The organism is Nonomuraea sp. NPDC049486 (assembly GCF_040676925.1).
Lineage (GTDB): Bacteria > Actinomycetota > Actinomycetes > Streptosporangiales > Streptosporangiaceae > Nonomuraea > Nonomuraea ferruginea.
Window position 1 is genome coordinate 110,676 of record NZ_JBFAPV010000010.1, and the last position, 54,150, is coordinate 164,825.

The 54,150-nt window shown below is 71.7% G+C and carries 57 protein-coding genes and 2 tRNA genes (1 of these 59 cut by a window edge); 33 read left to right on the forward strand and 26 right to left on the reverse strand.

Annotation, left to right across the window (positions count from 1 at the left end):
• The first annotated feature begins 38 nt into the window (after positions 1–38).
• Positions 39–2,189, forward strand: a complete 2,151-nt coding sequence (locus tag AB0K05_RS27550) for a hypothetical protein (protein WP_364232838.1) — start codon at positions 39–41, stop codon at positions 2,187–2,189.
• Here AB0K05_RS27550 and AB0K05_RS27555 read toward each other — a convergent pair.
• Complete coding sequence (locus tag AB0K05_RS27555; protein WP_364232840.1) at positions 2,173–2,595, reverse strand: DUF6463 family protein; 423 nt, start codon at positions 2,593–2,595, stop codon at positions 2,173–2,175. The genes AB0K05_RS27550 and AB0K05_RS27555 overlap by 17 nt on opposite strands.
• A gap of 85 nt (positions 2,596–2,680) precedes the next feature.
• Here AB0K05_RS27555 and AB0K05_RS27560 point away from each other — a divergent pair, with 85 nt between their 5' ends.
• Together AB0K05_RS27560 and AB0K05_RS27565 are read left to right on the forward strand one after the other, a co-directional pair.
• A complete protein-coding gene (locus AB0K05_RS27560; protein ID WP_364232842.1) occupies positions 2,681–3,226 on the forward strand; it encodes a TetR family transcriptional regulator in 546 nt (181 codons plus the stop codon).
• 100 nt (positions 3,227–3,326) lie between these two features.
• Positions 3,327–4,007 (forward strand): GntR family transcriptional regulator, encoded by a 681-nt coding sequence (locus AB0K05_RS27565; RefSeq protein WP_271277680.1) that lies wholly within the window; start codon positions 3,327–3,329, stop codon positions 4,005–4,007.
• Here AB0K05_RS27565 and AB0K05_RS27570 read toward each other — a convergent pair.
• The 5 genes from AB0K05_RS27570 to AB0K05_RS27590 form a co-directional block, all read right to left on the reverse strand.
• Entirely contained in the window at positions 3,985–4,419 is a 435-nt protein-coding gene (locus tag AB0K05_RS27570) for a hypothetical protein (protein ID WP_364232845.1), read from the reverse strand. The genes AB0K05_RS27565 and AB0K05_RS27570 overlap by 23 nt on opposite strands.
• A 49-nt stretch (positions 4,420–4,468) precedes the next feature.
• On the reverse strand, positions 4,469–5,083 hold the full coding sequence (locus tag AB0K05_RS27575) for a tetratricopeptide repeat protein (protein ID WP_364233191.1): 615 nt from the start codon (positions 5,081–5,083) through the stop codon (positions 4,469–4,471).
• Positions 5,084–5,086: 3 nt separating this feature from the next.
• Positions 5,087–7,162 carry a BTAD domain-containing putative transcriptional regulator gene (locus AB0K05_RS27580; protein WP_364232847.1) on the reverse strand — a complete coding sequence of 692 codons (2,076 nt, stop codon included), beginning with the start codon at positions 7,160–7,162 and terminating at the stop codon, positions 5,087–5,089.
• A 61-nt stretch (positions 7,163–7,223) separates the two neighbouring features.
• Complete coding sequence (locus AB0K05_RS27585) at positions 7,224–9,446, reverse strand: BTAD domain-containing putative transcriptional regulator (RefSeq protein WP_364232849.1); 2,223 nt, start codon at positions 9,444–9,446, stop codon at positions 7,224–7,226.
• Between the two features lie 111 nt (positions 9,447–9,557).
• Positions 9,558–10,367 (reverse strand): M23 family metallopeptidase, encoded by an 810-nt coding sequence (locus tag AB0K05_RS27590; protein ID WP_364232852.1) that lies wholly within the window; start codon positions 10,365–10,367, stop codon positions 9,558–9,560.
• A gap of 150 nt (positions 10,368–10,517) precedes the next feature.
• Here AB0K05_RS27590 and AB0K05_RS27595 point away from each other — a divergent pair, with 150 nt between their 5' ends.
• The gene (locus AB0K05_RS27595) at positions 10,518–11,342 is read left to right on the forward strand and encodes an endonuclease/exonuclease/phosphatase family protein (protein WP_364232854.1); all 825 of its coding nucleotides are present in this window, start codon (positions 10,518–10,520) and stop codon (positions 11,340–11,342) included.
• 4 nt (positions 11,343–11,346) lie between these two features.
• On the opposite strand, the gene AB0K05_RS27600 is transcribed toward AB0K05_RS27595, so the two are convergent.
• The gene (locus AB0K05_RS27600; RefSeq protein ID WP_148036540.1) at positions 11,347–11,718 is read right to left on the reverse strand and encodes an STAS domain-containing protein; all 372 of its coding nucleotides are present in this window, start codon (positions 11,716–11,718) and stop codon (positions 11,347–11,349) included.
• 106 nt (positions 11,719–11,824) lie between these two features.
• On the opposite strand from AB0K05_RS27600, the gene AB0K05_RS27605 reads away from it, so the two are divergent.
• On the forward strand, positions 11,825–12,478 hold the full coding sequence (locus AB0K05_RS27605; RefSeq protein ID WP_261809052.1) for a flavin reductase family protein: 654 nt from the start codon (positions 11,825–11,827) through the stop codon (positions 12,476–12,478).
• Positions 12,479–12,488: 10 nt separating this feature from the next.
• On the opposite strand, the gene AB0K05_RS27610 is transcribed toward AB0K05_RS27605, so the two are convergent.
• Positions 12,489–13,232, reverse strand: a complete 744-nt coding sequence (locus tag AB0K05_RS27610; RefSeq protein ID WP_271280087.1) for an ABC transporter permease — start codon at positions 13,230–13,232, stop codon at positions 12,489–12,491.
• Positions 13,213–14,157 (reverse strand): ATP-binding cassette domain-containing protein, encoded by a 945-nt coding sequence (locus AB0K05_RS27615; RefSeq protein WP_148036543.1) that lies wholly within the window; start codon positions 14,155–14,157, stop codon positions 13,213–13,215. The genes AB0K05_RS27610 and AB0K05_RS27615 overlap by 20 nt, the downstream gene beginning before the upstream one ends.
• A gap of 232 nt (positions 14,158–14,389) precedes the next feature.
• Between AB0K05_RS27615 and AB0K05_RS27620 the strand changes: the two genes are divergently transcribed.
• From AB0K05_RS27620 to AB0K05_RS27670, 11 genes are all read left to right on the forward strand, one after another.
• Positions 14,390–15,400 carry a GH25 family lysozyme gene (locus AB0K05_RS27620; protein ID WP_364232858.1) on the forward strand — a complete coding sequence of 337 codons (1,011 nt, stop codon included), beginning with the start codon at positions 14,390–14,392 and terminating at the stop codon, positions 15,398–15,400.
• A 43-nt stretch (positions 15,401–15,443) separates the two neighbouring features.
• Positions 15,444–15,971: an NlpC/P60 family protein gene (locus AB0K05_RS27625; protein WP_271280084.1), complete on the forward strand. Its 528-nt coding sequence runs from the start codon at positions 15,444–15,446 to the stop codon at positions 15,969–15,971.
• A 60-nt stretch (positions 15,972–16,031) separates the two neighbouring features.
• Entirely contained in the window at positions 16,032–16,262 is a 231-nt protein-coding gene (locus AB0K05_RS27630) for a transposase (protein ID WP_364232860.1), read from the forward strand.
• 39 nt (positions 16,263–16,301) lie between these two features.
• Positions 16,302–16,377 (forward strand) — tRNA-Thr (locus AB0K05_RS27635).
• 152 nt (positions 16,378–16,529) lie between these two features.
• A tRNA-Met gene (locus AB0K05_RS27640) sits at positions 16,530–16,603 on the forward strand.
• 71 nt (positions 16,604–16,674) lie between these two features.
• Positions 16,675–16,839, forward strand: a complete 165-nt coding sequence (rpmG, locus tag AB0K05_RS27645) for a 50S ribosomal protein L33 (RefSeq protein ID WP_019632658.1) — start codon at positions 16,675–16,677, stop codon at positions 16,837–16,839.
• Between the two features lie 179 nt (positions 16,840–17,018).
• Positions 17,019–17,468 carry a MaoC family dehydratase N-terminal domain-containing protein gene (locus AB0K05_RS27650; RefSeq protein WP_271280083.1) on the forward strand — a complete coding sequence of 150 codons (450 nt, stop codon included), beginning with the start codon at positions 17,019–17,021 and terminating at the stop codon, positions 17,466–17,468.
• A 1-nt stretch (position 17,469) separates the two neighbouring features.
• Positions 17,470–17,898 (forward strand): MaoC family dehydratase, encoded by a 429-nt coding sequence (locus tag AB0K05_RS27655; protein ID WP_148036547.1) that lies wholly within the window; start codon positions 17,470–17,472, stop codon positions 17,896–17,898.
• Between the two features lie 54 nt (positions 17,899–17,952).
• Positions 17,953–18,996, forward strand: coding sequence for a hypothetical protein (locus AB0K05_RS27660; protein WP_364232864.1), 1,044 nt, complete (start codon positions 17,953–17,955; stop codon positions 18,994–18,996).
• Between the two features lie 11 nt (positions 18,997–19,007).
• The gene (locus AB0K05_RS27665) at positions 19,008–20,039 is read left to right on the forward strand and encodes a UDP-N-acetylmuramate dehydrogenase (RefSeq protein WP_271275138.1); all 1,032 of its coding nucleotides are present in this window, start codon (positions 19,008–19,010) and stop codon (positions 20,037–20,039) included.
• Between the two features lie 239 nt (positions 20,040–20,278).
• Positions 20,279–20,845: a TMEM165/GDT1 family protein gene (locus tag AB0K05_RS27670; protein WP_271275139.1), complete on the forward strand. Its 567-nt coding sequence runs from the start codon at positions 20,279–20,281 to the stop codon at positions 20,843–20,845.
• On the opposite strand, the gene AB0K05_RS27675 is transcribed toward AB0K05_RS27670, so the two are convergent.
• From AB0K05_RS27675 to AB0K05_RS27690, 4 genes are all read right to left on the reverse strand, one after another.
• Positions 20,842–21,420 carry a hypothetical protein gene (locus tag AB0K05_RS27675; RefSeq protein ID WP_364232868.1) on the reverse strand — a complete coding sequence of 193 codons (579 nt, stop codon included), beginning with the start codon at positions 21,418–21,420 and terminating at the stop codon, positions 20,842–20,844. The genes AB0K05_RS27670 and AB0K05_RS27675 overlap by 4 nt on opposite strands.
• On the reverse strand, positions 21,417–22,280 hold the full coding sequence (locus AB0K05_RS27680; protein ID WP_364232871.1) for a hypothetical protein: 864 nt from the start codon (positions 22,278–22,280) through the stop codon (positions 21,417–21,419). The genes AB0K05_RS27675 and AB0K05_RS27680 overlap by 4 nt, the downstream gene beginning before the upstream one ends.
• An 85-nt stretch (positions 22,281–22,365) precedes the next feature.
• On the reverse strand, positions 22,366–25,221 hold the full coding sequence (locus AB0K05_RS27685) for an AAA family ATPase (protein ID WP_271275142.1): 2,856 nt from the start codon (positions 25,219–25,221) through the stop codon (positions 22,366–22,368).
• A 101-nt stretch (positions 25,222–25,322) separates the two neighbouring features.
• Positions 25,323–25,469 (reverse strand): hypothetical protein, encoded by a 147-nt coding sequence (locus tag AB0K05_RS27690; protein ID WP_219546921.1) that lies wholly within the window; start codon positions 25,467–25,469, stop codon positions 25,323–25,325.
• A gap of 171 nt (positions 25,470–25,640) precedes the next feature.
• Between AB0K05_RS27690 and deoC the strand changes: the two genes are divergently transcribed.
• Genes deoC through AB0K05_RS27715 form a run of 5 tightly spaced genes read left to right on the forward strand, consistent with a single transcriptional unit; the run spans position 25,641 to position 30,412 of the window.
• Positions 25,641–26,573 (forward strand): deoxyribose-phosphate aldolase, encoded by a 933-nt coding sequence (gene deoC / locus AB0K05_RS27695; protein WP_261809121.1) that lies wholly within the window; start codon positions 25,641–25,643, stop codon positions 26,571–26,573.
• The gene (locus AB0K05_RS27700) at positions 26,573–28,009 is read left to right on the forward strand and encodes an aldehyde dehydrogenase family protein (RefSeq protein WP_246640500.1); all 1,437 of its coding nucleotides are present in this window, start codon (positions 26,573–26,575) and stop codon (positions 28,007–28,009) included. The genes deoC and AB0K05_RS27700 overlap by 1 nt, the downstream gene beginning before the upstream one ends.
• Complete coding sequence (locus AB0K05_RS27705; RefSeq protein WP_148036555.1) at positions 27,999–28,196, forward strand: hypothetical protein; 198 nt, start codon at positions 27,999–28,001, stop codon at positions 28,194–28,196. The genes AB0K05_RS27700 and AB0K05_RS27705 overlap by 11 nt, the downstream gene beginning before the upstream one ends.
• On the forward strand, positions 28,189–29,034 hold the full coding sequence (locus AB0K05_RS27710) for an aldehyde dehydrogenase family protein (protein WP_148036556.1): 846 nt from the start codon (positions 28,189–28,191) through the stop codon (positions 29,032–29,034). The genes AB0K05_RS27705 and AB0K05_RS27710 overlap by 8 nt, the downstream gene beginning before the upstream one ends.
• A 19-nt stretch (positions 29,035–29,053) precedes the next feature.
• Positions 29,054–30,412, forward strand: a complete 1,359-nt coding sequence (locus AB0K05_RS27715; RefSeq protein ID WP_271275143.1) for a VCBS repeat-containing protein — start codon at positions 29,054–29,056, stop codon at positions 30,410–30,412.
• On the opposite strand, the gene AB0K05_RS27720 is transcribed toward AB0K05_RS27715, so the two are convergent.
• Genes AB0K05_RS27720 through AB0K05_RS27730 form a run of 3 tightly spaced genes read right to left on the reverse strand, consistent with a single transcriptional unit; the run spans position 30,365 to position 32,844 of the window.
• Entirely contained in the window at positions 30,365–31,807 is a 1,443-nt protein-coding gene (locus AB0K05_RS27720) for an amidase family protein (RefSeq protein WP_364232877.1), read from the reverse strand. The two genes, AB0K05_RS27715 and AB0K05_RS27720, sit on opposite strands and share 48 nt — an antisense overlap.
• A gap of 19 nt (positions 31,808–31,826) precedes the next feature.
• The gene (locus AB0K05_RS27725; protein ID WP_148036559.1) at positions 31,827–32,006 is read right to left on the reverse strand and encodes a hypothetical protein; all 180 of its coding nucleotides are present in this window, start codon (positions 32,004–32,006) and stop codon (positions 31,827–31,829) included.
• Positions 31,999–32,844, reverse strand: coding sequence for an SPFH domain-containing protein (locus tag AB0K05_RS27730; protein WP_219546930.1), 846 nt, complete (start codon positions 32,842–32,844; stop codon positions 31,999–32,001). Before AB0K05_RS27730 ends, AB0K05_RS27725 begins: the two co-directional genes overlap by 8 nt.
• Positions 32,845–32,900: 56 nt before the next feature.
• Between AB0K05_RS27730 and AB0K05_RS27735 the strand changes: the two genes are divergently transcribed.
• Positions 32,901–34,097 carry a pyridoxal-phosphate dependent enzyme gene (locus AB0K05_RS27735; protein WP_364232880.1) on the forward strand — a complete coding sequence of 399 codons (1,197 nt, stop codon included), beginning with the start codon at positions 32,901–32,903 and terminating at the stop codon, positions 34,095–34,097.
• Between the two features lie 157 nt (positions 34,098–34,254).
• On the opposite strand, the gene AB0K05_RS27740 is transcribed toward AB0K05_RS27735, so the two are convergent.
• From AB0K05_RS27740 to AB0K05_RS27750, 3 genes are read right to left on the reverse strand one after another with little or no spacing between them, the layout of a single operon-like run.
• On the reverse strand, positions 34,255–34,905 hold the full coding sequence (locus tag AB0K05_RS27740) for a hypothetical protein (protein WP_271275146.1): 651 nt from the start codon (positions 34,903–34,905) through the stop codon (positions 34,255–34,257).
• A gap of 19 nt (positions 34,906–34,924) precedes the next feature.
• Complete coding sequence (locus AB0K05_RS27745; RefSeq protein WP_364232882.1) at positions 34,925–37,753, reverse strand: ATP-dependent helicase C-terminal domain-containing protein; 2,829 nt, start codon at positions 37,751–37,753, stop codon at positions 34,925–34,927.
• On the reverse strand, positions 37,740–38,057 hold the full coding sequence (locus tag AB0K05_RS27750) for a helix-turn-helix transcriptional regulator (protein ID WP_148036564.1): 318 nt from the start codon (positions 38,055–38,057) through the stop codon (positions 37,740–37,742). The genes AB0K05_RS27745 and AB0K05_RS27750 overlap by 14 nt, the downstream gene beginning before the upstream one ends.
• 88 nt (positions 38,058–38,145) lie before the next feature.
• Between AB0K05_RS27750 and AB0K05_RS27755 the strand changes: the two genes are divergently transcribed.
• Entirely contained in the window at positions 38,146–39,336 is a 1,191-nt protein-coding gene (locus AB0K05_RS27755) for an MFS transporter (protein WP_271275148.1), read from the forward strand.
• Here the strand turns inward: AB0K05_RS27755 and AB0K05_RS27760 are convergent.
• Together AB0K05_RS27760 and AB0K05_RS27765 are read right to left on the reverse strand one after the other, a co-directional pair.
• Complete coding sequence (locus tag AB0K05_RS27760; RefSeq protein ID WP_261809054.1) at positions 39,267–40,097, reverse strand: undecaprenyl-diphosphate phosphatase; 831 nt, start codon at positions 40,095–40,097, stop codon at positions 39,267–39,269. The genes AB0K05_RS27755 and AB0K05_RS27760 overlap by 70 nt on opposite strands.
• Positions 40,098–40,197: 100 nt before the next feature.
• On the reverse strand, positions 40,198–41,013 hold the full coding sequence (locus tag AB0K05_RS27765) for an NmrA family NAD(P)-binding protein (RefSeq protein ID WP_271275149.1): 816 nt from the start codon (positions 41,011–41,013) through the stop codon (positions 40,198–40,200).
• Between the two features lie 74 nt (positions 41,014–41,087).
• Here AB0K05_RS27765 and AB0K05_RS27770 point away from each other — a divergent pair, with 74 nt between their 5' ends.
• From AB0K05_RS27770 to lipB, 4 genes are all read left to right on the forward strand, one after another.
• On the forward strand, positions 41,088–42,002 hold the full coding sequence (locus AB0K05_RS27770) for an AraC family transcriptional regulator (RefSeq protein ID WP_148036567.1): 915 nt from the start codon (positions 41,088–41,090) through the stop codon (positions 42,000–42,002).
• A complete protein-coding gene (locus tag AB0K05_RS27775; RefSeq protein ID WP_271275150.1) occupies positions 41,999–42,508 on the forward strand; it encodes an HAD domain-containing protein in 510 nt (169 codons plus the stop codon). The genes AB0K05_RS27770 and AB0K05_RS27775 overlap by 4 nt, the downstream gene beginning before the upstream one ends.
• Positions 42,509–42,571: 63 nt before the next feature.
• Complete coding sequence (locus AB0K05_RS27780) at positions 42,572–42,754, forward strand: PspC domain-containing protein (RefSeq protein WP_148036569.1); 183 nt, start codon at positions 42,572–42,574, stop codon at positions 42,752–42,754.
• 17 nt (positions 42,755–42,771) lie between these two features.
• Positions 42,772–43,407: a lipoyl(octanoyl) transferase LipB gene (gene lipB, locus AB0K05_RS27785; protein WP_364232889.1), complete on the forward strand. Its 636-nt coding sequence runs from the start codon at positions 42,772–42,774 to the stop codon at positions 43,405–43,407.
• Between the two features lies 1 nt (position 43,408).
• Here the strand turns inward: lipB and AB0K05_RS27790 are convergent, their stop codons facing one another.
• The 5 genes from AB0K05_RS27790 to AB0K05_RS27810 all read right to left on the reverse strand — a co-directional run bounded on the left by AB0K05_RS27790 (position 43,409) and on the right by AB0K05_RS27810 (position 46,869).
• Entirely contained in the window at positions 43,409–43,798 is a 390-nt protein-coding gene (locus AB0K05_RS27790; protein WP_271275151.1) for a type II toxin-antitoxin system VapC family toxin, read from the reverse strand.
• On the reverse strand, positions 43,795–44,022 hold the full coding sequence (locus AB0K05_RS27795) for an antitoxin (RefSeq protein WP_219546945.1): 228 nt from the start codon (positions 44,020–44,022) through the stop codon (positions 43,795–43,797). Before AB0K05_RS27795 ends, AB0K05_RS27790 begins: the two co-directional genes overlap by 4 nt.
• A 243-nt stretch (positions 44,023–44,265) precedes the next feature.
• A complete protein-coding gene (locus tag AB0K05_RS27800) occupies positions 44,266–45,798 on the reverse strand; it encodes an amino acid permease (protein ID WP_364232893.1) in 1,533 nt (510 codons plus the stop codon).
• A 141-nt stretch (positions 45,799–45,939) separates the two neighbouring features.
• A complete protein-coding gene (locus AB0K05_RS27805; RefSeq protein ID WP_148036575.1) occupies positions 45,940–46,485 on the reverse strand; it encodes a type 1 glutamine amidotransferase domain-containing protein in 546 nt (181 codons plus the stop codon).
• A 33-nt stretch (positions 46,486–46,518) separates the two neighbouring features.
• Entirely contained in the window at positions 46,519–46,869 is a 351-nt protein-coding gene (locus AB0K05_RS27810) for a DUF2809 domain-containing protein (protein WP_271275153.1), read from the reverse strand.
• A gap of 28 nt (positions 46,870–46,897) precedes the next feature.
• Between AB0K05_RS27810 and AB0K05_RS27815 the strand changes: the two genes are divergently transcribed.
• The 6 genes from AB0K05_RS27815 to AB0K05_RS27840 form a co-directional block, all read left to right on the forward strand.
• The gene (locus tag AB0K05_RS27815; RefSeq protein ID WP_364232897.1) at positions 46,898–48,523 is read left to right on the forward strand and encodes an ABC-F family ATP-binding cassette domain-containing protein; all 1,626 of its coding nucleotides are present in this window, start codon (positions 46,898–46,900) and stop codon (positions 48,521–48,523) included.
• A 120-nt stretch (positions 48,524–48,643) separates the two neighbouring features.
• Positions 48,644–50,449 carry an ABC transporter substrate-binding protein gene (locus AB0K05_RS27820; protein ID WP_271275154.1) on the forward strand — a complete coding sequence of 602 codons (1,806 nt, stop codon included), beginning with the start codon at positions 48,644–48,646 and terminating at the stop codon, positions 50,447–50,449.
• Positions 50,446–51,492 (forward strand): ABC transporter permease, encoded by a 1,047-nt coding sequence (locus tag AB0K05_RS27825; protein WP_364232900.1) that lies wholly within the window; start codon positions 50,446–50,448, stop codon positions 51,490–51,492. The genes AB0K05_RS27820 and AB0K05_RS27825 overlap by 4 nt, the downstream gene beginning before the upstream one ends.
• Positions 51,489–52,373, forward strand: a complete 885-nt coding sequence (locus tag AB0K05_RS27830; protein WP_148036579.1) for an ABC transporter permease — start codon at positions 51,489–51,491, stop codon at positions 52,371–52,373. Before AB0K05_RS27825 ends, AB0K05_RS27830 begins: the two co-directional genes overlap by 4 nt.
• On the forward strand, positions 52,370–53,347 hold the full coding sequence (locus AB0K05_RS27835) for an ABC transporter ATP-binding protein (RefSeq protein ID WP_148036580.1): 978 nt from the start codon (positions 52,370–52,372) through the stop codon (positions 53,345–53,347). Before AB0K05_RS27830 ends, AB0K05_RS27835 begins: the two co-directional genes overlap by 4 nt.
• Positions 53,344–54,150: the 5' portion of an ABC transporter ATP-binding protein gene (locus AB0K05_RS27840; RefSeq protein WP_364232904.1), read on the forward strand. Its footprint extends 198 nt past the window's final position; only the first 807 of its 1,005 coding nucleotides appear in the window; it begins with the start codon at positions 53,344–53,346; the stop codon falls past the right edge of the window. Before AB0K05_RS27835 ends, AB0K05_RS27840 begins: the two co-directional genes overlap by 4 nt.

The window sequence follows — 54,150 nt, forward strand, 5'->3', positions numbered from 1 at the left end:
GGCCGTCAAGCGACCCCCGCTGCTCGCTGGAGGCGTCCATGCCCGAGGCTGTTCAAGAGGCGCCCGCCCGCCACGTCCAGGCCATGACGGTCGCCCGGCGGGACGGGGTGATCTGGCGGGCCTACGGCACCGCGGCGCGGCACCTGATCAGGCTGGCGGCGCCCGCCGCGCTGGTGTTCCTGCCGATCAGCCTGGTCGCGCTGCTCGGGCTGGCGCTGGTGGTGGACGAGTCGGCGGTGCTGGTCGACGGCTCGTTCGAGCTGCTCGGTACGCCGGGAAGGCCGCTGCTGGTGTGGGCGGCGGCGGTGATGCTCGCCTCGCTGGCCGGCCAGGCCGTGGTCCTGCCCGCCACCGTCGTGATCGCCGTCGGCCTGCTGACCGGCAGGCCCGTCGCCACGCCGGACGCGATGCGCGCCGCGCTGCGGAACCTGCCCGCGATGCTGCTCCTCGCGCTGCTGGGCGTCGTAGTGTTCACGGCGACCGCGGTGGCCGGGTTCGGCATGCTGATGTGGACCGGACAGCTGCTGTGGGCCGTTCTCGTGATGGCGTCCCTGGCGGTGCTCGCGCTGCCGAGCCTGCTGGCCGTGGCGATCGTGACGCTGGAGGGCCGGAGCGCCGGGCGCGCGCTCGCCGGCGCCTACCGGCTGGCGGGCAGGGGCGAGCCGACTGCAGGCGGCTTCTGGTCGTGCACGCTGACCCTGGCCTTCGGCGTGCTGGTCTTCCCCGCGGCGGCCCAGCGGGCGGTGGAGTGGGCGGTGGAGTGGGCCGTGTCGGGCAGCGTGCTCGGGTACGGGGTGGCGACCTCCGCCCTCACCCTGGTCATCCCCGCGTTCCAGGCGACGGTGATCGCGCGCCTGTACCTGAGCAGGCTGGCACACCGGAGCACGGCCGAGGCGTTCGAGCGGGTCGTCGAGAAGCTGCCGGGGAGCGGGGCGGCGAGCCCGGCCAGGCCGGTGCCGGTGCTCGCGGCGCTGCTGCTGCCGGGGTCGCTGTTCGCGGCCACGCTGCTGGTCAACCCGTTCGGCTGGCTGGAGGTGACCCAGACGGTCGTCACGGCCACCTGGACGAGCGACGACGTCCCTCCTCAGCCGAGACCCGGGCTGCGGGAGACGGATCTGAAGGCCATGTACGCGGGCCGGGGCGACGAACTGATCATGTTCATGGACAGTTTCGGCCTGGCGAGGCTGCTGACCTGCTCCGCGACTGGCTGCCCGCGTACCGGGTTCCGCTGGGCCGAGCCCGCCGACGCCGACGAGGACATCGCGTCGTCCAGCGCCCGGCTCCACGAAGGCCGGATCGCCGTGAGCACCTGGTCGCAGCGAGGGCAGGGCGATGACCGGCGCGTCCGGCTCGGGCTGATGCTCTGCGACGCCCGCGGCTGCGTCCCGGGCCCCCGGCCGATCGGTGAGGAGATGTCGGTCTACGAGGGCAGGAGCGTCGCGCTGGCGCCGGGGCGCTACGACGGCCTGATGATCGCCCAGGTCCGGGAGCTGCCGGAGCGCGACGGTGAGGTCCTGTCCGTCACCTTCTGCGAAGATCCGGTCTGCGCCGACCCGTGGACGAAGGAGCTGGCCAGGCTTCCATCCAGGACCTCCGCGTACCAGGAGCACGGCCTCGTCGTCGGGGCTGGACCGACGAACCGCCCCGTCGTCCTCCGCTTCGACGAGCACGCGGGCTCTCTCGCCCTGATCACCTGCGAGGAGTCCGACTGTGCCGAGGTGCACGTGGAACGGCTGGTCCACGGGGGCTGGACCTGGGGGTTCGACGAGGTCGGCGGGGAAGCCGGCGCCACCATGGTGGTCAGGGACGACGGCCGGCCGCTGATCGCCTACCGCGACTCGGCCGATGGATCGATCAGGATGCTCGACTGCCGCAACCTGAGCTGCTCCCAGTCCGACCCCGTCATCCTGGCCGGCCCCGGCCGCTTCCGCGTGCCCCCGGCGCTGGTGGTGGACGGGGAAGGACGGGCGCTGGTGGCCTACCAGGACGTCGACGACAACCGGATCGTCGTGGCCACCTGTGAGGGAACCCGCTGCACGCACACGCCGGTGGCGAAGGGCCGGTACGCCCTCGGCGACGCCCTCGCCATGACCCTGGACGCGCGCGGCCGACCGATGATCGGCTGGATCGACCATTCCGAGCACGACTGGGACCTGATCCTGACCACCCCGCTCAACCTGCCTTCCTAGCGGGGGAGCTCGTCTTTCGACCCGCCAGAACGATCAGGATCCCGGGGACGATCCCGGCGAAGAACGGTGACGGTACGAGGAGGACGCCGCCCAGCGCGCACCACAGGGCCAGGGCCCAGCCGATCCCGGCGGGCACGGCCACCCCGCGCCGGGCGAGGTGCCAGGTCAGTGATCCCAGGAGGATCAGGGGCACGCCGAAGCTTCCCGGGCCGCCCCAGAAGGTGACCTTGTTCCGCAGGGACTCGACCGCAGGGCCGTCCGCGAGGAGCGGGACCGCCGCCCACATCCCCCGATCCACCCAGCCGGCGACGTCCGGCCAGGCGGTGGTCGCCAGCACCGCCAGGTGTCCCGCACCCATCACGACCATGATCCCGCCCGCCCAGCGGAGCAGCTTTCCGAAGTCCATCGCACAACCCTTCTGTGTTAACCAACACAGGATATGTCGATCGACATTCGCTATGTCATCCGGCGTAGCTGGTTGGATGGACCGCATGGCCACGCGACGTATCCAGAGGACCGAGGAGAGCCGCCGGCTGCTGGTGGCGGCCGCCGCCGAGCTCTTCGCCGAGAAGGGCTACCGGCAGACGAGTTTCGTCGACATCGCCGACAAGGCCGGCATCAGCCGCGGCTCCATCCCCTGGCACTTCGGCAACAAGCTGGGCCTGCTGCAAGCGGTGCTCGACGACCAGCTCCAGACCGTGCTCACCGCTTTCGACGAGCAAGTCGGCGACCCGCTCGACCAGGTCATGGACTTCGTCCGCCTGCCTGCCGCGCGCCTGTTCATCACGCTGCTGGCCGAGGCCGTGGAGGACGGCTCGCCGATCCGCGAGCAGTACGCGCGGCTCCACGCGGCCCTCCGGCAGGGGGTCCAGGCGCGGATACCGGCCGAGGCCCTCCCCGCGGGCGCCTCCGCGGAGGCCTTCACGGTCCTGCTGGTGGGGGCGGTCATCGGCGTCCACGCCCAATGGCGCGTCGCCCCCGAGGCGGTGGACCTCGACGCCGTCCGCACCCTTCTCGAACGGATGATCGATGCGTGATGGACAAGCCCTGACGATCGGCGTGCGCGGCACGACTGCGCACCCCTGTCCCGCTGACCCTGTTTGACAGTGATCGCAGCGTGCCTGTGCAATATGTTGCATGCCGGTGCCACAGGGTCGCGGACTCGTCTCCAGGTCGCTGCTTCGGGAAGACGCCTACCGGGCGATCCGTGACGCGATCGTCGACGGCACGCTGGCCCCAGGTGAGCGACTCAACGACACCGACCTGGTCGAGTGGCTGGGCGTCAGCCGGACCCCGGTGCGCGAGGCCCTCGCGCGACTGGAGCAGGCGGGCCTGGTCAGGACCAAACCCGGCCGCTACACGATCGTCAGCCCTCTGGACGCCCGCGCCTGCCGTGACGCCCAGTCGGTCACGGCCGCCATGCACGAACTCGCTGTCCGCGAGGCGCTGCCGAACCTCTCCGCCACCGAGCTCGAAGCCATGCGCACGGCCAACGCGCGGTTCGCCGACGCCCTGCGCCGCGACGACGTGGACGCGGCGCTCGCGGCCGACGACGAGTTCCACGGCGTGCTGGTCACCGCCAGCGCCAACGACGCGCTCCGCGACGTCCTCGAACGGTTCACGCCGGTGCTGCGCCGCCTGGAGCGGCTCCGCTTCTCCTCACTGAGCGGCCGGGAGTCGGTCGCTCAGCATGACCGGATCATCGAATTGTGCGCGGCCGGTGACGTGGCGGGGGCGGCCGCGGCCACCCGCGCCAACTGGGAGACGCTCACCCCGTTGCTCGACGAACCGCCCGTCACCGGGGCCAGTTCGCGATGATCTCGGGCTTGATCGCGTCGGCGTGACACTTGAAGGTCTTGCGCAGGGCGCGGTCGTACAGGCAGACCCGCACGTCCACGCGCTTGATCTCGCCGTCGGAGGAGAGCCGGAAGGGCGTCTTGGCCGCGCAGGTCGAGCGGGGCCGGCTCCATCCGGTGCCGCCGCCCGCGTAGTGGAAGCGGGCGCGGACGTAGGCGCAGTGACCGGAGTGCCTGTCGCGATCGGACAGCGTGCCGCGCACGACGAACGTCTCGGCGCTGAAGTCGGTGATCCAGACGTCGGCCGTGGCGTGACCGGAATGTCCCGCCGCCGACTTGACGGGCCCCCAATGGATACCGGGGGACGCCTGGGCCGGCCCGCCCGCGGCGATCAGGAAGGCCAGGACCCCACCGATGACATAGGTCTTCTTCATGGCAGGGACGCTAGGGGACGCCACTTGGAGAGATCTTGCATCCGGCTGGTCACAGCTGGTCGGCGATGGCTGCCGGGGTACGCGGCGCGGGGCCGGTGGCGATGGCTCCGGCCTCGGCGTCGTCGATGAGGTCGAGGTCGCGCAGGATCGCGGCCGAGCGGTTCAGGAGGGCGCGGTCGCCGCGGACGCGGCCGAGGCCCCACAGGTGTTCGGCCTCCCAGTAGGTGCCCGACAGGCCGCGCAGCCGGTCGAGGCGGAGGGCTTCGGTGAAGCAGGCGGCGGCGGCCTCGCGCCGGCCGGCGAGGCGGTGCGCCTCGCCGAGGTTGCCCAGCGCCATGACCTCGGTGACGCGGGCGGCGGAGTCGCGGGCCAGGCCGATGGCGGCCTCGTGCGCGGCGACCGCGTCGTCATGGCGGCCGAGCCGCTGACAAGTGAGCCCGACGCCGGTCAGACAGCCGGCCTCCTGGCGGGCGTGGCCGAGCCGGTGCCAGGCGGCGCGGGCCCGCTCCAGGGATTCGAGCGATTCCTCGTACCGTTCGAGCACGCGGAGCACGACGCCGCGGCCGTGCAGGGCCAGGGCGGTCCCGGCGTCGTAGCCGGCCCAGGCGCGCAGGGCGCGGTCGAAGCAGGCGAGCGCCTCCTCCGCCCTGCTCAGCCAGTGCAGCGCCTAGCCGAGGTCGTTGTCGGCCAGCCCGGCGTGACGGCGGTCGCCGGTGAGACGCGCGGCCGTGAGCGTGATGTACGCGAGCGTCAGCTGCTCGCGCCGGCGGCCCCGGCCTTCGAGCGGGGCGTTCAGGCACGCCGACAGGTAGGGCGCGACCTCGGGGGCGATGCCGGAGGCGGCCTGCCGGGCCGCGGCGACCAGGTTGTCCGTCTCGGCGTCGATCCACTCGTCGACCTCGTCGCGCGAACCGAGCGGGACGCCGGGGTGGTCGAGCGAGCCGGGCAGGAAGTCGATCCGCCAGCCGATCGTCGGCTCGACGGCCAGCGTGGCGTGCCGGGCCGTGGCCACGTAGCAGTGCAGGGCGCGGCGCACGGCGCCGGTGCGGTCGGCCCCGGCCTCCTCCTCGGCGGCGCGTTCCCTGGCGAACAGCCGCAGCAGGTCGTGCAGGTGGAACCGGCCGGGCACGTCGGACCGTACGAGCTGGTTCTCCGCGAGCCGATCCAGCAGCACCGCCGCGCGCTGCTCCGGCAGACCGGCCAGCGCGGCGGCGACCGGGACGCCGACGTCGGGCACGTCCAGGAGGCCGAGCAGCCGGAACAGCCGGGCCGCCGCGGCGTCGCCGAGGTCCTGGTAGCTGACCATGAAGCTGGTGCGCACGGCCTGGTCGTGCAGCGCGAGCTCGGCCAGCCTGCGCTGCTCGACGGCGAGCCGCCCGGCCAGCGCCCGCACGCTCAGGTCCGGCTGCCCGGCCAGTTTCGCCCCCGCGATGGTGAGCGCCAGCGGGAGCCGCCCGCACAGCTCGGCGATCTCGGCCGCCGCCTCGGGCTCGCTCCCGACGCGGGCGGTCCCGGCCAGCCTGCCGAGCAGGGCGACCGCCTCGTCCGGCGGCAGACCCTCGACCGGGTGATGGCGGGCGGCGTCGACGGAGCCGAGCAGCCGCCGGCTGGTGATGAGCACGCCGCAGGTGGCGCTGCCCGGCAGCAGGTCGCGCACCTGCTCCGGGCCGGCGGCGTTGTCGAGCAGGACGAGCAGCCGCTTGCCGTGCGTCATCGAGCGGAACGCCGCGGCGGCCTCCTCCTGGTCGGCGGGCACCGTCGCGCCCAGCGCGCGGAGGAACCTGCCGAGCACCTCCGCGGTGGCCGCCGGCTCCGTGTCCGGGGTGGACCCGTGCAGGTTGACGTAGAGCTGCCCGTCGGGGAAGAGACCGGCCAGGCGGTGCGCCACCTGGACGGCCAGCGCGGACTTGCCGATGCCCGCCGGGCCCGAGACGGCCACCACGTGCTCGCCGCCGTCCGTCAGCAGCCCGCACAGCCGCTCGACGTCGCCGTCACGGCCCGTGAACGCCGCCACCGCCGGAGGAAGCTGCGCCGGGGTGCGCCCCCGTACGAGCTGTTCGGCGCGGCGCAGCTCCGGCCCCGGTTCGAGGCCGAGCTCGCGGTCCAGCAGCCGCGTGCCCTCGCGCAGCACGTGGAGCGCCTCCTGACGGCGGTTCAGCCGGTCGAGCGCGAGCACGAGCTGGGCGCGGAGCGATTCGTAGTACGGCAGGTCGGCGACCATCGGCGCGAGCCGCTCGGCCACCCGCGACGGGCAGCCCCGGCCCAGCTCCAGCGCGGCCCACTCGCCGACGGCGGTCAGCCTGAGCTCTTCGAGCCGCCGCACCTCCGCGTGGTCGAAACCGTCCAGTACGGGCCCGCGCCACAGTGCGAGCGCCCGGCCGTAGAGTGCGGGATCGCCCAGCCGGCGGCCCTCCTCGATGAGCCGCTCAGCGTGATGGGAATCGAGCCGCGCCACCCGCGTGTCGATGCGGTAGGCGCCCGGCCGGGTCTCGATCACCGGGTGGCCGAGCAGCGTCTTGCGCAACCGGGAGAGCAGCATGTGGAGCTGGGTGCGGGCGGTCGGGGGCGGGGCGCCGTCCGTCCAGAGCGCCGCGACCAGCTGCTCGGCGGTGACGCTCTGCCCGGCGTGCAGCAGCAGGACGCTCAGGACCGTACGGGCGCGCGACCCGATGGGGGCGACGGCGCGGCCGGCGACCTCGACGCGCAGAGGGCCGAGGATCTGGAAAGCGACTGGGCCGGACATCGACTCCTCCCTTGATGGATCGTAACGGGAGGGGTGCCGGAGGCGGCAAGCGTTCAAGACGTCATCGAACGGCGGTCGCGGCGCGTTCCCTGGCGAACAGCCGCACCAGCTCGTGGAACCGGTAGTGCGGCCGGCTCGGCCCGCCCGGCGGGCGCAGCAACTGCGCGTGGGCGAGCTGCCGCAGCAGCTCGGCGTCGTTCCCGGGTCGCGCGTCCGTACGGTCGTCCTGCCGCACGCCGGGCAGGTCCGGGCCGAAGCCCGCTGGCTGTTCGACCAGCCCCAGCCGGTCGAACAGCCGCGCCGCCTCGGGCGGCAGCTCGCGGTACGACAGGGCGATGCTGTCCCGTACGCTCAGGCCGTCGCAGACCAGCTCGTCCAGCCGGTGGCGCTCGTCGGCGAGCAGCCCGACCAGGCCGGACAGCGGCCACCGCGGCTGCCGCGCCAGCTTCGCCGCCGCGATCCGCACCGCGAGCGGCAGCCCCCCGCACAGACCGGCCAGCCGCTCGGCCGCCTCCCGCTCGTCCGCCACACGCCTGCCCCCGGCCACCCGACCGAGCAACTCCACGCACTCGGGTACGGGAAGCACATCGACGGGGACATCGATGGATATGGGGACGGGCACGTCAACAGGCACGGGCACGGGCGCGTCGATGGGCGTATTGATCGGCACGGTCAGGGCTGTTTCGCCGAGACGGCGGCGGGCGGTGATGATCACGCGGCAGCCGGGCGCGTTCACCAGCAGGGGCCGCACCTGCTCCGCCGATCCGGCGTCGTCCAGGACCACGAGCGCCCGCCGTCCGGCCAGCGCCTCCCGGAACGCCGCGGCCTGTTCCGCCGGATCTCGCGGCACCCCCACGCCGAGCGCGCGCAGGAACCGTTCCAGCACGCTTCCCGGGCGCACCGGCTCCCCGCCCGCGTCATACCCCCGCAGGTCGGCGAAGAGCTGGCCGTCCGGGAACCGGCTGGCCATCTGATGAGCCCACCGCAACACCAGCGCCGTCTTCCCCACCCCCGCCATCCCGCTCACCACCGCCACCCGCGGCCCGTCCTGGGCGAGCAGCCGATCCAGCGCCCGCAACTCCGGCGCCCGCCCGACAAACCCCCGCACGGGCGGCGGCAACTGCGCAGGCCGCACCACCGCGACCTGCGGCAGATCACAAGCCGGCCATACCGCCCCCGTCGGATGGGCCAACAACCGGCCGTACGGCGACTCATCGCGCCACGCGGGCTCGGTGGGTTGTCTGTTGTGCGGTGGTTGCGCCGGCTTGGCCTGCGGCTGGTCGCGAGTCGGTCGTGCCGCTCCCGCGGGATGGGCCGGCAGCCGGTCGTACGGCACCCCCTCGCGCCACGCTGGCTCGGCCTGCGTGTCCGACTGTCTGTTGTGCGGAGGTTGCGTGGGCTGCGCAGGCTTGGCCTGCGGCTGGTCGTGCGGCGGCTGCTCGCGCCACGCCAGTTCGGTTTGCGTGGCGGGTGGTATGTAAGGCGGTTGCGCCTGCCGCGCTGGGGCGGGTCGCGGTAAGTGCGTCGGTGGGGCGGGGTGGCCGCGGAGGACCTTGTGCTGGGCCTGGCGCAGTCCGGGGCCGGGTTCCAGGCCCAGTTCCCGTAGCAGCAGGTCGCGGCCTCGGTGGTAGCAGGCGAGGGCGTCGGCCTGGCGGCCGGCGTGCGACAGGGCGAGCACCAGTTTCTCGCGCAGCCCCTCGTACAGGGGATGGTCGTCGACCAGCCCGGTCAGGTGCTCCACGACCTCGCGCGGCCGGCCGCACGCCAGCTCCAGCCCGGCCCATTCCTCGACCGCCGCCAGCCGGACCGCGTCCAGGCGGCGCGCCCACGCCGTGATCGCCGTGGTGTCGAGCCCGGCCAGCACGGGCCCGCGCCACCGGGCCAGCGCCTGTCCGAGCAGGTCGGCCGCCTGGTCAGGCTGCCCGGCCGCGGCGAGTTCGCGCCCTTCGGCGATCCGCTGCTCGGCTTCGTGCGCGTCGACCCGTACCCCTTCGGCGTCGAGCCGGTAGCCGTGCGGCTCGGTGACGATCACCCCAGGATCGCCTCCGGCCGCCTTGACGGCCTTGCGGAGAGCGGCGACGTGGATGGAGATCTGGGTGCGTACCGACGTGGGCCGGCGGTCCTCCCAGACCGTGCGCGCCAGCCGGTCCACCGGCACCGCCTGCCCGGTCTCCAGTAGCAGGGCGACAAGCAGCGCACGGCGCCGCGACCCGCCGAGCCGGACAGGGTGCCCGGCGACGCCGGCCTCCAGCGGTCCGAGGACGAGAAACTCCAGCTGAGCCATGATCGAGATCGGTCTTGCAGGCGACGACGGCAGGGCACACCCGCTCGCCGAACCGAAACCCCCGATCGATCGTAGAGGAACCTCGTTATCGATCCGCTAAACGCCCGGAGATCAGGTGGGGCAGGACGTCCCGCCGCCGAGGTACTCCAGGTGGTTCCCGCTCACGAAGGGGCCCTGGCCGTCGGCGCCGCCGCTGCTCTTCAACCTGCGCCAGACCGTGGAACCGGGCTTGCGGTAGCCGTTGTAGCCGAAGACGTACACGGTGCCCTTGGTCAGCTTGCCCTCGGACTCGTACTTCGTGCCCGCCCAGGAACGCTTGTTGACGGCCTTCTCGGCCCGGTACCGGCACCAGACCGTCGGCTTCGGATGCGTGCAGCTGTGGCTGGTGAGGACCTGCCGCCCGCCGCTGCCGAGCGAGCGGTTCTTGCCGTTGAAGTAGGGCTTGACCAGCTGCCAGGTCCCGTTCACCTTCTGCTGCTGCTCGTAGTGGAGGTGGGGTTTGCCGGTTCCCACGCTGCCGATGCGGCCGATGACGGTGGACCTGGTGACCTTGGAGCCGTTCTTGACGCGGTTCTTCATGTGCGCGTACATGGTGCGCCAGGTGCTGTTGTGCTCGACGTACATTGTGTTGGTCGTGCTGCCGGACAGATACCGCACCGTCCCGCCGACCGCGGGACGCACCTCCCAGCCGTCGGCGCTGTAACCGCCCGAGTAGGGGTTGCCGGTGTTCGGATACATGTCGAGCGCCTTGTCCACGTAACCGGCGTGGGATCCGGCGGAGTTCGTGAAGACCTTGGTGCCGCACGCGAACGGGAGCTGGAAGAACGGCCGCGAGGCGAGCGCCTCGGTGGCGGCGTGGGCCGGAGCCGGAAGGCCCGTCATGGCGACGAGCGCGGCGACGGACACGGCTGTGCGACGCAAGAGGAGTCCTCCTCCATCAGGGGTGATAGGTGCCCCGGAGACGTTAGGGAGGCGGGTTATCGATTCCCTTAGCGCCGTTTCCCTTAGGGATTCGATAACCCGGCTCACTAACGTGCCTGGAAACTTTCACCGGGATGAGAGGGGTGCGTCTTGCCACGTCACGCCAGCCTGAGGATCCTCGCCGCCGGTCTGCTGGCCGCGACTTGCTTCGCCGGTCCGGCGTCGGCCGAGGCCGCGGCCCGGCCGGTGCGCGTGCTCCAGTTCAACCTGTGCAACAGCGGGCACGCCCCCTGCTGGGGCGAGAAGCCGGGCCCCGACGGCACCCGGGCCGCCAGGACGATGAGCAAGGTCGTGTCGGGGTTAAAGTCGCTGAACCCGCGACCGTCCGTCGTCGTGATGAACGAGGTGTGCTCCTCCGACCTCGCCTCCATGAAGATCCGGCTCGGCCTCGACGGCGACTCGTTCTTCACCGTGTACAAGAACTCCGCCAAGTACACGTGCGGTGGTTCCAGGAACGGCGGCGGCTCCTACGGTTCGGCGATCCTGACCGAGGCGCCGCTGCGCAAGCCGTACAGCGCGTACCGGCTGGAGAAGCGGTTCACCAAGCAGGACGGCAGCAGCGAGCGGCGGGTGATGGGCTGCCGGAAGGAGCCCGCCTTCACCGTCTGCACGGGCCACCTGTCGGTCAGCACGGTGGCGGTCGCCGAGGCGCAGTGCCGCGAGCTGATGAGCGGCGGCAGGAAACTGGCGGGCAGGGGCCCGCTGATCGTCTCCGGTGATCTGAACCTGCGCTGGAACAGGCCGGCCGAGCAGGCGGCGCTGAAGCGCTGCCTGGGCAGCGGCTACACGCGCAAGAGCGACGGCAACCGCCAGCACGTGATCGCCCGTGACAGCGGCCACGGCTTCGTCAGGACCGGGACGATCAGCATGGGGTCGTACAGCGACCACGACGCGTTCTGGGCGGACCTCTCGTGAGCCGTCAGAGGCCGAGGGCGTCGCCGCCGGGCAGGCGGGCGCGCAGCGCGGTGGGGACGTCGGGGTCGATGGGGACGACGGCGGAGACGCCCGTCACGTCGAGCAGCCGCCGCAGCACCCCCCGCACGCCCGCCATCCGCAGCCAGCCGCCCGCCTGCCTGGCCCTCTCCACGTAGTCGAGGAAGGTGCGCAGGCCCATCGAGTCGCAGAAGGTCAGCTCGGCGGTGTCGACGACGAGATGGATCCGCCCCCCGGACAGGCTGGCGCCGAGCGCCTCGTCCAGCTGGGGGCACCGGGTGGTGTCCAGCTCGCCGATCAGGCTGATGACCGCCGTGTCACCGAAGTATTCACTGGTGATGGCGAACGGTGCATGCATCCAGCGGCCTCCATGGTGTATGGGGCGACATTACACCGGTCAAGGCCGGTCGACAGGTCCGATTGCCGCCGGTGCCGGGACCCCGGCAGGCGCGAAAGTGTGGTCCGTGACCAAGCACACCCGTATCGAACCGTCGATCCTCTACTTCGGCACCCCTGTCGTGCTGATCTCCACCGTGAACGAGGACGGCACGCCCAATCTGGCCCCGATGTCGTCGGCGTTCTGGCTCGGCTGGCGGGGCGTGCTGGGGCTGGGCAGGCGGTCCAAGACCGCGCGCAACATGACGCGGACCCGCGAGTGCGTGCTGAACCTGCCCTCGGACGAGCTCGCCCCCGCCGTCGACCGGCTCGCCCTGACCACCGGCGCCGACCCGGTGCCGCCGGGGAAGCGCGAGCGGGGCTACCGGTACGTGCCCGCCAAGTTCGAGCGGGCGGGGCTGACGCCGGTGGCGAGCGAGACCGTGGCGCCGCCCCGGGTGGCCGAGTGCCCGGTGAGCATGGAAGCGGTGGTGGTCGTCGAGCACCCGGTGGGCGACGGCGGGATCGTCACCTTCGAGGTGCGGGTGCAGCGCGTGTGGGTGCACGACGAGATCCGCAAGGACGGCGCCGACGACCACGTCGACCCGGACCGGTGGCGGCCCCTGATCATGAGCTTCCAGAAGCTGTACGGGCTCGGGCCGCAGGTGCACGACTCGACGCTGGCCCGCATCCCGGAGCACGCCTACCGGGGGCCGGACATCGAGAGGGCCCGCGCCGTGTGAGCTGCACCGGTCAGACGCCCCGGCGCAGGGTCCGGTTGCCCAGGAACAGGCCGAGCGCGGCCACCGCCACCGCCGTCGCGGCCCCGTACAGGACCGGCAGGCCGAGCACCTGGCCGGAGAAGAGCGCGCGCTCGGCGTCGACGATGTAGGTGATCGGGTTGAGCCCGCCGGCCACCCGCAGCCAGTCCGGACCGGAGTCGAGCGGCAGCAGCACCCCCGACAGCAGCAGCATCGGGAACAGCAGCACCTGCGTGACCGTGTAGAACAGGGTGCCGTCGGGCGCCGACTTGACGGCCAGGACGAACGAGAGCGCGCCCAGCCCCACCCCGAACACGATCAGCAGCGCCAGCCCGGCGACCACCCCCGCCAGGTGCGGCTCGAACCCGAGCGGCAGCGCCAGCACGATGATCAGGACGGCCTGGGCGAACAGCACGGCCATCTCCTTCATCGTCCTGCCGACCAGCATCGCGGTCCGGTCGAGCGGCGTCACCATCATCCGCTCCATCGAGCCGCCGACCAGCTCCATCAGCACGTGGTAGCCGGCCGCCATCGGCCCGGTCAGGCACATCATCACCAGGATGCCCGGCACGAACCACTGCCAGGACGCCCCGACGGCGCCGTCCAGCAGGGCCCCGAACAGGAACAGGAAGAGCAGCGGCTGCCCCATCTCGAACATCAGCCCCACCGGCTCCCGCCACGCGGGCGTGAACTCGCGGCGGAACACGGTCACGGTGTCACGCAGGAAGGTCGTCATCGCTGAGGCTTCTCCCGGTCAGGGTGAGGAACACGTCGTCGAGGGTCGGGCGGACGGTCTCGGCGGTGGCGACCTTGACGCCCGCCGCCTCCAGCGTGCGCAGGTGCTCGGGCAGGGCGGCGGTCGCGGAGGCCGCGCGCAGCCGCACGGTGACGCCCTCGGCGGCGCCGCCGAGGAGCGCGGCGGCCCGCCCGGCGTCCTGGGCGGTGTGCGTGGTGAGCGTGACGCGGTCGCCGGCCAGGTCGTTCTTGAGCTGCTCGGCCGTGCCGTCGGCGATGATCCGGCCGTCGTCGATGATGATCACCCGCTCGGCCATGCTGTCGGCCTCTTCGAGGTAGTGGGTGGTGAGGAAGAGCGTGGTCCCGTACGTCTCGCGCAGGCGCAGGATGTGTGACCAGATCTCGGCGCGGCTCTTGGGGTCGAGCCCGGTCGAGGGCTCGTCCAGGAACAGCAGGCCGGGACGGTGGACGAGGCCGAGGGCGATGTCGAGGCGGCGGCGCTGGCCGCCGGAGAGCGTGCCGGGCTTGCGCGCGGCGAGCGGCCCCAGGTCGAGCAGTTCCAGCATCTCGCCGGCCCGGCGGCGGGCCTCGGCGCTGGTCAGGCCGTAGCAGCGGCCCTGGGTGACGAGCTCGTCGCCGACGCGGAAGTTCTCTCCGGCGCTGTTCCGCTGGCCGACGTAGCCGATCCTGGCGCGCACCCCGGCGGGGTCGCGCGCCACGTCGCGGCCGGCGACGGTGGCGGTGCCGGACGTCGGCGGCAGCAGCGTGGTGAGCATCCGCAGCGTGGTGGACTTGCCCGCGCCGTTCGGGCCGAGGAACGCGACGAGCTGTCCGGGCTCGACGTCCAGGTCGATGCCGCGTACGGCCTCGACGGTCTGTTTCTTCTTCAGGGAGAACACGCGGGTCAGACCCCGGGTGTGGATCATGGTGCCTTCCTCCGGGCATGGCGAAGAAACCCCTGGTGGTGGGGGGTGTCGGATGGGAGCGGCTCAAGTGTCAGCCCGGGAAAGCGGTCCTGGCAAACGTGAACATCACGTTCATATACGGCTCTGACCTGCGGAAACGTCACGTGGTTCGGATGGCGATGACGGATAACTTTTCGGCCTCTGAAGTGCGATTTCTCCGTACATGTAAAGATTTTTTGCGACTATCACCCACGTGAAGCGTCTGGTGCTCATCGCGGTGGTGGCGGCAGTCGGTCTGGGCGCGCAGAGCGCCCAGGCGGCGGACGGGGTCGCGGGGGTGGACGTCAGCAACTGGACCGGCGAGGTCGACTGGTCGGCGGCGGCGTCGGGCGGCGCCAAGTTCGCCTTCGTGCACGCCACCGAGGGCGGCGACTACGTCAACCCGCGCTTCACCGCGCAGTTCGACGGCGCGGCGGCGGCCGGGCTGGTCCGCGGCGCCTACCACTTCGCGCAGCCGCACGAGTCGGGCGGGGCCGCGCAGGCCGAGCACTTCGTGCGCAACGGCGGCAACTGGCTCACCGACGGGCGGACGCTGCCCGGCGTGCTCGACCTCGAAGACAACCCGTACCAGGACAGGAACGGCAAGAACGCCTGCTACGGCCTGTCGGCCAAGGACATGGTCGCCTGGATCAAGGACTTCACCAGGACCTACCGGGCCAGGACCGGGCGTCAGGCGATCGTCTACACCACCACGAGCTGGTGGCGGACCTGCACGGGCGACAGCACCGCGGCCAAGTCCAGCCCGCTGTGGATCGCCCGGTGGGGCGCCGACCCGGGCGAGCTGCCCAAGGCATGGCAGAAGCACACGTTCTGGCAGTCGGCCGACAAGGGCCCGCTGCCCGGCGGGCAGAACGCGTTCAACGGCTCCGAGTCCGAGCTGGCCGCGATGGCCAACCCGCCGGCCGAGGTGACCGTCTCCGGCAAGACCCGCAGCCGCACGACCTACCGGCTGACCGTGGCCAACACCGGGCCGCATCCGGTCACGGACGTCAAGGTCTCCGGGCGGACGTTCGGCGGGCAGCGGGTGGTCAAGGCGCCCACCGGCTGCACGTTCAGCGGCACCGCGATCCGCTGCTCGATCGACGAGCTCAGGCGCGGACAGAAGAGGACCTTAACCTTCACCACCAAGCCCCGCAAGAAGAAGGGCACGGTCGGCATCCGGTTCACCGTCGGAACCGTGGCGGTCAAGCTAAGCGCCAGATAGCCCCATAAGGCAGGATTGAACCGGCATCACGAGGGAGGCACGGGTGTCGGGGAGGCGCGGAGCTCTGCTCGCCATGGCGCTCGTCCTGCTCGTCGTCACCGCCTCCGCCCCGATCAAGCACTACGTCTTACCCCGGATCGTCGCGATCGCGTACGAGATCGAGCGCCACGGCATCGTCTACTCCTGGGGCGGCGGCCACGCCGAACGCCCCGGCCCCTCCACGGGCACCTGCGCCGGCTACACGGGCAGGATCAAGCCCTGCCCCGCCACCCGGACGCGGGGGCTGGACTGCTCCGGGCTCACGCGCTGGGTGTACGCGCTCGCGCACGGCGCGGACGTGCTCGGGCCGGGCAACACCGACGACCACGTACGGCGGATGCGCCAGGTCCGGTCGCCGGTGCCGGGTGACCTCGTCTTCTTCGGCGAACGCAGGAAGAAACGGCTCAGGACCCGGCACGTCGGCATCTATCTGGGCCTCGGGCGGATGATGAACGCCCCCGAGACCGGCGCGATCGTCCGGGTGGACGACATCGCGAAGGTGCCCGGATTCCTCGGGTTCTACCGCTACTGATCCCGTTACGCCTGTCGTCTCGGGGGAAATTGAGAGACCCGAAGGCTAATGTGTGCCGCTATGGACAGGCGATGGGTCGGGAGCGACGGGTACGAGATCGTGCTCGGCATGCGGGCCGGGCGTCAGGTGCTGAGGGTGCGCCGCAACGGCCGGCTCGTCGCCGAGTGCGCGTCGGTCTCCGAGGTCGCGCGCCACGTCGATCTGGCCGATCTCTGCGAGGTCATCGCGCTGCCCGCGCGACCCCGGAAAACCGGGCGGGAGACGGCCCGAACGAGTTCGCATCATCGTTGAGTGCCGTGTATGGTTACACCTGTCCGCAGCGCCGGACAGGCCCCTATAGCTCAGTCGGCAGAGCGTCTCCATGGTAAGGAGAAGGTCAACGGTTCGATTCCGTTTGGGGGCTCCACCCGCGACAGACCCCACCACGGTGGGGTTTTTGCTTTGTGTCGCCGGGGGTGCTTTTGGCATACTTGCATCACCCCGCCTGACCAGGCGAGTGACGTAGACGCTCGCGGGGTCGGGTATCCTCTACGGGGCCGGGTCGTTTCCGGCTTCAAAGGCGGAGTAGCTCAGTCAGGCAGAGCAAACGGCTCATAATCGTTGTGTCGCCGGTTCAAGTCCGGCCTCCGCTACTGCCCTCACCCAGGTCACCCGGCCTGGGTCCGGGCATGTCCATGTCCCGAACGTAGAAAGGCACTCCCAAGTGGCTGCCACCGACGTTAGGCCGAAGATCACGCTGGCCTGCCAGGAGTGCAAGCACCGCAACTACATCACGCGGAAGAACCGGCGCAACGACCCGGATCGGCTTGAGCTGAAGAAGTACTGCCCCAACTGCCGCTGCCACCGCGCGCACCGCGAGACCCGCTAGTTCTCGTCAGGGGCGGTCACTCCCGGCCTCCATAGAGCGCACAACCGGCGTCCCCTCCGGGCGCCGGTTTGTCATGTCCGGGGGGCGGCAAAAAGCAGGCCATCGGCAGCGACAGCCGAACCTTGTTCTGTTACCTTCTGCTCAACAGCGCGTCCGGTGAGACATGCGAGGGAGCATCGATGGCCTTGAACCGTGACTTCGTGGGGCGCAGTTACCCATCCAGCACTCCATACGAAGTCAGCCGGGTGAAGATCCGAGAGTTCGCGGCGGCGATCGGCGACGACAACCCGATCTACCACGACAGGGACGCCGCCAGGGCCGCCGGCCACCCCGACGTGGTGGCCCCGCCCACCTTCCCGATCGTCTTCAGCCTGCGGGGCGGCGGCGAGGCGCTCGCCGACCCCGACCTGGGGCTCAACTTCGCCATGGTCGTCCACGGTGAGCAGCGTTTCGAGTATCTCCGCCCGGTCTACGCGGGCGACGAGCTGGTCACCACCGCCACCATCACCGACATCCGCACCGCCGGGCGCAACGAGCTGCTGACGGTCAGGAGCGACGTCACGACGGTCTCCGGCGAGCCGGTCTGCACCACGTACAACACGATCGTCGAGCGCGGAGGGGCGGCCTGACATGACGGCGACGGTGAAGTACGACGAGGTCGAGGTGGGCCAGGAGATCCCGCCGGTCGACTACCGCGTGCGCCGGGTCAACCTGGTCATGTACGCGGGAGCGTCCGGCGACTTCAACCAGATCCACTGGAACGAGCGGTTCGCCAAGATGGTGGGCCTGCCCGACGTCATCGCGCACGGCATGTACACGATGGCGCAGGCGGGCCGGTTCGTCACCGACTGGGCCGGCGACCCGGGCGCGGTCGTCGACTTCGGGGTGCGGTTCTCGTCGATGGTGGTCGTGCCCGACGACGACGAGGGCGCGACGATCACGGTGAGCGGCGTCGTGGAGGAGAAGCTCGACGACGGCAAGGTCGTGGTGGCGCTGACCGCCCGATCGGGGGACGCCCGGGTGCTGTCCAAGGCGAGGGCCGTGGTGCGGCTCGCCTAGGCGGCCGATTCTCGGGTACGCGTGACGGTCATGAGTGAGAAAGCATGGCCAACTGTGGAGTCGATCCCCGTCTCGGCCGTCACGGACGACCGGCCGCCCGCCCACCTGAGACCCGCCAGGACCGACGAGATCGCCGGCGCGAGCGGCACCGGCCGCGACACCGCCGGCGGCGCCGCCGTGCCCACCCCCGCACGCGCCACGGGCGTGGGCACGGCCGGCACCAAGGGCCGCCGCCGCGAAGGCGCCCGCGGCAACCCCGCGGCCGAGTTCGGCTTCTCCGGCGATCCCGGCCAGCACGGCGACCCGGGCGACGACATGCTGCACGCGCAGCGGGTGTGGGACGGCACGCTGGCCACCAACCGGATGGACGACCTGGGCGTCAACGCCGAGCGCCAGCGGGTGGAGACCAAGGACGTGACGGCCTCGGTCGGCCTCCTGGTGGACGGCTGGCCGGGTGACGTGCGCGCCTGCGTGGAGTCGGTGCTGGCGCACACCGGGTGCACGGTGCTGGCGCTCGACCTGGGCAACGTGGAAGGCGCCGGCGACGTGCTGGACGTGCTGGCCGGGCGCGAGCCTGACCGGGTGCGGGTGTGGCACGTCGCCGAGACGCCGCACTGGCTCGGCGGCACCGCGACCTGGGGCGCGGCCAGGGCCAAGCTGCTCCAGCTGGACACCGCCGAGGTGCACGTGTTCATGGACACCTCGGTGGTCCTGGTGGGCGACGCCCTCACGCCGCTGATCGCCGCCGTGCAGGAAGGCGCGGTGGCCGCCGGGTGGAAGGGCCGCAAGCCGCCGGGCGCCGAGAGGCCGGACAGCGGAGCCGAGTGGCTGGAGGCCGGGCCGGGCAAGGTGCCCGCGCTGACCGGTGACCTGATGGCGGTGCGCCGCTCGGCCGCCGTCGCGGCCCTGCCCGAGCAGGCCCGCTACGGAGCCGACGCCGACCTGGAGCTGTCTCTGCGCCTGCGCGGCGAGCTGGTGGTGCCCCGCACGCGCCTTCCCGTACGGCAGGAGCGCGTGCACGCCGTGGCCGACGACTACCGGCTGGAGGAGTCACACCGCAACCACGGCCGGGTGCTCAGGATGCTGGAACCCTCCTAAGCTAGACCCCTATGGAGATGCTCGCGCCGTACACCACGCTGGGGTTGGGCGGTCCCGCCCTCGACTTCGTCCAAGCCGACACGGCCGAGCGACTGGTCTCCCTGGTGGCCGAGGCCGACCGCGCCGCGCGGCCGACGCTGGTCCTCGGCGGCGGCAGCAACCTCGTGGTGTCCGACGCGGGCTTCGACGGGCTCGTCGTCCGGGTGGAGACCAAGGGCGTGCGGGTGTCCCGCGACGGCGAGCAGGTGCTCGTGACGGTCGAGGCGGGCGAAGACTGGGACCCGCTGGTGGCCCGCACGGTCGCGGAGGGCTGGTCCGGCGTCGAGTGCATGGCCGGCATCCCCGGCCTGGTGGGCTCCACCCCGATCCAGAACGTCGGCGCCTACGGCCAGGAGATCGCGCAGACCGTCCGGTGCGTGCGCGCCTACGACCGCCGCACCCAGCAGGTCGAGGATCTGGAGGCCCGCCAGTGCGGGTTCGCCTACCGCACCAGCATGTTCAAGCGCGACCTGTCGCGCTACGTCGTGCTGTCGGTGACGTACGCGCTGGAGCTCACCGACATGTCCGGGCCGGTCGCCTACCAGGAACTGGCCACCCGGCTGGGCGTCGAGCCCGGCGCCCGCGTGCCGCTGGCCCGCGCCCGCGAGGCGGTGCTGGAGCTGCGCCGCGGCAAGGGCATGGTGCTCGACCCCGGCGACCCCGACACCCGCAGCGCCGGTTCGTTCTTCACCAACCCGGTCCTGACCGCGGAGCAGGCGGCGGAGCTGGCCGCCCGCGCGCCCGGCCACCCGGGCTGGGAGCTGCCCGGCGGCCTGGTCAAGGTGCCGGCGGCGTGGCTGATCGAGCAGGCGGGCTTCCCCAAGGGCTACGCCCGCGGCCCGGTGCGCATCTCCACCAAGCACACGCTCGCGCTGACCAACCCGGACGGCGCCGGCACCACCGGCGACCTGCTGGCCCTGGCCAGGGAGGTGCGCGACGGGGTGCGCGAGAAGTTCGGCGTCACGCTGGTCAACGAGCCGGTGCTGGTCGGCTGCGAGATTTGACCTGGGGAATGCCCGCGCGCGGGCCGCTGTTAAGGTAAGTCGAAACACCGAAGGGGAGTAGTCCCAATCGCGTAGATCGACATACTGGCGCGCGCGTGCGCGCGCCCGGTCGCGCGGGCCTCACGGGCGGACGAGACCTTCGGCCTGGCAGTCGTGTACGAAACGCTGCCGGGCCGAAGCCGTGCCCGAAAATCTCCCCGGGTGCGATGCCCACGGTCCGGCCGCACGAGAGAGGGACCGTGGAAGCTTTCTGGATCAGCCTGGGCGCGATCTTCCTCGCCGAGCTCGGCGACAAGAGCCAGCTCATGGCCATGACGTTCGCCACCCGCTACAAGGCATGGGTGGTGCTGACCGGCATCACGGTCGCCACCACCGTCGTCCACCTGGGCAGCGTGGCCATCGGCGGGCTCATCGGCGACGCGCTGCCCACCACCGCCATCTCGATCGTGGCGGGCCTGGCCTTCATCGGCTTCGCCGCCTGGACGCTGCGCGGCGACGAGCTGACCGAGGAGGAGTCGCGCAAGGCCCAGCGGGCCACCCGCAGCGCGCTGATCGCGGTGACGGTGGCGTTCTTCCTCAGCGAGCTGGGCGACAAGACGATGCTCGCCACGATCACGCTGGCCACCCAGTACGGCTGGGTCGGCACCTGGATCGGCTCCACGGTCGGCATGGTGGCCGCCGACGCGCTGGCCATCGTGGTGGGCCGCATGCTGGGCAGGAACCTTCCGGAGAAGGCCGTCCGCTACGGCGCCGCCGCCGCCTTCGCGATCTTCGGTGTCGTGATGCTCGTCGACGCCTTCCTCTAACGTGACCTCATCGCGCCGAGCGTCCGGCGGCCGGCCCTGATGTCGGAGATCAGCACGTACGCGACGAGCAGCAGGCCGAGGCAGAGCGCCTCGGCCGCCCACCAGGGGATCTCGGCGAGCAGCAGGTAGCCGTCGCTGTCGCTGCGCGTGCGCAGCGCCCAGGTGACCACGGCCACCACTCCGGTGACCAGCAGCCAGGTGCGCAGGCGCGGCAGGTCGCCCCGCCGCCACAGCCGGATCCGCCACTCCAGGTAGACCACGAGCACGCCGAGCAGGGCGCAGAACCCGATCAGCCACCACGGCAGGGCGAACGTGGCCCGCTCGGCGATCGCCGCCCGCGTGGCGCGCAGCTCGGCCTCGGCCCGGCGCTGCGCGACCACGGCGGCGTCGCGCTGCTCCTTCAGCTCGGCGACCACCTGCTGGCGGGGCTGCGGGGTGGTGTCCGACGGAAGCATCCTGGCCACCACGGTCAGCATGATCGCGATGAACGCCAGCACCAGCACGATGGCCATGAACAGGTCGATGAACCGCAGGTCGAGCGGTGGCGCGAAGGACCGGGCGGGCCGCCTCCTCACTGCTCCCTCACCAGCGTGTAGCGCTGCGGGCGGCCGCCGGACTCGGCCAGCGTCTCCACGGCGGTGCGCAGCGCGTCCAGGCCCTTGATCAGCTCTTCCGTCCTGCCCCTGGACTGGGCCAGCTCCTGGGCCAGCCCGTTCAGCGCGGGGGCGGTCCGCTTGGCGGGCAGGCGAGCCAGGTGGAGCAGGAACAACTCGTCGGCGGCGGCCACGTTCGCCCGCTCGGCCCGCTCGGCGAGCGCCATCGCGCCGAACGCGAGCACGCTCAGGAACAACGCGATCAGGGTGACGCCGAACGCGGACGCCAGCTCGGGCAGCACGTGCTGCTTGAGCGCGGCCATCAGGGCGGCGGCGTCGCCCTGGCGGTCGAGCGCGTCGCCGAACGCGGTGACCATGGCGGCCATGGTCAGCGCGGTGCCGATGAACCCGAACACCGGCAGCGCCCAGATCAGCGCGTGGTCGAGGTGGTGCTTGTTGGCCATCTCGCTCTCGTCGAGCGCGGAGCGGGCGCCGAGCACCGCCTCGGCGTCGTTCCCCGCCTCGGCGGCCTCCCTGAACAGCTTGAGCCGCCGCGCCACGAGGGTGTCGTCGCCCGGATGGACCGCCTGCACGGAGGTGACCGCGCGGGCGGTCGCGGCGCTCTCCCGGCGGATGTCCGGCACGACCCTGGCGATGCGGAGCACGGTGGTCAGGAACACCGCGATGATGAGCGTGACCACCAGCTCCGCCGCCGCCGGGACCGTGGTGGCGCCCACCGACTTCAGCAGCGCGCCGACGAGTCCCGCGACGTGACACAGCATCGCGACCATCGTGCCCATCACGGGCGCGAACGCCGGGTGACACCAGCCGAACCTTGACAAGCCTCGCTCCACTTCACCTCGTGATCAAGTCAGATGACTACCCAACCACATACGAAGCTGACTAACGGTAACGAGGTGGCTACAACTACCGTGAAAGCAGAGAAAGTCGGTGCGCGGCGGCGGCCGCCTCGCCCCGGGTGGTGACGCAGAGCTTCGCCAGGATGTTGGAGACGTGCACGCTGACCGTCTTGGCGGAGATGAACAGCTCCTTGGCGATGTCCCTGTTCGTCCGGCCCAGCGCCACCAGGCGGAGCACCTCCAGCTCGCGCGGGGTGAGCAGCTCCGACGGCTCCTGCGGGCGCTGGGCGCCGCCGACGCGGCGCGAGAGCGCCTCGATCTCGGCCACGAGCGGGGCCGCGCCCAGCGCGGTGGCCCGGGGGAGCGCGGTCGCCAGCCGGGCCGCGGCACCGTCCCTGTCACCCGCCCGCGCCGCCACGGTGGCCGCCCGCAGCAGGGCCCTGGCCTGGTTGTGCGGCCGGTTGAGCCGTTCCCACGCGGCGGCCGCGGCGTCGAAGTCGCCCGAGTACGTCAGCCGGTAGGCCTCGGCGACCGGGCTCGTCACCGACAGGTGCGCGGCCACGTCGGCGGCCTGCTCGCGCACCGCGCGGACCCGTTCGGGCTCGACGTCCTCGGCCGCGTCGCAGACGGTGCGCAGGAGGGCGAGCAGCCGCCAGCCGAGCATGGCCTTGCTGGACTGCGCGGGCCTTGCCAGCATCCGCTCGGCCACCGCCAGCGCCTGGCCGGGCTCGCCTCGCAGCATGTGCCAGCCGATGTGCAGCCGGGCGCTGTTGGTGATGTCCTGGACGAAGTCCTCCGGGCGCTCCTTGAGCACGCCGATCTCCGACAGGATGTTCTCCACCAGCTCCACCTCGCCCCGCGCGAGCGCGATGTCGGCGCGCACCCGCAGGAGGTGGTGACGGGTGCGCAGGGACGGCCCGAAGCTGAGCGCCCGCTCGACCGTCTCGACGGCCTCGTCCCAGCGGCCGATGTTCTCCAGCGCCTCGGCCTTGTTGTTGAGCACGAACAGGCCGCTGGCGCGCAGCCTGCCGAACCTCTTGGCCTCCCGCCAGCCCTCGTCGGAGAGCCTCAGCGCCTCTTCCCAGCGGCCGGTGTCGGGCAGCGAGTCGATCATGTTGCCGATCGCCCGGGTGATGACGCGGCCGGAGTTCTCCTGCCTGCCGAGGTCGAGCGCCCGCTGGTTGGTGGCGATCGTGGCCTCGATGTTCCCCGCGATCGAGTGGCCGAGCGCCAGGTTGAGCAGCAGGTCGGCCTCCAGGCACCGGTCGCCCAGCTCCCGGGCCAGCCGCAGCCCTTCCTCCACGTACATCTCGCCCTCGGCGGCCTCGCCGCGCAGCATGAGGTGCTGGCTCATCCGTACCAGCACCTCGGCCCTGGCCTCGCCCGGCTCCGGCACCAGCTTGAGCGCGTGGCGCAGGTCGTCCACCACGCCCATCTGGCCCTTGGCGATCTTCAGGTTGCTCCAGCGGACGATGAGCCCGGCCACGCGGTGCGGCTCGCGGGCCTCGTCCAGCTCCGACAGCGCTGCCTTGACGAACTTGACGGCCCGGTCCACCTCGCCGCCCGCCTGCGCGGCGGCGGCCGCCTTCTCCAGCACGGCGGTGTGGTCGGCGCCGATCCGCTCCGCCGCGCCGGGCACCCGGTCCCAGAGCATGAGCACGCGTTCGAGCAGCGGCACCGCCTCGGTGTAGGCGAAGGCCTTGAACGACTTCCTGGCGGCGTTCCAGGCGGCCGTCAGCGCGTGCACGTCGTCGCGCGCCCCGTACCAGTGGTGGGCCAGCTCGACGTGGGCGCGGCCGGGCGGGACCAGCCGGTGGTTCTTGGAGATCTCCTCGGCGTAGCGGGCGTGCAGACGCTGGTGCTCGCCGGGCAGCAGTTCCTCGTGCACGGCCTCGCGGATCAGCGAGTGGCGGAAGACGTAGGCGCGGTTGTCGGAGATCTGCAGCACGTTGCCGGCGATGGCGGGCCGCAGCGCGGCCTCCAGTTCCAGCTCGGACAGGCCGCTCACGGCCGACAGCAGGGCGTGGCCGACGCGCGTACCGCCGGCGGCGGCGACGCGGAGCACCCGCTGGGTCTCCTCGGGCAGCCGCTCGACCGCGTTGAGTATCAGGTCCTGCATCGACTCGGGGAACGCGAGGTCCTCGCCGCTCTCCAGCATGGCCTCGACGAACAGCGGGATGCCCTCGCTGCGCTCGTAGACCTTCTCCACGTCGGTGTAGTCGGGGGCGCTGCCGAGGATGCCGGCCATCTGCTGGGCGACCTCCTCGCGCGACAGCCGGGGCAGGTCGAGCCTGAGCACGCCGTTGACCCGGCCCAGCTCGGCCAGCACGGGCCGGAGCGGATGCTGGCGGTGCAGGTCGTCGGAGCGGTACGTCATGACCAGCAGCACCTGCGGGACCCGCAGGTTGCGGCTGAGGAAGGCGATCAGGTCGCGGCTGGACCGGTCGGCCCAGTGGATGTCCTCGACGATCAGGACGGTGGGGGTGTCGTCGGCGAGTCGTTCCAGCAGCGTGAGGATCTGCTCGAACAGTCTGGCCCGGCCGGTCTCGGTCTCGCCGTCGCCGCTCGGCTCGCCGAACTCGGGGAGCAGCCGCGCCAGGTCGCGTTCGGCGCCGTCGGGAAGCAGGGCGGCGATCCCGCCGGTGCCGTGCTCCCGGACGAGCTGCCTGAGCACGGCGGTGAAGGGCGCGTACGCCAGGCCCTCGGTGGACAGCTCCACGCAGCCGCCGCCCAGCACCCGCGCGCCGTCGCGGGCCACCTGCTCGGCGAAGCACTGGACGAGCCTGGTCTTGCCGACCCCGGCCTCGCCGCCGAGCAGCACCGCTGTGGCGTTGCCCGCTCCGGCCTCGGCGAAGGCGTCGGCCAGGGCGGTCAGCTGCTCCTGCCGCCCGACGAAAACAGGGCTCACCGAGCGTCCAAGCATGTCATCCAGCATGTCACGCCATATCCGATGCAATCGACGCAATTAAGGGGGTTGAGAGGCCCGGCCGCGAGGGAGGGTGCGGCCGGGCTCTCGTGCGATGGTCATGACGAACGGCGCTTGCCGAAGACCGAGCGGCGCTCGGCCTTGTTCCCCTTCGTCGCCTCGCGCACCCGGCGGTGGCGGGCCGCGGCCTCGTGCAGCTCGTTCGCGTGGCTCTTCATCAGCTGGTACTCGATCTCGGGACTCATCACTCGTACTCCTTGAAGGCGCTTCTTCTCGACACCTTCAAGATTCGTCCTAAGGCCCGCCCCCGCACATCGGGTGGATGCCTTATCTCCGGCCGCCCGCGTATACCTAGGGCACGCCTCAACTCCGGTTTGGACGTAGGGACACCGGTCGGCGATGCTGTGAGGGTGTCAATTGTGACGACCTCGCTCGCGGACGTCGCCTCTTCCGGGGCCACCCTGCGAGCATTCCTGCACGGCCTGCCCGGCGTCGACCGGGTCGGCGCTGACCAGCGGGCGGCGATGCTCGGCACCCGTTCCATCAAGACCACGGCCAAGGCCCAGGCCATCGACCTGGCGATCTCCATGGTGGACCTCACCACCCTCGAAGGCGCCGACACCCCGGGCAAGGTGCGCGCGCTCTGCGCCAAGGCTCGACACCCCGGCGAGGGGGCGCCCCGGGTGGCCGCCGTCTGCGTCTACCCCGACCTGGTGCACGTCGCCGCCGGGGCGCTGGCCGGCTCGGGGGTGAAGGTGGCCTCGGTGGCCACCGCGTTCCCCAGCGGCCGCTCCTCGCTGGAGGTGAAGGTGAGCGAGACGAAGCTCGCCGTCGCCGCCGGCGCCGACGAGATCGACATGGTGATCGACCGCGGCGCGTTCCTCGCCGGCGACCACCTGAAGGTGTACGAGGAGATCGCCGCGGTGAAGGCCGCCTGCGGCGACGCCCACCTGAAGGTGATCCTGGAGACGGGCGAGCTGGCGACCTACGACAACGTGCGCCGCGCCTCCTGGCTCGCGATGCTGGCCGGGGGCGACTTCATCAAGACGTCCACCGGCAAGGTGTCCCCTGCGGCGACGCTCCCCGTCACGCTGATCATGCTGGAGGCGGTGCGCGACTTCCGCGACGCCACCGGGCGGCAGGTCGGCGTCAAGCCCGCCGGCGGCATCCGCACCACCAAGGACGCGATCAAGAACCTCGTCCTGGTCAACGAGACCGCCGGCGACGACTGGCTGAGCCCCGACTGGTTCCGCCTGGGCGCGTCATCCCTGCTGAACGACCTGCTGATGCAGCGTCAGAAGCTCGCCACCGGCCGCTACGCGGGCCCCGACTACTTCACTCTGGACTGATGGCGATGTCGATGTTCGAGTACGCCCCCGCGCCCGAGTCACGCGACGTCGTCGACATCAAGCCGTCCTACGGCCTGTTCATCGGCGGCGAGTTCACCGACGGCTCCGGGCCGTCGTTCAAGACCGTCAACCCCGCCACCGAGGAGACGCTCGCCGAGGTCGCCACCGCGTCCTCCGACGACGTCGACCGCGCCGTCCAGGCCGCGCGCAAGGCGTTCGACGCCTGGAGCGGGCTGCCCGGCAGCGAGCGGGCCAAGTATCTGTTCAGGATCGCCCGCATCATCCAGGAGCGTGCCAGGGAGCTGGCCGTGCTGGAGTCGCTCGACAACGGCAAGCCGATCCGCGAGTCGCGCGACGTCGACGTTCCGCTGGTCGCCGCCCACTTCTTCTACTACGCGGGGTGGGCCGACAAGCTCTCCCACGCCGGGTTCGGGCCCGACCCGCGGCCGCTGGGCGTGGCCGGCCAGGTCATCCCGTGGAACTTCCCGCTGCTCATGCTCGCCTGGAAGATCGCGCCCGCGCTGGCGTGCGGCAACACGGTGGTGCTCAAGCCCGCCGAGACCACGCCGCTGACCGCGCTGCTGATCGCGGAGATCTGCCAGCAGGCCGAGCTGCCGCCGGGCGTGGTCAACATCGTCACCGGCGCGGGCGAGACCGGCGCGGCCGTGGTCGCGCACCCCGACGTGAACAAGGTGGCCTTCACCGGCTCCACCGACGTCGGCCGCCTCATCGCCCGCACGGTCGCAGGCTCCGGCAAGAAGCTCACGCTGGAGCTGGGCGGCAAGGCCGCCAACATCGTGTTCGAGGACGCCGCGCTCGACCAGGCGGTCGAGGGCATCGTCAACGGCATCTTCTTCAACCAGGGCCACGTGTGCTGCGCGGGCTCGCGGCTGCTGGTGCAGGAGTCGATCCAGGAGGAGCTGCTGGCGGCGCTCAAACGCAGGCTGGCCACGCTGCGGCTGGGCGATCCGCTCGACAAGAACACCGACATCGGCGCGATCAACTCGGCCGAGCAGCTCGCCAAGATCCGGCAGCTCTCGGAGGCCGGCGAGTCGGAGGGCGCCGAGCGCTGGTCGCCCGCCTGCGAGCTGCCCGGGCGCGGCTACTGGTTCCCGCCCACCCTGTTCACCGGGGTGGCGCAGTCCCACCGGATCGCCCGGGAGGAGATCTTCGGCCCGGTGCTGTCGATCCTCACCTTCCGCACCCCCGCCGAGGCCGTCGAGAAGGCCAACAACACCCCGTACGGCCTGTCGGCGGGCATCTGGACGGAGAAGGGCTCGCGCATCCTCTGGATGGCCGACAAGCTCAGGGCCGGCGTGGTGTGGGCCAACACGTTCAACCGGTTCGACCCGGCCTCGCCGTTCGGCGGCTACAAGGAGTCGGGGTACGGGCGCGAGGGCGGGCTCCGCGGTCTGGAGGCCTACCTTGACGTGTGACCACCGCCGCGGCCGTCGGCGCCGGACGCGCGCCCAGGCCACCCGCGGCCACGCCTTCGCCCGTTCCGGCCGTCCCGTCCGCACCGGCTGGTACGCCCACCGCTGCGGCGTGAGCCGGTGCGGCCAGGTGTTCGTGCCGGTCGAGACAGCCCAGGAGATCACGTGGAGGGGACGCGGCGATGAGTAGGCTGGCCGTCAGGAAGACCTACAAGCTGTTCATCGGCGGGGCGTTCCCGCGCTCGGAGAGTGGGAGGTCCTATCCCGTGACCTCGCCGAAGGGTGACTTCCTCGCCAACGCGTCCAGGGCCTCGCGCAAGGACGCGCGCGACGCGGTGTCGGCCGCCCGCAAGGCGTTCCCCGGCTGGTCCGGCGCGACCGCCTACAACCGCGGCCAGATCCTCTACCGGATCGCCGAGATGCTGGAGGGCCGTCGCGCCCAGTTCGCCGACGAGCTCGGCCTGGGCAAGAAGGCCGCGCTGGAGTCGGTGGACGCGGCGATCGACCGGCTGGTCTGGTACGCGGGCTGGTCCGACAAGATCACGTCCGTGCACGGCACCGCCAACCCGGTGGCGGGTCCGTACTTCAACCTGTCCACGCCCGAGCCCACCGGGGTGGTCGCCGTGGTGGCGCCCGCCGACCCGCTGCTCGGGCTGGTCTCGGTGGTGGCCCCGGTGATCGTCACCGGCAACACGTGCGTGGTGGTCGCCGCCGAGCGGACCCCGCTCCCGGCGATCACTCTGGCCGAGGTCCTGGCCACGTCCGACCTGCCGGGCGGGGTGGTCAACATCCTCACCGGTCACCAGGCGGAGCTGGCCCCCTGGCTGGCCGCGCACATGGACGTCAACGCCCTCGACCTGACCGGGGTGACCGACGCCGACCTGGCGCTGCGGTGCGAGCAGGACGCGGCCGAGAACCTCAAGCGGGTGCTCGGCCCGGCCGGCGACGACTGGTCCGGCGACCCTGGCCTGGGACGCATGACCGCGTTCCTGGAGACCAAGACGGTCTGGCACCCGATGGGGGTCTGAGAGGACTAGGGTCTGTGCCGTGCCGAGACGGATGACGATCTGGCTGGCGCTGGGCCTCCTGCTCGCGGGATGCGGCGGCGAACCCCGCCCCGTGTCCCGCACGCCGGTCCCGTCGGCCACCGTGCCCTCCACCCCCGCGGCTTCCACCTCCGCGGCCTCGACCCCCACCGCGCTCCCGAGCGTCAAGCCCCGGGCCGGCAAGCGGGGCCGGGACGCCGACGACGTCGACGACGACGGCCGCGCCGACCTGGTCGTCGAGGCCCGCACCCGCGACGGCCTGCCGTTCCGCACGGTCGTCCACGGCTCGCCGCGCGGTCTGGACCCGGGAAGGCAGACCGGCGCCACGTCCAAGACGTCCTGCTTCATGCGGCTCGACCAGGCCAACTGGGCGGCCGACTTCGACGGCGACGGCTTCGGCGACATCCTCGGCACCGCGCGGGAGGGCGAGGACCGGAGCCGCCCGTGCGTCCTGTGGGGGCCGCACGGCCTCGCGCCGGGGAAGGAGCCGGTTCGGTTGCGGGCGGAGACGGACGTCGTGGCCGACGCCGCCGTCGCCGGTGACTTCGACGGCGACGGCGCCGCCGACCTGGCGATGCCGAGCACGCCCGAGGGCAGCTTCTTCCACTCCGACCTGGTCGTCCTGTACGGTCCCTTCCGCCGTGACGGGACACCGGCCCGTCAGACCGTCCAGGCGTCGCCGTCCGGCGAGGAGTTCCGGCGGCTGACCGTCGACAGGATCGAGGGCCGGCGCGCGACAGGGCTGATCGTGCACGAGCCCGACGACGGCGAGCAGACCGCCTCCTGGCTGCTCCGCGCCGGGCCCGGCGGCCTGGACAAGGCGGGACACAAGCTCAACGACGGGTCGTCCGCCGCGTTCGGCGACTTCGACGGCGACGGCACCAGGGACGTCGCCGTGGGCGACAACGGGAGCCGCAACAACGAGCCCGGCTACGAGACCGAGCCGCCCTCCGTCCACCACACGGTGACCGTCTACTACGGGAACGGCCGCACCTGGAACTTCACCGGCACCGCGGGCACGATGGCCGCCGGTGACTTCGACGGCGACGCCCGCGACGACCTCGCCTTCGGCGGCGGCCACGAGTACGGCCCGCGTCAGCCGGTCCTGGTCTTCCGCGGTGCCCCCGACGGCCTGCGCCCCGGCGGCGCACTCGACGGCGTGAGCCCGGCCTGGCCGCGGACCGCGGGCGACTTCGACGGCGACGGGGACGACGAGCTCGTCCTCTCCCACGGTCAGGACAGCGTGAAGATCATCGTGACGGACGGGACGAAGGTCCTGTCCCGCTTCGGCGTGCCGCCCGGTGGCGGCCGCTCAGCTGGAGAAACCCGGCGGCCGGATCGGCGGGTGGGCGGTCTGTAGCTGGGCCGCCAGGCCGAGCAGGTGGGGTTCGCCGCCCGGCGGGGCGATGAGCTGCACGGCGATCGGCAGCCCGCTGGAGTGGGTGGCGACGGGCACCGCCATCGCGGGCCAGCCGCACATGTTCCACGCGCCGGTCGCGGACGCGTACCTGACGTTGACCAGGGCGTTGCGGACGAAGCCGCGCTCGCCCCACCGCTCGGCCTTCGGCGGGATCGCGGCCAGCGCGGGCGTGACGAGCACGTCGGCGTCGCCGAACCACTGGTCGGCGCCGTAGCCGCGCCACCGGTCGCGGCCCCGGTCGCCGTTCGCGCCCAGGCGGTTGAGCACCCGCCCGGCCCTGGCCAGGGCGCGGCTGCGGCGCTCCAGCGCGTGCGGGTCGTGCGGGGCGGCGGACTCGGCGGCCCTGGCCAGCCAGGCGGCCATCGTGGCGGTGGCGAGCCAGGCGGGGAACCGGTTCGTCCGCTCGACCACCGTGTGGCCGGCCTGCCGCAGCGTCTCCGCGGCCCCGCGCACCGCCGACCGGAACTCGCCGTCCATCGGCGCCCCCACCGGTAACGGCTGCGGCGCGTACGCCACCCGCAGATCGAACGGCTCCGGCCCGTTCTTCGGCGGCGGCGGCTCCCACACCGCCTCGTCGTCCGCCCACACCGAGCGGAGCGGCGGCCGGCTCGGCTCGGTGCGCCGGCCGGACCGCCACGCCTCGGCCAGCGACGGGTCCCCGGCCAGCACGGACAGCATCAGCGCCAGGTCGGGGATGTTCGCGGCGATCGGCCCGTTCTCCGACAGTCCCCGCCAGTCGTCCGTCGGGGCCGGGACCAGGCCGGTGCCCGGCTTGAGCGCCGGCACGCCACAGCACGCCGCCGGGATGCGCAGCGAGCCCATGCCGTCGTTGCCGAGCGCGAGCGGCACCATGCCCGCCGCCACGGCCGCGGCGCTGCCGGACGACGACCCGCCCGCCGTGCGCGCGGTGTCCCACGGATTGCGTACGGTGCCGTACACGCTGTCGCCGAACCCCACCAGCGTCAGCTCGGGCACGTTCGTCAGCCCGATCACCACCGCGCCCGCCGCCCGCAGCCGCGCGACCGTCTCGTGGTCGGCCGTCTTCGGCTCGGCGGACGTGGCCGCCGAGCCGGCCCGCATCGGCTCGCCGGCGACCTCCAGGTTGTCCTTGACCGCGACGGGGACCCCGGCCAGCGGGAGCTCCGACAGGTCGCGCCGGTCCTGGACGTCCTCCGCCTCCTTGAGCGCGCGCTCGCGCACCGCGCGGAACGCGCCCACCCGCGGGTCGCGCTCGGCGATGGCGCGCAGATGATCCTCGGCCACCGCCGCGGCCGCTACCTTGCCCTGACGTACGGCCGCCGCGATCTCCGTGGCGGACCTGCCTGCCCACGACATGCATAGAGTGTGCAGGTTTCTACTCTTCTGCGCGAGGCTCTTTTCGCGGCTTCTGCTCCCTGCCCGCCTGTTTGAGCGCGAGCCGCAACGCGTACTCGATCTGCGCGTTGACGCTGCGGAGGTCGTCGGCCGCCCATTTCGCGATCGCGTCGTAGACGGCCGGGTCGAGGCGCAGCAGGAGCTTCTTCCGCTCAGGCATACAAGCTGCCGGCGTTCACCACCGGCTGGGTCGCCCGGTCGCCGCACAGGACGACCAGGAGGTTGGACACCATCTGCGCCCGCCGCTCCTCGTCGAGGTCGACCACGCCCTCCGAGGAGAGCCGGTCGAGCGCGAGCTGGACCATGCCGACCGCGCCCTCGACGATCCGCGTGCGCGCCGCCACCACCTGGCCGGCCTGCTGGCGGACCAGCATGGCCTGGGCGATCTCGGGCGCGTAGGCGAGGTGGGTGATGCGGGCCTCCAGGATCTCGATCCCCGCAAGGTCGGTGCGGTCGCGCAGCTCGGCGGTCAGCTCGGTGGCCACCTCGGCGCCGTCGCGCAGGCTGGTGCGCGCGGGGTCGTGGGAGTCGTAGGGGTGCGTGGTCGCCAGGTGGCGGACCGCCGCCTCCGACTGGATCGCGACGTACTCCTCGTAGTCGTCGACCGAGAACACGGCCTTGGCGCTGTCGACCACCTTGTAGACCACGACCGCGGCGATCTCGACCGGGCTGCCGTCGGCGTCGTTCACCTTCAGCTTGGCCGTCTCGAAGTTGCGCACCCGCAGGGTGACCTTGCGCTTGGTGGTGAGCGGCAGCACCCACTGGAACCCGGCGTCGGACACCGAGCCGACGTAGCGGCCGAGGAACTGCACGACCTTGGCCTCGTTCGGGTTGACGATCGTGAAGCCGCTGGCGGTCACCAGCACGAGCACGCCCCAGATCGAGCCGAGCACGATCAGCAGCACCGGCGACCCCAGGCCGAACAGCACCGCGCCGCCCAGCACCAGCAGGACGAGCAGCACCACGAACCCGTTGATCCTGAACGCACGTCGTTCCATGGCGTCTCCTTGCTATCGAAGTGATATCACTATGCTATCTCACTAAGCTCATGCGCGTGCATCAGGATCACGTCTCGCTCGCCACCGGCCAGCGCTCGCTCGGAGACCCCGCGATCGCCTATCCGCTCCGGCCGCCGCTCACCCGCGGCTGCCCCCGCACCAGCACCGGCCGGATCGCCTATCCCGTCGAGGTCGACTACGCCTACGACCGGGTGCCCGCCGGCCTGTTCGACCAGCCGCCCGGCCCCGACATCGCGCGGTGGGCGCCGCTGCTGCCGCCGCTGTCCGCGCCCACGCTCGGCGAGGGCGGCACCCCGCTGCTGGAGGCGTGCGGCGTGCTCGTCAAGGACGAGTCACGCAACCCGACCTGGTCGCACAAGGACCGGCTGAACCGCGTCACCGTCAGCGCCGCGCTCGCCGAAGGCGCGCCCGGCGTCGTCGTCGCCTCCTCCGGCAACCACGGCGCCTCGGCCGCCGCCTACGCCGCCCGCGCCGGGCTGCCCGCGATCGTGCTCGCCTCCGCCGGCTCGCCGCCCGCCGTGCAGTCCTTCGTCCGCGCGTACGGGGCGGCGGTGTTCAGCGTGCCGGTCGAGCGGCGCTGGCCGCTGATGACGGAGATCGTGGACCGGCTCGGCTACCATCCGGTCAGCAACCAGACCGTCACCCACACCGGCCACCCGTACGGGCCCGAGGGCTACAAGACGATCGCGTACGAGCTCTTCGTCCAGCTCGGCCGGGCACCCGCGGCGGTCTTCGCGCCGACCGGTTACGCCGAGCTGCTGTACGGGGTGTGGAAGGGCTTCGCCGAGCTGCGACGGCTCGGGGTCGCGGGGACCGCGCCCCGGATGTTCTCCTGCGAGCCCGCCGCCGGAGGCCCGCACGCGCGGGCCGTCGCCACCGGCGCCCCGGCCGCGATCGTCGAGGTCGGTCCGACGGACGCGTACGGGATCGCCTGCCCCGCCGGCGGTCACCGGGGCGTGCGCGCGGTCACCGACAGCGGCGGCGGCACGGTCCTGGTCACCGACGAGGAACTGCGCGCGGCCCAGCGCGACCTCGGGCGGGAAGGGCTCTGGCAGGAGCTGTCCGGCGCGGCCGGACTGGCGGGCTACCGGAAGCTGGGTGCCGCGTTCGACGGGCCGGTGGTGTGCGTGGGCACGTCCAGCGGGTTCAAGGACGTCGGCGTTGGGTCGGCGGAGATCGCCGAGGCGACGACCTTCGACGAGGTGGTGGCGAACCTTCCCGCGGGTTCGTGAACCTGGCTCGGCGGGTTTCCCTACGCCGCAGGCGTGGTGGCGAATCTCCCGAGTTTCGGCGGGATGAACCAGGGTTCCCCACGCCGCGCAGGTGTGGTGGCGAACCTTCCCCCGGTGGCTCGCAGGCGGGGGTTTCCCCTACGCCGTGGGTGCCCCTCTAGTTTTTCAGCCACACCCGCAGTGGGCCGAGCGGGGTGAAGCCGTGCTCGGCGGCCGGTGCCGGGTCGATCTCGTAGCCGACCAGGTCGCGGCCGGGGAAGAGCGCGGCGGCCTGGGTCCTGACGTGCGGCCAGGCGTCGTCGCCGAACACGTTGGACACGCCCACGGTCCTGCCGCCCGGCGTCTCGTTGAGCACGAACCCGGACGCCGTCCCTTCCTCCGCCCACAGGAGCTTGACGGACGGGTCGCCGAGCAGGGCGGCGGTGAACAGGCCGCCTTGGCCGCCCCACGCCTCCTCCCAGGCGCGCAGCGTCTCCGCGTCCCGCACCACGCGCCATCGGTTGTCGTGTGCGGTTCCCTGACGAGCATCCGGCCCAGCGTGGAGCCAGGTGGCTTCGAAGAGCAGCTCGAAGCCGGGCAGGGTGAGGGCGGCGAAGCTGTCCTTGACGGAGGCGCCGGGGGTGTCGTCGATGAAGGGGAGGATGTCGGCGTCCGTCGCCTCCGGGGACAGGGTGACGGCGTCGGGATAGTAGGGCGGGGTGCGGCGCGGATTCGTCCAGGCCCGTGGCGTGAAGGCGCCGGGGAGGCCGTGCGCGCGACACAGGGCGTCGCACCAGGCGGCGTTGTTGAGCGCCGCCTCCTCGATCATCTGGCGCCCTGCGTGGCGGTCATCGGGTCCTCCTTGTGGGGGTGGCCGTCAGGGGGTCCTCCGGCCAGGGATGCTTCGGGTAGCGGCCGCGCATCTCGGCGCGTACGGACCGGTAGGCGTCACGCCAGAACGACGCCAGGTCCGCCGTGACCGCCACCGGGCGGCCCGCGGGCGAGAGCAGGTGGATCAGCAGCGGCACGCCCGCGATCCGGGGCGCCTCCTGCCAGCCGAACAACTCCTGCAGCTTCACCGCCAGCACCGGCTGCTCGCCCGAGTAGTCGATCCTGACCCGCGAACCGGTGGGCACCTCGACCCGCTCCGGCGCCACCGCCTCCAGCCGCTCGCTCCACGGCACCAGGCGGCGCAGCGCCGCGGCCACGTCGATCCGCTCCAGGTCGGCGCGGCGGCGGGCGCGGGACAGCTCAGGCTCCAGCCACCGGTCGGCCAGGGCGACCAAATCGCTCACGTCAAGCCACGGCTCGCCCGCCGCGCGGTGGCAGAACGCCAGCCGGCCCCTGACCGCACGTGCCTCCTTCGTCCAGGTCAGCACCTCTTCGGTACGGAGCCCGTACAGGAGCGCGTCGCGCACGTCGGCATCCGGCAGCGGCGTGGCGGACAGCTCGACGGCGCCCAGCCGCTCGACCAGCCGCGCCGTCACGTCACCCCGTTTCGACCCGGGCGGCGCTTTCCAGGCGACCTCTTCTTCGACCGTCACCGGGTACGCCTGCCTGGCGATCTCCTCGTCGATCACCACTGCCTGGCGGATCCTCGCCGACGCCGACCCGGTCGGGCGGTCGGCCACCGCGACGGCCAGCCACTGCGCCGACGCCAGTTTTGAGCCCTCCGCGAGCTGGGCTTCCGTGCCGGACGCCATGAGGTACCCGCCCCCTCGCCGCCGCGCCACCCTCTCGGGAAACGCCAGCGCCACGGCCAGCCCGGCCACCTCGTCCTGAGTTCTCGGGGCGGGCGCGTCGTTCTTGGTGGGTTCTGTGACCGTCCGTTCCTCCGTGCGGCCCCTTCCCCTGCCGTCCGGAGAGGACCGGTCAGGGGTGGCGTCCCTTTCCCGGGTCCGGTGGCCCGCAGTACGGGAGAGGCGCCGCGTCTCGGCGCGCCAGCGGGCGGTGAAGGCGTCACGCCCACGACGGGCCGCACGCCAGACCTCCACCAGATCGTCGCCCGCGTCGCGCGGAAGCTGCTCCGACAACAGAGCGATCACCTCGGCGGCCTCGGGACCCACGTCGAGCAGAGCCCGTGCCAGCCGGGGATGCACCCCCGCCAACGCCATCCGCCGCCCCCGCTCGGTCACCCGTACGGACATGACCGCCCCACCGGGGGAGGTCCTCTGCGCCACGTCCTTTCCAGGCGCGCCGTCTCCCTGGTGGACGGGGGACGTCGCCTGCGCCGCGTTCCTTCGAGATGTGCTGTCTCTCTGGGCGGTTCCTTGTGCCGGCGTGTCCGTTCGAGGCGCGTTGTCATCCTGGGTGGCGGGGGAGGTCCTCTGCGTCGACGCGTCCGTTGGAGGCGCGTCGTCTCCCTGGGGGACAGAGGGCGTCGCCCGCGTCGCGTCCCTTTGCGGCGCGTTGTCTCTCTGGGTGGCGGTTTTCTGCGCCCACGCGTCCCTTTGAGGTGCGTTGTTTCCCCCGGTTGGGGTGGTTGTACGGGCCGGGGTGGATTGGACGGCGCCCAGGGTGTGCAGGGTGGTGAGTGCGGCGGCGAGGGCGGCGGGTGGGGGTGGGTCGAGAAGGGCCAGGCCGGAGCCGTCGGGGGAGCCCCAGCAGGCCGCCTGGAGGGCGAACGACGTCAGGTCGGCGAGGGCGATCTCCGGGCTCGGCTGGTCGGGCAGGCGGTCGTGGTCGGCGGCGGACCAGCAGCGGTAGACGGCGCCGGGCGCCTCACGCCCGGCGCGGCCCGCGCGCTGGCCGGCCGAGGACCTGGAGACCCGCACCGTGGTGAGGGAGCCGAGACCGCGGGCGTGGTCGGTGCGCGGCTCGCGGGCCAGACCGGAGTCGACCACGACCCGCACGCCGGGCACGGTCAGGCTGGACTCGGCGACCGAGGTGGCCAGCACCACGCGCCGGGACGCGCCGGGGGAGAGCACCGCGTCCTGGACCCGGGCCGGCGCCTGACCGTGCACCTGGAGCACCTCGACGCCGTCGAGCATCGCCGCCACCCGGGCGATCTCGCCGACGCCGGGCAGGAAGCAGAGCACGTCGCCGTCCCGTTCGGCGAGCGCCCGCCGGACGACCCCGGCGACGTGCGACAGCAGGGCGGGGTCGACGCGCAGTCCGTGTGGCGGGGCGACCGGGCGCGGCGGCGGCGCCCACACGACGTCGACCGGGTGCGTGACGGCGGACGCCGCCACCACCGGCCCGCCGAGCAGCCGGGCCCAGGGGGCGGCGTCGGCGGTGGCGGAGGCGGCGATCAGCCGCAGGCCGGGCCGGAGCGTCTCGCGGACGTCCAGCAGGAACGCCAGCGCCGTGTCGGCGTCCAGGTAGCGTTCGTGGCATTCGTCCAGCATGACGGCGTCCACCCCCGCCAACTCCTGGTCCCGCTGGAGCCGTTGCAGCAGCACGCCGGTGGTGACGACCTCCACCATCGGGTTGGCGCCGGTGTGGCGCTCGCCCCGGATCGCGTAGCTGACGCCCATCCGCCGGGCCGCCGCGCGCACCGCCAGCCGCCTGGGCTCGGCCACCACCACCCGCATGCCCGCCTCCGCCAGGGCGAGCGGCACGACCGTCGTCTTGCCCGTACCGGGAGGAGCGGTCAGCACGGCACTGCCGTGCGCGTCCAGCGCGGCGAGCAGGTCCGGCAGCACACGCCGAATCGGCAACGTGTCAGACGGTGGCATGGGCGGCGGAGAGCACCGAGTCGAGCAGGCCGGGGAAGCGGGCGTCGAGGTCGTCGCGGCGCAGGCTCATGAGCTTCTGCCTGCCGTCCTGCTTGGTCATGACCACGCCGGCCTCGCGCAGCGCGCGGAAGTGGTGGGAGGCGGTGGACTTGTGCACGCCCAGGTTGCGGCCCACGTCGCCGCAGGTCATCTCGCCCTCCGCGGCCAGGCGGGCGACGGCCTCCAGGCGTACGGGGTCGGACAGCGCTCGCAGCACCTCGGTGAGCTCGATGTCATCGGTGGCCGGATGGGGCAGGGCGCGCATGCTCCCCAAGATACCGGGTTTTATTGTTTGACAACGATCCAACAGTGCGTCAGTTTGATGGGCATCCAATTGATCCATCGGAGGACCAGTGAATCGCCGGCTCTACCCCCTCGCCGCCGGGAACTTCGCCGTCGGCACCGGCATGTTCGTCACCGCGGGCCTGCTCACCCCGATCGCCGCCGACCTGGACGTGTCCGTGGCCGCCGCCGGCCAGCTGATGACCGTGTTCGCGCTGGCGTACGCCGTGTTGTCGCCCTTGCTGGCCGCCGTGACGGCGGCGATGCCGCGGCGGACGCTGCTGCTGCTCGGGCTGGGCGTGTTCGTGCTGGGCAACGTGCTGACCGCCGTGGTGCCCGGTTACCCGCTGGTGGTGGCCACGCGGGTGCTCGCCGCCGCGGGGGCCGCGATGTTCACGCCGACCGCGTCGGGGGTGGCGGCCGCGCTGGCCGGTCCCGAGCATCGGGGGCGGGCGCTGGCGCTGGTGATGGGCGGGCTGAGCGTGGCCACCGCCATCGGCGTGCCGCTCGGCACGTGGATGGGCGCGGCGTACGGGTGGCGGGCCACCATCTGGCTGGTGGCAGGGCTGGCGGTGCTCGGCTTCGCCGGGATCGCGGCGCTGGTGCCCGACGTGCGGATCGCGGTCTCCGGCAGGCTGGGCGAGCGGTTCGCGCCGCTGGTCGACCGGGGTGTGCTCGCGGTGCTGGCGACGCAGCTGCTGATGTTCGCCTCGGCCTTCGCCGCCTACACCTACATCGGCTCGCTCTTCGACCTGCCGCTGCCCGCCGTGCTGTGGGCGTGGGGCGTGGGCGCCATCGTGGGCAACCAGCTCGGCGGCCGGCTCACCGACGCGTACGGGCCGCGCCGCATGGTGCTGGGCGGGCTGGCGGCGTCCACGCTGCTCATGGCCCTGATCCCGGTCGCCAACCTGGCCCTGCCCGTCGCCCTGGTCTGGGCGTTCCTGTGGGGTGCGCTGGGCTGGCTGGTGGCGCCCGCGCAGCAGTATCGCGTGGTCGCGGCGCTGCCGGGCAACGTGCCGGTCGGGCTCGGCCTGCTGTCGTCGGCCCAGTACACGGGGCTCGTGCTGGCGGGCGTCGCCGGCGGGCTGGTGCTCGACGCGTACGGGCGAGCAGGCGTGATCGCCCTGGCCACCGGCCTCGGCCTGGCGACGGTGCTCTTCACCCTCGCGACCTACCGCCCCGCGGTGGGCGGTCAGCCCAGGGCGGGGATCCAGCCGAGTGTGACCGCGAGGATGACGAGGAAGCCCAGGGCGAGCCGGTAGACGACGAAGCCGGTGAAGCTGTGGGTGCTGATGTAGCGCAGGAACCAGGCCACGGCGGCGTAGCCGACGATGAAGGAGATCACCGTGGCCAGGATCGTGGGCCCCCAGGCCGGGGTCTCGGCGCCGCCGATCTCCGACAGCTCGTACAGGCCCGAGGCCAGGACGGCCGGGATGGCCAGCAGGAACGAGTAGCGGGCGGCCTCCTCGCGCCGGTAGTCGAGCAGGAGGCCCGCCGTGATGGTGCCGCCCGAGCGGGAGACGCCGGGGATGAGGGCCGCCGCCTGGGCGAACCCGTACACCACGGAGTGCGGCACGTTGAGGTGCTTGGCGAGCGTGAGCTTGTTGCGCGCGGTGCGGTCGGCGAACCACAGGATGAGACCGAACAGGATGAGCGTGGTGCCGACCAGCCGCAGGTCGCGGAAGACGCCCTCGATCTGGTCCTTGAGCAGCAGGCCGAGCAGGGCGATGGGGATGCTGCCGAGGATCACGTACCAGCCCATGCGGGCGGCGATGTGGGAGCGCAGGGCGGGGGTCCACAGGGAGCGGGTCCAGGTGGAGGTGATCTCCCAGATGTCCTTCCTGAAGTAGATCAGGACCGCCGCTTCCGTGCCGAGCTGGATGACCGCGGTGAACGCGGCACCGGGGTCCTTCCAGCCGAAGAACGCCGAGGCGACGCGGATGTGGGCGCTGGAGGAGATCGGCAGGAACTCCGTCAGCCCCTGCAGCAATCCCAGCACCACGGCTTCCATCCAGCCGATCACGCCTGCACCTTCCCCCGATAGGAGCGCACGATGTAACGAGGTGAGGCTAGCGGAATCGGCGGCCCGCCAAGGCCAGTCGCGGCTGGTCGCCGCGCGGAGTTCACTCGCTGGTCACCCAGGCTCCGGCGTTGTCGCGGGCGAAGTCCGCGAAGTCCCCGGCCGGCCGGCCCAGCGCGGCCCGCATGCCGTCGGTGACGTGGGCGTTGCGGCCGTCGAGTGTCTCCGTGAACAGCATGGTCAGCATCTCGATCTCGTCCTCCGGCACGCCGTGCTCGGCCGCGCCCGCCGCGTACTCCTCGGTGGTGATCGGCACGTACGTGATGTCGCGGCCGGTCGCCTTGGACAGTTCGGCCGCCACGTCGGCGAAGGTGAGCACTCGCGGCCCGGTCAGCTCGTACAGCCTGCCCGCGTGCCCGTCCTCGGTGAGCGCGGCCACCGCGACGTCGGCGATGTCGTCCACGTCCACGAACGGCTCGGCCACGTCTCCGGCGGGCAGCGCGATGACGCCGTCGCGTACCGGCTCCAGCAGGTAGCCCTCCGAGAAGTTCTGCATGAACCAGGCGCACCGCACGATCGTCCAGGCGACGCCCGACTCGCGCACCACCTGCTCGGCGGCCTCGGCGAGCGGCTCGCCCCGGCCCGACAGCAGGACCAGCCGCTCGACGCCGGCCGCCACCGCGTGCTCGGTGAACGCCCGCACGTCGTCCAGCGCGCCCGGGACCGCCACGTCGGGATAGTAGGAGATGTACGCGGCGCGCGCCCCGTGGAGGGCGGCCTTCCAGGTGCCGCGGTCCGCCCAGTCGAAGGGCGGGGTGCCCGTACGGGAGCCCACGCGTACGGGCCGGCCGAGGGCTTCGAGCCTGTCTGCGATCCGGCGGCCGGTCTTGCCGGTGCCGCCCGTTACCAGGATGGTCATGCCCTCTAGTAAGCCGCCTGCCGGTGAGACTCTCCATGGTTGAGAAGCGCAATGGCATATGCGATCGTCTAACCATGGATCACCTGGCGGCGCTGCTCGACGGCCCGCGCGCCCGTGGCGCGTTCCTGCTGAGAGTCCTCCTCGACCCGCCCTGGGCGATGCGCGTGCAGGACGAGGCCCCGCTCACGCTGCTGGCCATGGTGCGCGGCGAGGCGTGGATCGTCCGCGACGGCCTGACGCGGGTGGGGCCGGGCGAGGTGGCCGTGGTGTGCGGGCCGGAGCCCTACGTGGTCGCCGACCGGCCCGGCACCCCGCCGCAGATCGTCATCCACCCCGGCGAGCGGTGCACCACCCTCGACGGCGAGTCGCTCTACCAGGCGATGCACCTGGGCGTGCGCACCTGGGGCAACGACCCCGACGGCGCCAGCTCCATGATCGTCGGCACCTACCTGATGGCCGGGGAGGTCAGCGGGCGGCTGCTGCGGGCGCTGCCGCCGCTGCTCGTCCAGCCAGGCGGGCCGCTCATCGAGATGCTGGGCGAGGAGGTGGTCAAGAACGAGCCCGGGCAGGAGGCGGTGCTCGACAGGATGCTCGACCTGCTGCTCATCGCCACGCTGCGCGGGTGGTTCGCCACCGGGGAGGCGCCGGCGTGGTACCGGGCGCAGAGCGACCCTGTCGTGGGCAAGGCCATGCGGATCATGCAGAACAACCCCGCGCACCCGTGGACGGTCGCCGCGCTGGCCGCCGAGGTGGGGGTCTCGCGTGCCTCGCTGGCCAGGCGGTTCACCGACCTGGCGGGCGAGCCGCCGATGGCGTTCCTGACCGGGTGGCGGCTGGCCCTGGCCGCCGACCTGCTCCGCGAGCCCGAGGCGACCGTGACCTCGGTCGCCAGGAAGGTCGGCTACGGCAGCCCGTTCGCGCTCAGCGCGGCCTTCAAACGGGCCCACGGCGTCAGCCCGCAGGAACACCGGGTGGGGGCCGGCCGGTGAAACCGCTGCTTCTCCTGGACGTGGACGGGGTGCTCAACCCCACCGGCCGCCCGTCCCCCGACTTCCGCCGCTACCGGTGCACGATCGGCAGCACCGTCTACACCGTGCACCTCAACCAGCGCCACGGCACCCGGCTGATGGAGCTCGCGCTGGAGACCGGCTCCGAGCTGGTGTGGGCGACGACCTGGGAGCAGCACGCCAACGAGTGGATCGCGCCCCGGCTCGGCCTGCCGCCGCTGCCCGTCATCGAGATGGCGCCCGGCGAGAACGGGAGCCGGCACGGCGAGATGTTCAAGACCCGCCACGTGGCCGAGTACGTCGGCGACCGGCCGTTCGTCTGGTTCGACGACCAGGTCTACCAGGAGGACGAGGACTACCTCAGGGCTCGTCAGGGTCTCGGCGAATTCCTGCTCGTCCACGTGCCCGGCAGAGTGGGCCTGACCAGCCGACATCTGGCCGCCGCGCGGGAGTGGCTGACCCTTACAGGGTTTTCTCAGGGTCAGTAGTGGGAGAAGAGAGCGAGGCTCGTGCGTTCTTCTCAGTAGAACGTCATCACACGGAGGGACACCATGTACCGCTCACGACAGCACCGGATGCTCGCCGGCGTCTGCGGAGGCCTCGCCGACAGGTTCGGCCTGTCGCCCACCCTCGTCCGGGTCCTCTGGTTGATCCTCTCGCTCTTCCCCGGCCCGATGTGGGTCGTCTACGTCGTCATGTGGATCCTCGTCCCCGAAGAGCCGAAGAAGTACTGAGGATTATCCTTCAAGGCATGAGGGCAAGGCCGCTGACACTGATCCAGGACGAGCTCGTCGACTACGACAAGGCGATGGAGCGCATGGCCGAGCTGGTCGGCGAGCGCCAGCGCGACGAACGGCCGGACACGCTCTGGCTGCTCAGCCACCCGCAGGTCTACACGGTCGGCCGGCGCACCCCGCTGGCCCACCTGCCCGACCCGTCGCGCGGCATCCCGGTCGTGGAGACGGGCCGGGGCGGGCAGCTCACCTACCACGGCCCCGGCCAGCTCGTCGGCTACCTGATCGTCAAGCTGGGCGAGGAGGAGGGCATCGTCGACTACGTGCGCGAGGTGGAGCTGCGCCTGGTCGCCGCCCTCGGCGAGCTCGGCCTGCCCGCCGAGCGGCGCGACACCCCGCCGGGCTCGGAGCTGCTCACCGGCGTGTGGACGGCCGAGAGCGGCCGCAAGATCGTCTCCATCGGGATGCGGCAGAGCCGCGGCGTCACCAGCCACGGCTTCGCACTCAACGTCGACGGCGACCTGATGCCGTGGGACTGGGCGGTGGCTTGCGGGATGCCGGACGTCGACATGACCTCGCTCCAGCGGGAGCTCGGCGACGCCTCGATGGACCGGGTCCGCCCGGTGGTCGCGGCCGCCTTCGAGGCGTCCTGACTCACACGCGCGGGAAAACCTGCACCTCGGCATCATGGCCGGAGCCGTTGAGCTTGCCGTCACAGGTGTAAAGGGGCGCTTCCAGTGCTTCGGCGAGGGCCAGGTAACAGGAGTCGTAAGCGGTGTAGTTGTGCCGCAGCTCCCAGATCCGCTCTGCTATCCCCTTCATCTCGTAGCGCGTGATGTTGAGAGCCAGGTAGTCGGCCCGGGCCTGCTCGGCGATCGCGGCGGGCAGCTTGCCGCCGAGCACCAGTCCGCGCAACGTCGATAGGACCTCCACGTCAAGGAGGTGTGGAGCGTGGACGCTGGCTTGCAGCGCGCTGAGAAGTTCCATGTCAGCGTCGCGGCCCACGAGGGCCTCCACCATGGCGGAGGAATCGATGACTATCATCGCCTGCCCTCGGCTACTGCTTGCAGAATCTCCTCACTCGACGGCCCCTGGGAGCGATCGCGGGCCTTCAGGCGCTTGACGATTTCGGCGTTGGTCGGCCGAGCGGCGATATCGGCTAGTTCTCTGGCGACGTACGCGGAAAGAGACAGGCCGGCCTCAGCCGCACGTGCTTTGAGTTGTTCAGCGATCGGTTCGGGCACGTCGCGAATGTAGAGAGTCGCCATGATGGCGATGCTAGCAGGTTGCTAGCAAGATTTCGCGGCATGGCCGTGGGTTTTGTTCCCTGAGCGGACATGGCGAAGGGATCCGCCTCTTCTCGCAGTTCCCGGTTCCCGGCCGAGACGGTCCACCTCGGCCGGGGGAGCGGGAGGGGGCGGCGCCCCCTCGCCGGGGGTGCGGGGGCGTGCCCCCGCAGTCACAGCCTGAGCTCTTCGGCGCGGAGCGCCTCCGGGGCGAAGACCTTGCCTTCAGGCGTCCGTGGGGACCTCGTCGATGGTGCGGCGGGGGCCGGTGAACCAGTGGCGGGCCGACAGCCACCACCACAGGCCGATGCCGATCAGCACCACGCCCACCGCGATCGGGGCGTAGTTGACCGACGTCCAGGTGAAGTCCTCGTCGCCGGGCACCCCGGCCGGGGAGAACGGCATGATGAAGTACACGCAGACGACCGCGATCTCGATCACCGCGATCCAGCCGAGCACCTTGTACCTGCGCCCGAGCGTCCACGGCCCGGGCTCGAAGCGGTCGCCCATCCGCAGCCGGAGCCAGATGGGGATGAGGAACGCCAGGTAGAGCCCGATGACCGCGATCGACACCACGGCGAAGAAGGCCACCGGGGTCGTCAGGCCGGGAGGGGCGTAGAGGGCGGGCAGGGTGATGAAGGCGGCGGCGCCGCAACCGGCCAGGATGGCGTTGACCGGCGTGCGATTGCGGTCGACCCGCGACCAGAGCCGCCAGCCGGGCACCGCGCCGTCGCGGGCGAACGCGTACGTCATCCGTGACATGGACGTCACGCAGCTCATGCCGCAGAAGAACTGGCCGATGGTGGAGATCGCGAAGATGGCGGTGGCCAGCGGCGAGCTGAGCGCGGTCTCGAAGATCGCGCCGACGAAGCCGCCCTGCTCGTTGATCGCGTCCACGTTCGTGGCCGCGAACAGGAACGCCAGCAGGACGATCCAGCCGCCGATCGCCGAGTAGAAGATTGACTGCCACAGGCCGCGGGCGGCGGCCGTGGAGGCGCCCTGGGTCTCCTCCGAGACGTGCGCGCACGCGTCGAAGCCGGTGATCGTGTACTGGGTGAGCAGGAAGCCGAGCGGCAGCACGTACAGCCAGAACGTCAGCCCGTTGGAGCCGTCGCCGAAGCCGGAGTTGTTGATCGTCTCGGTGAACACGAAGCCCACCGACTGGTGCTCGGACGGGCCGAAGACCAGGATCCCGACCACGATGGCGGCGCCGAAGACGTGCCACCAGACGGAGACGTTCTGCAGCAGTGAGATGAGCCGGTGGCTGAAGATGTTGATCAGCGCGTGCAACCCGAGCACGATCACGAACAGCAGGAACGCCTGCGAGAGCGTGCCTTCCCATGCGCCGCCGGTGAGCCGGGTGAGGGTGATGTTGAGGAAGGTCGCGCAGCCGTAGTCGACGGACGCGGTGACCGCGATGAGGCCGATCAGGTTGAGCCAGCCGGTGAACCAGCCGTGGATCGGCTTGCCCATCTTGGCGGCCCACCAGTAGATGCCGCCCGCGGTCGGGAACGCGGAGACCAGCTCCGACATGCAGAAGCCGATGATCAGGATGAAGAGGGAGATCAGCGGCCAGCCCCAGGAGATGGCGATGGGGCCGCCGTTGTTCCACGCCTGGCCGAAGGTGGTGAAGCAGCCGGCGAGGATCGAGATGATGGAGAACGAGATGGCGAAGTTGGAGAATCCGCTCCAGGTCCGGGCCAGCTCCTGCTTGTAGCCGAGCTCGGCGAGTCGCTTGGAATCCTCTTCTGTGCTCACTGAGGTCTCCCTGGGGGGCGAGGAGGACGCTCTCTTTGGTCTAGGTTTAGACCATTCTTTGGTATACGTCCAGACCATTTCCGCGGCCCGCCCAAGGAGTTTCGGGCGAGCGGGGGCGGGCCGCGGCCCGCCCCCGTCACGTCAGTCCCCGAACACCTCGACCGTGGCCTGGCAGAACGCCTTGAGGTCGTCCGGCTTGCGGCTGGTGACCAGCTTGTTCGGCCCGGCGTCGCAGACCACGACCTCTTCGTCGACCCAGTTGGCGCCGGCGTTGCGCAGGTCGGTCTGGAGGCTCGGCCAGGACGTCATCTGCCGGTCCCGGACGGCGTCGGCCTCGATCAGCGTCCACGGCGCGTGGCAGATCGCCGCGACCGGCTTGCCGCCCTGGAAGAAGTCCTGGACGAACCGTACGGCCTTCGGGTCGGTACGCAGGAAGTCGGGGTTGGCGACGCCGCCGGGCAGCACGAGCCCGTCGAAGTCGGCCGCCGACACCTCCTCGACCGTGCCGTCCACGGCGAACGTGTCGGCCTTGTCCAGGTGGTTGAAGGCCTTGATCTGCCCCGGCTCGGTGGAGATCAGCTTCGGCGTGCCACCGGCCTGCTTGACGGCCTTCCACGGCTCGGTGAGCTCGACCTGCTCGACGCCTTCGGGCGCGACCAGGAAAGCGATGGTCTTGTCCTGGAGCATGATGAAACCCCCTATTTCGTGGTTTCTCACCCCCTATCCGTGAGTTCCCGATCTATACGCGATGTGCGCGGCCCACGCCGTCGCGGCGCCGGCCGCGTACCAGAAGAGGTCGGGCGGGTTGAACGTGCTGCCGAGCAGCGGGCGCAGCACCTCGGGGATGCCGAGGAGCTGGGCGAACTCGATCGCCCAGCTCAGCCCGGCCGCGGTGAGCGCGGCGACCCAGGGGCGCACGCGCGGCCACACGAGCAGGACGAGCAGATAGATCAGCACCGTGTAGAGCGCGTCGCCGGCGTACTTGGGGACCGGGCCGTCCCAGAGCAGCCGGACGCCGAGTCCGAGGACGACCGTGACGAGGGCGGCCACCATAACCGGCAAACGGGACATTCAGCGGAGCCTAGTAGCATCGCCGTACATGAGCGCGACCATGGTGGTACGGGGGCTGGCTGCCGGTCACGGGGAGCGGGTGCTGTTCACGGGGCTGGACCTGGTCGTGAGCCCCGGCGACGTGATCGGCCTGGTGGGGGCCAACGGCGCGGGCAAGTCGACCCTGCTGCGCATGATGGCCGGCCTCGACCGGCCCGAGGAGGGCGAGATCCGGCTCAGCCCGGCCGCCGCCACCGTCGGCTACCTGCCGCAGGAGCCCGACCGCAGGCCGGGTGAGACCGTGATGGAGTTCCTGGCCCGCCGCACCGGCGTGGCACGGGCGCAGCGCGACCTGGACACCACCGCGCAGGCCCTGGCCGATCAGGCGCCCGGCGCCGACGACGCCTACAGCGTGGCGCTGGAGCGCTGGCTGGCGCTGGGCGGCGCCGACCTGGACGAGCGCGCCGAGGCGATCGGCCTGCCGGTGGCGCTGGAGCAGCCGATGACCTCGCTGTCGGGCGGTCAGGCGGCCCGCGCCGGGCTGGCCTCGCTGCTGCTCAGCCGCTACGACCTGTTCCTGCTCGACGAGCCCACCAACGACCTGGACCTCGACGGGCTCGACCGGCTGGAAAGCTTCGTCAAGGGCCTGCGGGCCGGCACGGTCGTGGTCAGCCACGACCGCGAGTTCCTGGCCAGGACCGTCACCGACGTGCTGGAGCTCGACCTGGCCCAGCAGCGGATCCACCTGTTCGGCGGCGGCTACCAGGCCTACCTGGACGAGCGCGAGGTCGCCAGGCGGCACGCCAGGGAGCGTTACGAGGAGTACGCCGAGACCCGCGCCGACCTGGAGGGCCGCGCCCGCAGGCAGCGGGCGTGGATGGAGAAGGGCGTCAAGAACGCCCGCCGCAAGATGCCCGACAACGACAAGATCGGGCGCAACGCCCGCGTCGAGACCACCGAGAAGCAGGCCGCCAAGGCCCGGCAGACGGAGAAGCTGCTGGAGCGGCTGGAGGAGGTCGAGGAGCCGCGCAAGGAGTGGGAGCTGCGCATGGAGATCGCCGTCGCGCCCCGCTCCGGCGCGGTGGTGGCCACGCTGCGCGGCGCGGTCGTCAGGCGGGGCGGCTTCACGCTGGGGCCGGTCGACCTGGAGATCGGCTGGGCCGAGCGGGTGGCGATCACCGGGGCCAACGGCTCGGGCAAGACCACGCTGCTCGGCGCCCTGCTCGGGCGCGTCCCGCCGGACGAGGGGCACGCCTCGCTCGGCTCCGGCGTGGTGGTGGGCGAGGTCGACCAGGCGCGCGGGCTGTTCGAGGGGGAGGAGGCGCTGCTCGACGCGTTCACCGCGCACGCCGACCTGGTGCCGGGTGAGGCGCGCACGCTGCTGGCTAAGTTCGGGCTGAAGGCGCACCACGTGCTGCGGCCCGCCTCGACGCTCTCACCGGGCGAGCGCACCCGCGCCGCGCTGGCCCTGCTGCAGGCCAGGGGCGTCAACCTGCTGGTGCTCGACGAGCCGACGAACCACCTCGACCTGCCCGCGATCGAGCAGCTGGAGTCGGCGCTGGCCGGCTATCCCGGCACGCTCCTGCTCGTCACCCATGACCGCCGCATGCTGGAGGCGGTCAGCGTCGACAGGAGGCTCGTGGTGGACCAGGGACGCGTGTCCGAGTCCCACTGAAAATTTACACCGCACAAAGATACGAAGATGAAACAATTCTCCGTATCTCGTTGACATGCGTAGTTCCTATGGTGTGCCGTGCTCTACACAGATAACCCCCCGCCTGAAGGTGAGGCACACATGAGGAAATGGCTCGCACGCCTGGCAGTGCTGGGCTTCGCGCTATTGGTGGCCGGTCAGGGTCAGGTGGCTCTGGCCCAGGACCCCGCGGCGGGAAAGAAGATCATCCGCGTGGGCGCTACCCAGGCCGTTGACTCCATGAACCCGTTCCTCGCCGTCCGCTTGGTGTCGACCTCGATCCACCGCTGGATGTACGGCTTCCTGACGGTTCCGGACCACAAGACGCTGCAGCCGAGCCCGGACCTGGCCGAGTCGTGGAGCAGCTCCGAGGACGGTCTGACCTGGACCTTCAAGATCCGCGAGACCAAGTGGTCCGACGGCCAGCCGGTCACCGCCGAGGACGCCGCCTGGACGTTCAACAAGATCATGACGGATGACGCGGCCAAGACCGCCAACGGTCCGGCCGCGGAGAACTTCGAGAGCGTCACGGCCAACGGCCAGGACCTGGTCATCAAGCTGAAGAACCCCCAGGCCTCGATCCTGGAGAACCCGATCCCGATCATGCCCAAGCATGTCTGGGAGAAGGTCGGCAACCTCGCGGACTTCTCCGGCGACCAGTATCCGGCCGTGACCAGCGGCCCGTACATCGCCGTCGAGCACAAGAAGGACCAGTACGTCAAGCTGCAGGCCAACCCGAACTACTGGCGCGGCGCCCCGAAGATCGACGAGCTCCAGGTCGTCTTCTACGAGAACCCGGCCGCGTCCATCATCGGCCTGAAGAACGGCGAGATCGACCTGATCGGCCGGCTCAACCCGCCGGAGTTCGAGTCCCTCAAGGGCGACCCGAACATCGTGCAGTGGAACCAGCAGGGCCGCCGCGCCGTCTACCTGCAGATCAACCACGGCGCCACGACCACCGACGACAAGGAAGTGGGCGACGGCCACCCGGCGCTGAAGGACCAGAAGGTCCGCCAGGCGCTGCACCAGGCCATCGACAAGGACAAGCTCGTCGCCGAGGTGCAGAACGGCCTGGCCAAGCCGGCGCACGGCTCGATCGTGCCGCCCATGTACACGGACTTCTTCTGGGAGGCCGCCGGCGACACCAAGGTCTCCTACGACCCGGCCAAGGCCAACCAGATCCTCGACGACGCCGGCTACAAGAAGGGCGCCGACGGCGTCCGCACCATGCCCGACGGTGACCGCAAGCTGGAGTTCCGCTTCAGCATCCACACCGACACCCCGATCGAGGACAAGCTCGCCGAGTACCTCACCGGCTTCTTCAAGGAGATCGGCGTCACGCTGACCACCAAGAAGCTCGACTCCAGCAAGTTCACCGAGGAGACCGGCGTCACCGGCCTGTTCGACATCGCGATCTCCGGCTGGTCGGTCAACCCCGACCCGGAGGAGGTCCTGGCGACGCACCTGTGCAGCCGGCGGCCGACCCCGTCCGGTGAGGGCGGCGGCACCGAGTCGTTCTACTGCGACGACACCTTCGAGAAGCTCTACCAGGAGCAGCTCAAGGAGCTCGACCGGCCCAAGCGGGCCGACCTCATCAAGCAGATGCAGGAGCGCCTCTACACCGACGCCCCGGTCATCGCGATCTACTACACCAACGACCTCGAGGGCTACCGTAAGGACCGGATCAAGAGCATCACGTCCGTGCCCGAGCAGGACGGCATCCTGTACGGCGCGAGCAGCTTCTGGCCGTTCTACTCGCTGGAGGCCGTCGAGTCCTCGGCCACGGCCGAGGAGGGCGGCTCCAACACCGCTCTGATCGCCGGCGTGGTCGGCGCCGTGGTCGTGATCGGCGTCGGCGCGTTCTTCCTCACCAGGCGGCGCAAGTCCGCCGCGGACGACCGCGAATGACAGCACCGCTCGAAGCAGCAGAGCCCGCCGCCGCCCAGGCGGCGGGCCCCGCTGGGGACGACCGCCCCGCCCGCCGCGGCGTGCTGCGCTACGCGCTCACCAAGGCCGGCGGGGCGTTGCTGAGCATCGCCATGGTGATCGTCGCGACGTTCTTCCTCTTCCGGCTCCTCCCCGGAGATCCGGTACGGAACCTCGCGCAGGGCCGCAACATGACCCCGGCGCAGCTCGACCTGGAACGGAGCCGGCTCGGCCTGGACAAGCCGGTGCCCGAGCAGTTCCTCGACTTCGTCGGCAAGACGCTCCGCCTGGACCTCGGCACCTCCTACGAGTACAAGCGGCCGGTCCTCGACCTCATCGGCGAGCGCCTCGGGCCGACGCTGCTGCTCACCGGGGTCGGTCTGGTCATCGCCGTCAGCCTCGGCCTCTGGCAGGGCACCAGGGCCGGGTGGCGGCCGGGCGGCCGGTTCGACCGGTTCTCCACGGCCACCTCGCTGGTGCTGTGGTCGGTGCCGACGTTCTGGCTCGGCCTGCTGCTGATGATGGTGTTCGCCGCCTGGCTCCAGATCTTCCCGACCCGGGGCATCGAGAGCGTCGACGCGCCCGACGGCTTCGGTTACATCCTGGACGTGGCCTGGCACATGGTGCTGCCCTGCCTGACCATGGTCGGGGTGGTGTACGCGCAGTATCTGCTGGTCATGCGTTCGTCCCTGCTCGACGAGCTGGGCCAGGACTACATCAACACCGCGCGGGCCAAGGGGCTGCGCGACGACGACCTGCGGCGCAGGCACGCCGTCCCGAACGCGCTGCTGCCCACGGTGACGCTGGTGTTCATGAACATCGGCTTCGTCGTCGGCGGCGCGGTCACCACGGAGACGGTCTTCAGCTGGCCGGGGCTCGGCAAGCTGTTCTACGACGCGATCTCGGTGCCCGACTTCACGCTCATGCAGGGCACGTTCATGCTCATCACGGTCGCGGTGATCCTGATGAACACGCTGGCCGACATCGTCTACCACCTCCTCGACCCGAGGGTGAGGTCCGCATGAGCACCTTCACGTGGACCCGCAGGAAGCGGGCGCTCGGCCGGTTCTGGGAGGACTTCCGCAAACAGCGCGGCGGCCTCGCCGGCCTGGTCATCCTGGTCGTGGCCGTGACGCTGGCCGTCGTCGCGCCGCTCTTCATCGACCAAGGCGTCACCAGCGTGGTCGAGAACACCGGGCCCCGATGGTCCCCGCCGAGCCTGGACTACCCGTTCGGCACCGACGAGTCCGGGCGCTCGATCCTGCTCATGGTCTGGTGGGGCTCGCGCACGTCGCTGCTCATCGGCTTCCTGGCCGCGCTGCTCACCGTGGGCATCGGCACCGTGCTCGGCATCGCCGCCGGCCACTTCCGCGGCTGGATCGGCGCCGTCATCATGCGCGTGACCGACTGGTTCCTGGTGCTGCCCTCGCTGGTCACCGCTCTCGTCCTGGCGGCCATCCTGGGCGGCAGCACGTTCACCATCATCATGGCGATCGGCGTCACCTCCTGGCCGTCGACCGCCCGCCTCATCAGGGCGCAGACGCTGGCGGTGGAGGCGCGGCCGTACATCGAGCGCTCCAAGGCGCTCGGCGGCGGCCACTGGCACATCACCACCCGCCACGTGCTGCCGAACGTCGCCCCGCTGCTGCTGGCCAGCACCACGCTCCAGGTCGCCAGCGCCATCGTCACCGAGTCGACGCTGGCCTTCCTCGGCGTGACCGCGAACAAGACCTCCTGGGGCACCATGCTCCGCGGCTCCTACGACTGGAACGCGGCCAGCTACGGAGCCTGGTGGTACATCCTCATCCCCGGCCTGTGCATCCTCGCGGTCGTCATGGCGTTCACGCTCTGCGGCCGGGCGCTGGAGACCGTGCTCAACCCGCGACTCCGGAAGGCAGGGGCATGAGTCTGCTAGAACTGGACGACGTCTCGGTCACGTACCGCATCGCCGAGGGCGAGGTGCCCGCGGTGAGAGGCGTGTCGCTCACGCTCGGCAGCGGGGCGGCCCTCGGGGTCGCCGGCGAGTCGGGGTCCGGCAAGTCGACGCTGGCCATGGCGCTGCTGCGGCTGCTGCCGCGCGACGCCCGCGTCACCGGCCGGATCCTGCTCGACGGCGAGGACGTGCTCACCATGAAGTGGGGCCGCCTGCGCGCGGTCCGCTGGGCCCAGGCGTCGATCGTTTTCCAGGGCGCCCAGCACGGACTCAACCCGGTGCACAGGATCGGCGAACAGATCGCCGAGCCGCTGCTCGTGCACAACCTGGCCAAGCCCGGCGAGGCCGGCAAGCGGGTGGCCGAGCTGCTGGAACAGGTCGGCCTGCCCGCCTGGCGGGCCCGCAGCTACCCGCACGAGCTGTCCGGCGGCCAGCGCCAGCGCGTCATGATCGCGATGGCGCTCGCCTGCTCGCCCCGGCTCATCATCGCCGACGAGCCCACGACGGCTCTCGACGTGATGGTGCAGGCGCAGGTGCTGACGCTGATCAAGGAACTGGTCGCCGAGCACGACATCTCCCTGGTCATGATCTCGCACGACCTCTCGGTGCTCGCCGACGTGTGCGACCGGCTCGCGGTCATGTACGCGGGCCGCGTGGTCGAGCAGGGCCCGTCGCGCGAGGTGTTCCACGACCCCCGGCATCCCTACAGCCAGGCGCTGGCGGCGGCGTTCCCGACGGTCGGCGACCCGGCGTCGCGGCTGGCGCCCAAGGGACTCGGCGGCGACCCGCCCGACCCGATGGACCTGCCGACGGGATGCTCGTTCCACCCGCGCTGCCCGGTCGCGCTGGAGGAGTGCCCGACGCTGGACGTCGAGCTGTGGCCCGCCGGCGACCGCCGCGCCGCCGCCTGCGTCCACGTACGGGACCGCGTACAGGAGAAGGCATGACAGAGACGCAAGCCCCGGCCGAGGAGGTCACCACGGCCCGCCGTACCCTCCTGGAGGCCCGCGACCTGCACGTGGAGTTCGCCTCGCGCGGGCGCCGCGCCCGCGCGGTCGACGGCGTGAACCTCGCGGTCGGCGAGGGCGAGATCGTGGCGCTGGTCGGCGAGTCCGGCTGCGGCAAGACCACGCTCGCGCGCACGCTGCTCGGCCTGGAGAAGCCCACGTCCGGCACGGTCCGGTACGGGGGAGAGCCGCTGCGGTACGCCAGCCGGGCGCTCAAGGAGTACCGCAGGCAGGTGCAGCTCGTCCTCCAGGACCCGATGGGCTCGCTGAACCCCCGGCAGACCGTCTACGAGGCGGTGGCGGAGGGCCCGCGCATCCACGGCCTGCCGGACGAGGCGGACGTGGTGAACAACGCGCTGGCCAGGGCCGGGCTGCGGCCGCCTGAGCGGTTCCTGCTGCGTTACCCGCACGAGCTGTCCGGCGGGCAGCGGCAGCGCGTGGTCATCGCCGGGGCGCTGGCGCTGGACCCGAAGGTGCTGATCGCCGACGAGCCGGTGGCCTCGCTCGACGCGTCGGTGCGCGGCGAGATCCTCGCGCTCATGCTCAGGCTCCGCGACGAGCTTGGCCTGTCGGCGCTGGTCGTCACGCACGACCTGGGGCTGGCGTGGAACATCGCCGACCGGGTGGCGGTCATGTATCTCGGCCGGATCGTCGAGTCGGGGCCGGTCGAGCAGGTGCTGACCGCGCCGCGTCACCCGTACACGCAGGCCCTGCTGTCGGTGCTGCCCGAGTCTCCCGAACGG

What these genes read in the sequence shown, in the direction of transcription:
- AB0K05_RS27550 (WP_364232838.1), top strand. Translation starts at nt 39, where the DNA reads ATGCCCGAGGCTGTTCAAGAGGCGCCCGCCCGCCACGTCCAGGCCATG.
- AB0K05_RS27555 (WP_364232840.1), bottom strand. Translation starts at nt 2,595, where the DNA reads ATGGACTTCGGAAAGCTGCTCCGCTGGGCGGGCGGGATCATGGTCGTG.
- AB0K05_RS27560 (WP_364232842.1), top strand. Translation starts at nt 2,681, where the DNA reads ATGGCCACGCGACGTATCCAGAGGACCGAGGAGAGCCGCCGGCTGCTG.
- AB0K05_RS27565 (WP_271277680.1), top strand. Translation starts at nt 3,327, where the DNA reads ATGCCGGTGCCACAGGGTCGCGGACTCGTCTCCAGGTCGCTGCTTCGG.
- AB0K05_RS27570 (WP_364232845.1), bottom strand. Translation starts at nt 4,419, where the DNA reads ATGAAGAAGACCTATGTCATCGGTGGGGTCCTGGCCTTCCTGATCGCC.
- AB0K05_RS27580 (WP_364232847.1), bottom strand. Translation starts at nt 7,162, where the DNA reads ATGTCCGGCCCAGTCGCTTTCCAGATCCTCGGCCCTCTGCGCGTCGAG.
- AB0K05_RS27585 (WP_364232849.1), bottom strand. Translation starts at nt 9,446, where the DNA reads ATGGCTCAGCTGGAGTTTCTCGTCCTCGGACCGCTGGAGGCCGGCGTC.
- AB0K05_RS27600 (WP_148036540.1), bottom strand. Translation starts at nt 11,718, where the DNA reads ATGCATGCACCGTTCGCCATCACCAGTGAATACTTCGGTGACACGGCG.
- AB0K05_RS27610 (WP_271280087.1), bottom strand. Translation starts at nt 13,232, where the DNA reads ATGACGACCTTCCTGCGTGACACCGTGACCGTGTTCCGCCGCGAGTTC.
- AB0K05_RS27615 (WP_148036543.1), bottom strand. Translation starts at nt 14,157, where the DNA reads ATGATCCACACCCGGGGTCTGACCCGCGTGTTCTCCCTGAAGAAGAAA.
- AB0K05_RS27630 (WP_364232860.1), top strand. Translation starts at nt 16,032, where the DNA reads ATGGACAGGCGATGGGTCGGGAGCGACGGGTACGAGATCGTGCTCGGC.
- AB0K05_RS27650 (WP_271280083.1), top strand. Translation starts at nt 17,019, where the DNA reads ATGGCCTTGAACCGTGACTTCGTGGGGCGCAGTTACCCATCCAGCACT.
- AB0K05_RS27655 (WP_148036547.1), top strand. Translation starts at nt 17,470, where the DNA reads ATGACGGCGACGGTGAAGTACGACGAGGTCGAGGTGGGCCAGGAGATC.
- AB0K05_RS27665 (WP_271275138.1), top strand. Translation starts at nt 19,008, where the DNA reads ATGGAGATGCTCGCGCCGTACACCACGCTGGGGTTGGGCGGTCCCGCC.
- AB0K05_RS27685 (WP_271275142.1), bottom strand. Translation starts at nt 25,221, where the DNA reads ATGCTTGGACGCTCGGTGAGCCCTGTTTTCGTCGGGCGGCAGGAGCAG.
- AB0K05_RS27690 (WP_219546921.1), bottom strand. Translation starts at nt 25,469, where the DNA reads ATGAGTCCCGAGATCGAGTACCAGCTGATGAAGAGCCACGCGAACGAG.
- AB0K05_RS27700 (WP_246640500.1), top strand. Translation starts at nt 26,573, where the DNA reads ATGGCGATGTCGATGTTCGAGTACGCCCCCGCGCCCGAGTCACGCGAC.
- AB0K05_RS27710 (WP_148036556.1), top strand. Translation starts at nt 28,189, where the DNA reads ATGAGTAGGCTGGCCGTCAGGAAGACCTACAAGCTGTTCATCGGCGGG.
- AB0K05_RS27720 (WP_364232877.1), bottom strand. Translation starts at nt 31,807, where the DNA reads ATGTCGTGGGCAGGCAGGTCCGCCACGGAGATCGCGGCGGCCGTACGT.
- AB0K05_RS27725 (WP_148036559.1), bottom strand. Translation starts at nt 32,006, where the DNA reads ATGCCTGAGCGGAAGAAGCTCCTGCTGCGCCTCGACCCGGCCGTCTAC.
- AB0K05_RS27730 (WP_219546930.1), bottom strand. Translation starts at nt 32,844, where the DNA reads ATGGAACGACGTGCGTTCAGGATCAACGGGTTCGTGGTGCTGCTCGTC.
- AB0K05_RS27740 (WP_271275146.1), bottom strand. Translation starts at nt 34,905, where the DNA reads ATGATCGAGGAGGCGGCGCTCAACAACGCCGCCTGGTGCGACGCCCTG.
- AB0K05_RS27745 (WP_364232882.1), bottom strand. Translation starts at nt 37,753, where the DNA reads ATGCCACCGTCTGACACGTTGCCGATTCGGCGTGTGCTGCCGGACCTG.
- AB0K05_RS27750 (WP_148036564.1), bottom strand. Translation starts at nt 38,057, where the DNA reads ATGCGCGCCCTGCCCCATCCGGCCACCGATGACATCGAGCTCACCGAG.
- AB0K05_RS27765 (WP_271275149.1), bottom strand. Translation starts at nt 41,013, where the DNA reads ATGACCATCCTGGTAACGGGCGGCACCGGCAAGACCGGCCGCCGGATC.
- AB0K05_RS27770 (WP_148036567.1), top strand. Translation starts at nt 41,088, where the DNA reads ATGGATCACCTGGCGGCGCTGCTCGACGGCCCGCGCGCCCGTGGCGCG.
- AB0K05_RS27780 (WP_148036569.1), top strand. Translation starts at nt 42,572, where the DNA reads ATGTACCGCTCACGACAGCACCGGATGCTCGCCGGCGTCTGCGGAGGC.
- lipB (WP_364232889.1), top strand. Translation starts at nt 42,772, where the DNA reads ATGAGGGCAAGGCCGCTGACACTGATCCAGGACGAGCTCGTCGACTAC.
- AB0K05_RS27790 (WP_271275151.1), bottom strand. Translation starts at nt 43,798, where the DNA reads ATGATAGTCATCGATTCCTCCGCCATGGTGGAGGCCCTCGTGGGCCGC.
- AB0K05_RS27795 (WP_219546945.1), bottom strand. Translation starts at nt 44,022, where the DNA reads ATGGCGACTCTCTACATTCGCGACGTGCCCGAACCGATCGCTGAACAA.
- AB0K05_RS27805 (WP_148036575.1), bottom strand. Translation starts at nt 46,485, where the DNA reads ATGCTCCAGGACAAGACCATCGCTTTCCTGGTCGCGCCCGAAGGCGTC.
- AB0K05_RS27810 (WP_271275153.1), bottom strand. Translation starts at nt 46,869, where the DNA reads ATGTCCCGTTTGCCGGTTATGGTGGCCGCCCTCGTCACGGTCGTCCTC.
- AB0K05_RS27815 (WP_364232897.1), top strand. Translation starts at nt 46,898, where the DNA reads ATGAGCGCGACCATGGTGGTACGGGGGCTGGCTGCCGGTCACGGGGAG.
- AB0K05_RS27820 (WP_271275154.1), top strand. Translation starts at nt 48,644, where the DNA reads ATGAGGAAATGGCTCGCACGCCTGGCAGTGCTGGGCTTCGCGCTATTG.
- AB0K05_RS27825 (WP_364232900.1), top strand. Translation starts at nt 50,446, where the DNA reads ATGACAGCACCGCTCGAAGCAGCAGAGCCCGCCGCCGCCCAGGCGGCG.
- AB0K05_RS27830 (WP_148036579.1), top strand. Translation starts at nt 51,489, where the DNA reads ATGAGCACCTTCACGTGGACCCGCAGGAAGCGGGCGCTCGGCCGGTTC.
- AB0K05_RS27835 (WP_148036580.1), top strand. Translation starts at nt 52,370, where the DNA reads ATGAGTCTGCTAGAACTGGACGACGTCTCGGTCACGTACCGCATCGCC.